Genomic DNA, 56,507 nt, shown 5'->3' with positions numbered 1-56,507 from the left:
CGCCGGCGTCGGCCGCACCGGCGCCCGCACGCAAGACGGCCGCCCCGCGCCGCAAGGCCGCGAGCGCCCCCGCCCGCAAGCCCGCCGCCCCGGAGCCCGAGCTCGCGATCTGCCCCACCTGCTTCACCGCGCTGCCCGCCACCGGCATCTGCGACGAGTGCGGCTGAGCGCCCGCGACCGCTGACCCGCCGCGCCCCGCTCAGCCGGCCTGATGGCGCACGCGCGCCGCCTGCGTCGTCAGGTGGGTGCGCTCGGCGGTGCTCGTGGCCGCGTCGGCCGCCAGCGCGTAGTGCCGCGCCGCCGCGTCGAGGTCCCCCGCCCGCTCGTGCAGGTAGGCGGCCGCAGCGTCGCGGCGCGGGACGTCGGGCGGCAGCGCCTCCACCAGGCGCAGACCGGCGAGCGGCCCGTCGACGTGCCCGACGGCGACGGCGCGGTTGAGCGCCACCACCGGGTTGCGGGGCTCCAGCCGGAGCAGCTCGTCGTACCACTCGAGGACCTGCGGCCAGTCCGTCTCCTCCGCCGTCGCGGCGTCGTCGTGGAGGGCGGCGATCGCGGCCTGCGCCTGGTACGGCCCGAGCCGGTCGCGGGCGAGGGCGCCCTGCAGCAGCGCGACGCCCTCCGCGATCGCCGCGGTGTCCCAGCGGGAGCGGTCCTGCAGGTCGAGCGGCACCAGCTCGCCCGTCGCGGTGGTGCGGGCGTCCCGGCGGGCGTGGTGCAGCAGGAGCAGGGCCAGCAGCCCGGCCGCCTCGGCGTCGTCGGGGACGGCGGCGACGAGCTGCCGCGTCAACCGGATCGCCTCGGCCGCGAGGTCGACGCCGTCCGCCCGTCCCGTGGGTCCGCCCGTGAAACCCTCGTTGAAGATCAGGTAGAGCACGCGCAGCACGGCGCGCACGTCCCCGGGCTCGTCGAACCGCTCCCCCGCCACCGTCTTCTTCGCGCGTGAGATGCGCTGTGCCATGGTCGCCTCCGGCACGAGGAACGCGCGGGCGACCTGCGCCGTCGTCAGCCCGCCGACCGCCCGCAGGGTGAGGGCCACCGCGGACGCCGGAGACAGTGCCGGGTGGCAGCAGCGGCTGAGCAGCAGCAGGGTGTCGTCGGCCTGCTCCGTCGGGCCCGGCGGGGGCTCGAGCGTCACGCGGATCTCGCGCTGCGCGCGGGACGACGACGACCGGCGCGCGTCGACGAACTTGCGCCACGCGACCGTGACCAGCCACCCCTTGGGGTCCGACGGCGCGCCGCCCGGGGCGTCCCAGCGGCGCACCGCCTCCAGGAGCGCCTCCTGGACGGCGTCCTCCGCCGTCGCGAAGTCGGCACCCCGGCGGACGAGGACGCCGAGGACCTGGGGGCCCAGGTCTCTCAGCGTCCCGTCCCACGACCGGGCCCGGCGTGGGGGCTCGCTCACCCCGTGACCTCGGCGTCGTCGGTGAGGAACGGGCGCACCTCGATCCACTCGTGCAGCGGGCGCCCGCCCGGGCCGGGCGCGGACGACAGGAATGCCGCCGCCTCGTAGGCCCGCTCCGGGGACTCCACGTCGATCGCCATCCACCCGGCGATGAGGTCCTTGGTCTCGGCGAACGGCCCGTCCGTCACCGGGGGGAGGCCCGCGCCGCCGTACCGGACGAACTCGCCCCGCGGCGAGAGCGCCTGCGCGTCCACGAACTCGCCGCGTTCCTTGAGGTCGTCGATCACCCTGCCCATGAACTCCATGTGCGCGGCGACCTCGTCGGGCGTCCACCGGTCCATCGGCACGTCGGTGCCGGGCACCGGCTCCGGGTTGCCGCGGTAGTGCTTCAGCAGCAGGTACTTGGCCATGGTTCCATCCTGTCGTCGCGGGCGGTGCGTGTCACCGCCGACGCTCCTGGGACGGAGCAGCACGCCGGTTCTCGACATCCGCCCGGTCCGCCTACCGCAGCGACGACCGCGGGGTCGGCGCCAGACGCAGGCGCTGCACGGGGCGCGCCGACGCCGCGGCGAGCGGCGTCAGCACCTCCTCGCGCCAGCGCGCGGAGGACTCGAGCCGCGCCAGCCGCTCGGCGCCCCCGTCCGCGTCGTGGCGGACCAGCGACACGAGCACCTCCTCGCCGGCGCGCACCGGCAGTGCGGGGAACGTGTTGGCGGCGTGCTCGGTGCGCAGGGACGCCACCGGCTCGACGCCGACGCCCGCGAGCAGGGGGCGCGCCACCCGCTCCAGGTGCTCCGCGGGTGCGTCGTCGAGGGGGCCGTCGAGGGACCAGACGGTCGCCACGACGGTCGAGCGCACCGGGGCGGGCTCCCCCGGGGCCCGCCGCGGCGGCGGGACGGGGAACCCGCCCGACGGGGACGTCGGGCGCAGCAGGAGGACGTCGTCGGAGTCGACCATGGTGGCGTTCGCCCGGTCGCGGTGCGCCCGCCACACCGGCCCGTCGTAGAACTCGGCGAGGGCCCGCGCGCGGGACGTCATGTCGTCGAAGCCGCGGAGCCACACGAACCGGTCGGGGTGGTCGAGGTCGCGGAACTGCCCCAGGAGCGTCATCCCCGCCGCCTCCTGCGGCTCGAGGAGTTCGCGCTCGAACAGGTCCACGAGGTCGTCCCGGCGGCCGGGGTGCAGGGTGTACTGCCGGAGCTCGACGACGGGGCAACGGACGGGCCGGCTCACGAGGGTCACCGGTCACGCTCCTCATCGGTCGCAGCGGTGGCGACCGGCGACGGCGGCACGGTCGGCCGCTCCGCAGTCTCCCCGCCGCCGCGCGGCGGGGTCAAGGGACCGGCGCCCGTCGTCGCCCGCGCGGGTCAGCGGCCGAACAGGCGGGCCAGGAAGCCGCCGCCCGCGGGACGGTCGCCCGAGGCCGGCTCGTCGTCGTGGCCGGGGCACCACTGCCCGGCGGGGACGGAACGGCGCACGTCGTCGACGTGCTGGCCGCAGCCGTTCCAGGTCGTCCTGCCGCAGGTCTTGCAGGTGACGGGGTAACACACGGTGGGGTTCTCCTTCGGTGGTTCGGGGCGGTGTCTATTCCGGCCTCGGCCGGGCTCGGCCGGGCGCGGCCGGGGCGCGGGCCGCTCAGGCCAGCGTGAGGAAGAGCTTCTCCAGCTCCTCGGTGGTGAGGCCGTCCTCGCCGGAACCCGCGTCCGGGTCGGCGAGGCACTCCTTCATCGCGGTCGAGATGACGGCGAAGCCCGCGCGGTCCAGCGCCGCGGAGACGGCGGAGAGCTGGGTGACGACGTCGCGGCAGGACCGGCCGTCCTCGACGGCGTCGATCACGGCGTTGAGCTGGCCACGGGCGCGCCGCAGGCGGTTGAGGATGCGGCGCTGGGCGTCGCTGTCGGTGGTGAGCATCGGGCCCTCCCGGGCGTTCGGTGTGGTCGGTGTCGTCGGTGTGGTCGGTACCGGTCAGGCGAGGGCGGGCTCGGGCACCACGAGCAGGTCGTGGGCGCGGTCGCCGAGGACGGCGCGCAGGGTGAGGGTCCCGCCGGACAGCGAGGCGGAGTCGAAGCCCGCCTGCGCGAGGACCCGGTGGGCGATCGCCGACCGCACGCCCGACGCGCACAGCACGCGCACCGGCCGTCCCGCGGCCGCGGCGCGCACCTCGTCGAGGCGGTCGCGCAGCTCGGTGTGCGGGATGAGCAGGGCGCCGGGCAGGTGCCCGGTCGCGACCTCCTGCGGGGTGCGGACGTCGAGCACCAGGGAGTGCGCCAGGACGGCGTCCACGTCCTGCGCGTACCAGAGCCGCAGGGTGCCGTCGAGCACGTTGGAGCCGACCATCCCGGCGAGGTTGACCGCGTCCTTCGCCTGGCCGTACGGCGGGGCGTACGCGAGGTCGAGGTCGACGAGGTCGCCCACGGCCATGCCGGCACGCAGGGCCGTGGCCAGCACGTCGATGCGCTTGTCGACGCCGTCGCGCCCCACCGCCTGGGCGCCGAGCAGCAGCCCGTCGCCCGGGCGCACGTGGAGCACGAGGTGCACCTGGCTGGCGCCGGGGAAGTACCCGGCGTGCTGGTTCGGGTGCAGGTGCAGCGTGCGGTAGGCGAGCCCGGCGGCATCCAGCGCGGCGCGGTTCGCGCCCGTCGTCGCCGCGGTCAGCTCGCCGACCCGCACGATCGCCGTGCCCAGCGGCGCCGGCAGGGGCCGGGCCGTGCCCGGCCGGACGACGTCGTCGGCGACCAGGCGACCCGCGCGGTTGGCGGGTCCGGCCAGGGCCACGGGGCGCCGGAGGCCCGTGACGGCGTCGGCCTGCACGACCGCGTCGCCGACCGCCCACACGCCCGGGGCGGAGGTGCGGCCGTGCTCGTCGACGACGATCGCACCGCGCTCGCACTCCAGCCCGGCGGCCTCGAACGTCTCCGTGTCCGGTCGCACGCCGACCGACAGCACGACGACGTCGGCCGGCACCCGGGTGCCGTCGCCCAGCACGACGACGTCCTCGTCGGGCCCGGCCTCGACGGCCTCGGCCGCGACCCCGGCCCGCACGACCACGCCGAGCCGACGCAGCTCCTGGGTGACCGGGTGGGCGACCTCGTCCTCCAGCGGCGGCAGCACGTGCGGTCCGAGCTCGACGAGGGTGACCTCGAGGCCGGCGGACGCGAGCGCCTCGGCGGCCTCGACCCCGATGAACCCGGCGCCGAGCACGACGGCCCGGCGCGCGCCGGCCTGCACACGCTCCCGCAGCGTGCGGGCATCGTCGACGGTGCGCAGCGTGCGCACCCGCGCGGAACCGAGCCCGTCGATCGGCGGGCGCACGGCGCGCGCGCCGGGCGCCAGCACGAGGGCGTCGTACGGCAGCTCGACGACGCCGGCGGCGGTGGTCGCGGTGACGACGCGCCCGTCGGTGTCCAGCGCGGTGACGTCGTGGCCGGTGCGGACGTCGAGGGCGAGGGCGGCCCGCAGGGACTGCGGCGTCTGCACGAGGAGCCGGTCGGCGTCGGGGATCTCGCCGCCCACGTGGTACGGGAGGCCGCAGTTCGCGAACGAGACGTGCGCGCCGCGCTCGAGCACCACGATCTCGGCGGTCTCGTCGAGACGTCGGGCTCGGGCGGCGAAGCTCATGCCGCCGGCCACTCCCCCGACGACGACGATCCGCCGGCGCGCGGGCGAGGCGGCGGCTTCGGGTGCGGTGCTGCTGTCGATCATGCGGACTACGATACCCCGGGGGGTATCGCTCGTCCCAATCGGCTGGTCAGCGGCGCGCACCCCGTGCCGCGCTCAGTCGTCGTCCGCGCCGTCGCGCTCGGCGTCCTGCGCGGACAACGGCGTCGCCACGTCCTCCAGGGAGCGTCGCTCGGCGCCGACGCCGAGGAACATCGCCACCACCCCGCCGGCGATCATCAGCGCGGCCCCGACGTAGTACCCCACGGCGATGCCGGAGATGTCCTGCGCCTCGCTCGCCGACTCGATCAGGCGGCCGAACAGCAGCGGCCCGGTGATGCCGCCGACGGCGGTGCCGACCGCGTAGAAGAACGCGATGCACAGCGCGCGCGTCTCCATCGGGAACACCTCGCTCGCGGTGAGGTACGCGGAGCTCGCCCCCGCCGACGCGACGAAGAAGATCGCCATCCCGAAGAGGGTCAGCGTCCACGCCGTCAGGCCGCCGAGCATCAGGCCCGCGACGGCCAGCAGCACGCCGGACACGAGGTACGTCCCGGAGATCATCCGCACCCGCCCCACCTTGTCGAACAGGGGCCCGAGCGCGACCGCGCCGAGGAAGTTGCTCACCGCGAAGAGCGCGATGTAGGTGCCGGTCTGCCCCACCCCGAGGAAGGTCTGGAGGGTGTCGCCGAACGTGAAGAAGAACGCGTTGTACAGGAACGCCTGCCCCACGAACAGCGCGAGGCACAGGATCGTGCGCCGCGGGTACTCGGAGAACACGGTCCGCGCGACCCGCGCCAGGCTCACCGTGTGCCGCTGCTTCACCGTGAGGGAGCCCTCCGGCTCCGGCAGGTCCACGCCGTCCTGCTCGGCGACGCGCCGCTCGATGCCGGTGACGATCCGCTCGCTATCCTGCTCGCGCCCGTGGATGAACAGCCAGCGGGGGCTCTCCGGCACGTTGCGCCGGACGAACAGGACGCACAGCCCGAGCACGGCCCCCAGCGCGAAGCACAGCCGCCACCCCAGCCAGGCCGGGATCAGCTCGGGGTTCAGCAGCGGGATGGTCAGCAGCGCACCGCCCGCGGCGCCGAGCCAGTACGACCCGTTGATGGCGATGTCGATCCGACCGCGGTACTTCGCGGGGATCAGCTCGTCGATCGCGGAGTTCACCGCCGCGTACTCGCCGCCGATGCCCAGCCCCGTGACGAACCGCATCGCGAAGTAGTACAGCGGGTTCATCGAGAACGCCGTGAGCACGGTGCCGGTCAGGTACACGAGCAGCGTGAGGATGAACAGCCGCTTGCGGCCGAACCTGTCGGTGAGCTGGCCGAACACCAGGGCCCCGAGGCACGAGCCCGTCACGTACACGGCGCCGGCCAGCCCGATGTCCGCGCTCGTGAGGCCGAGCCCGGTGTCCCCCTTGAGGGCGTCGGACAGGTTGCCGACGATCGTCACCTCGAGGCCGTCGAGGATCCAGACCGTCCCCAGGCCGACGACGATCATCCAGTGCCAGCGCGCCCACGGGAGCCGGTCGAGCCGGGCGGGGATGTCGGTGGTGATGGTCCGCAGCGTCGTCGCGCCGCCCTGGGTCGAAGGCATGCTCCGTGGTACGCCGCCCCCGAGATGCACGCACGGCGACGACTTGTACGTTCGTTCACATGGTTGCTCACCCGAACGGACCACGAGACCCGCGCGTCCGGCACCGCCGGGCGCTCCGCACCGCGAGCGCCGCGGCCCTGGCCGCACCGCTCGCCCTGACCGCCGCGGCGGCCGACGGGACGGAGGGCCGCACGGCCTCCGGCCTCGCTCCCCCGGCCTCCGCCCTCGTCACCGACGACCCCCCGGGCCCGACGGGCGGCATCGACGGCGACGCGGTGCAGTACCGGCTCCAGCACGAGGTGTCGGACGACGCACGGACCGCCTCCCCGCAGACCGACGACGCGACCCGGGTGCAGGAGGAGGACGCCGGCGGCACCGTCCGGGACCGCGGGGCGTCCGCCCAGCGCCTTCCCGGGAGCCCCGACGCGCGGGCCGCCGCCGGCTGGGAGGTGCGGGTGGACGGCGGGCTCGGCACCGCGGCGATCGAGCCCGAGGAGGTCGCGCCGAACCCGGAGGACGACGGCTCCCTCTCCCTGGCCCGCGACCTCGGGCTCGGCGCCGAGCGCCGCGGGATCACGACCGACGGCGTGGTCGGGGACGGGCCGCACGGCTCGGAAGGCTCCGCGACCGGCGACTTCGACTTCTACCGCGTGGACGCGGCGCGCGGCGAGACCCTCACCGTCGACCTCGCCCCGGAGGGCGCGCTCGCGCCGAACGCGCTCCTGTACGACGCCGACGGGGAGCTGCTGGTCGGCGCGCAGGACATGACCGGCGACGGGGCCGTGCACCTGGCGCAGCGCCTCGAGACCGGCGGCACGTACTACGTCGCCGTCGGCGCGTACCTCCCGGGCGACCCCACCGACCCCGCGTCCGGGCCGGGCGTCGTCTCCGAGGGGCCGTACTCGATCGACGTCACGCTGCACGCGCGCGGGGCGGCGGACACCGACGTGTACGCCGTGCCGTTGCGCCGGGGCGACGTCGTCGGCGCGTCCGTCTCGGGCGGCGCCCGCCAGGTCGCGATCCACGAGCTCGACGGCGACCTCGTGCAGTCCTCGGCGAGCGACCCCGGGCCGATCTACCCGGACGGCTCGCCGCTGCCCCGGGGCGGGAACGCCACCGCCAACCACGTCGTCGACCGGACGGGGCTCCACCTCGTCGCGGTGTCCGACGGCGCCGGCGACTACGAGCTCACCGTGGGCGCCCACCGGGCGCCGTCGGCCCGCGGCGCGCAGGAGCAGACGGTGCTGCTCGACTTCAGCGGGCCGTCGTTCGACAACCGCGTGTTCGGGGCCGCGGTCACCGATCCCGGGGTGCGCGACGTCAGCCCGATGCGCGACTTCCTGCCCCGCTGGGGCCTCACCCCGGCGGACGAGCGCGCGGTGGTGGACGCCACGACCGCGCTCGTGCGCCAGACGCTGCGCGACGAGATCCCCGGGTCGCGGGTGCGGGTGACCAACGACCGGGAGGACCCGGACCTGTGGGGCGCGCCAGGGGTGAGCCGCGTGATCGTCGGCGGCACCGTCGCCGAGGCGGGCATCATGCCGGCGTTCGGGCTCTCCGAGTCCATCGACCCCGGGAACTTCGCGCGCGAGGAGACGGCGATCGTCATGCCGGAGCTCATGAGCGGCGACCATGCCGCGTCGCTCGACCGGTTCCTCACCGCGGACAGCGACCGCGTGCAGGCCGTCTCGCAGGCGCTCGGCTACACCGCCGCCCACGAGATCGGGCACTTCGTCGGCAACTTCCACACCGACGACCACGACGTCGGCACCAGCGTCATGAACACCGGCAACCTGCTGCACATGTTCGCGGTCGGGCCCGACGGCGTCGCGGGCACCGCCGACGACGACCACGTCGCGATGCGCACCGCCCGGTACGACCGCCTGCAGGGCATCTCGGGCGTCGAGGACACCGTGAGCCGGACGGCCGTCGCCCTGCGCTGACGGACGGGCCCGCGGCGGGGCGTCGCCGGCCGGTGGTGGGGCCGTGGTGGGGCAGGTGGTGGGGCAGGTGGTGGGGCAGGTGGTGAGGCTGGTCGTCACGGTCGGCGACGCGCCAGCCCGGACAGCTCGATGCGGTTGCGCGCGCCCGTCTTCGCCAGCAGGTGCGAGACGTGGGTGCTGACGGTCTTCTCGCTGATCGTGAGCGCGTCGGCGATCTCGGCGTAGGTCCGGCCCGCGGCCACGAGGGCGAGGACCTCGCGCTCGCGCGCGGTGAGCCCGGCGACGGGGCCGGCCGGCACGTCGACCTCGCCGGCCGCGGCGGGCTCGTCGAGCGGCACGCGGGCCCGCACGGCGAGATCGCGCAGCGCGTCGGAGACAGGGACCGCGTCGAGCGCCTCCGCCGCTGCCAGACCGCGGCGCAGCAGGCGGACCCCAGGGGCCCGGGAGCCCGCGGCGAGAAAGGCCTCCGCGCCGCGCCGGCACGCGTACGCCTCCTCCCAGGCGAGCTCGCCCGCCGCCGACGTCTCGGCCGCCACGGCCCAGAGCGCGCCGTCGTCGGCCCCTCGGACGCGCGCCGCCTCGGCGGCGACGAGCGCCTCGAGCGCGGTGACCTGCGCCTCCCCCAGGGGCGTCGACGGCCCGACGTCGCGGACGACGCGCGGGAAGCGTGCCTCGAAGGCCTCGGCCCGGCGGGCGACGGCGTCGTGCGAGCCGGGCCTTGCGGTCCGCGCCGCGTCCGCCAGGTCGGCGAGAGCGCGCAGGGCGAGCGGCACGAGCCACTCGGACATGGTGGGCACCGGGCCCTCGCGCGTCAGGCCCCGCAGCGCCGCGTCGTACGCCCCCTCCGGGTCGCCGCCGGAGAGGTGGACCTCCGCGCGGACCGTGTCGAACTGGAACGCGACGAAGTCCCCGAGGTCGGCGAAGCGCTCGTCGGCCCGCGCGAGGTGCGCGACGGCCTCCTCCGGGCGGCCCTGCAGGGCCGCCAGCCGGGCGGCGACGACGCGCGCCTTGACGTCGGCAAGAGGGCCCGGGTCCGCCGACAGCGTGTCCCGGAGCCGGTCGACCGCCTGCCGCCAGTCCCCGACGGCCAGCCAGCTGTCCGCCTCGTCGGCCGACATCACCGCGGCATACGTGTGCGGCCCCCCGAGCGCGACCATCCGCTCGCGGTACCGGCGCAGGCCTTCGGCGTACGTCCTCGAGGTCCCCACCTCGACCGCGTTGAGCCGCCACAGGACGGCGTGGACGTACGCCCACCAGTTCCGCACCCGGGCCGCGACCTCGATCGCCTCACCCCCGTACGCGATGCCGGCCGCGGCGTCCGCGGCGAACACCGCGAGCATCGCCTGCGCCGCGAGCGCGTAGGTGAGCGCCTCGTCGTCGCCGGCCGCACGGGCGATCTCGACCGCCCTCGGCGCGAGCGGTTCCAGCCCCTCGACGCCGTGCCAGGTGCCGGAGTGCACGAGCTCGGAGAGGGCGAGCGCGTGGGCGCCGCTGCGCGGCTGCGCCTCCGACAGCCGCACCGCCTCGCGCACCACCGCGACGTTCATGAAGTCCCGGCCGGTCGAGTACTCGAGGTGCACGCGGCGCACGAGCAGCCGCGCGACGGACAAGGGCTCGGCGACCGGGTCGACCGCGCCCAGCAGCGCGTCGACCGCCGCGAGCTCGGCGTCGAACAGCCCGGCGTCCTTCGCGGCCGTCCGGGACCGCTCGAGCAGGTCGCGCCGCGACTCCGCCGGCGACTCCTGCTGGGGGTGCAGGTCGAGGGCGCGCGCCAGCAGCCGCTGCTGCTCGGCGGCCCCGCCCCCGGCGCCCGCGACGTCCGCCGCCCGCAGGGCCGCCGCGTAGGCGCCCGCCGCGTCCCCGGCCCGGTAGGCGTGATCGGCGAGGGAGACGACGTCGCGCACGTCGCCGCCGGCCCGGTGGCCCCCGGCGACCGCCTCGGCCGCGAGCGCCGCGCACCGCCCGTGCAGCAGGTGCCTGCGGGAGTCGTCCAACGACCGCTCGAGGACCTCCGCGCTCAGCGGGTGCCGGAACCACGCCGCCCCGTGGGCCCCTGACGCCAGGAGTCCTGCGGAGACGCCCTCGGCCAGCCCGGCACGCACCGCGTCGACGGGGACGCCGCACACCCGGGCGAGCGCGTCCGGTTGGGCCGGCGCCCCCACCACGGCCAGCCCCTCGGCCACGGCCCGCTCGCCCGGCCCGAGGCGGTACCAGGCCGCCACCACCGCGTCGCGCAGGTCCTCGGAGTACGCGTCCGGCAGGTGCCGGGCGTCCGGTGCCAGCCCGTCGGCGAGCAACCTGGTGAAATACGGGTTGCCGTGGCTGCGGGCGTACACGTCCTCGACGAGCGACTCGTGCGGAGGGGCGCCGAGCAGCGCCGCGAGCTGCGTCGCGGTGGCGACCCGGTCCAGCAGCCCCAGCCGCAGCTCCGTGCAGCCCGGCATCCGGCGCACGTCTGCGAGCCACCGCCGCACGCGCTGCCCGTGCGGGTCCTCGCCGCTGCGCACCGTGGCGACGATCCGCCACGCCGCGCGGCGCGGCGCCCCGACGAGGTACAGGAGGACGTCCAGGGTGCTGCTGTCCGCCCACTGCAGGTCGTCCACGAAGAGCACCACGGGCCCGCCGTTGTCCAGCCCGTCGAGCCACGCGTCGAGGCGCACCGGCGCGGCCGCGTCGTCGAGGTCGGGCGGCGGGGGCGCGTCCACGCCCGCGGCGGCGCCGTCGCCGAGCGCCGTCCGCAGCGGCAGGTACGGGATCGAGATCGCGTCCAGGGGCAGACAGGGCGCGTGGAGCGTGACGAGCGGGTGAGATCGCGCGGCGGCACGGATCGCGGCCTCCACGAGCACCGTCTTGCCGACGCCGGCGTCGCCCTCGACGAGGACGGCCCGCGGAGCATCGTCCGCCGTCGTGACCAGCAGGGACGACAGGCGGGAGAGCTCCGGCTCACGCCCGACGATCGTCGTCGTCGACGGTCCGGCGGTCCCGGCCATGCCTCCAGGATGGCACCGCCGCGCGGGGCTCAGGGGGTGAGGTCGTGATCTCAGGGACCGATCCCGATGCCCCGCGGCGGGCGCGGCCCGGACGATCGCGGCAACGGCACCTTCTGCCGCCACCCCCTGGAGGCCCGTCATGTCCACCCATCGCCTCGCCCCGGCCGTGCCCGCCGGCCTGATCGTCGTCGGCCTGATCGTCGTCGGCCTGATCGTCGTCGGCCTGATCGTCGCCGCCGTGCTCCTGCCCGCACCGGCCGGCGCCGACGAGATCGGCGCCGGACCGACCACCTCGCCCCCCGGCTGCGCCCTGGAGCGCGTCGACGACCAGCTCGTGCGCTGCGACGAGCTCACCGGCGCGGGCGTCCCGGCGCCCGGTTCCGTCCCGGAGTGGAGCCCCGGCTCGCTCCGCTGACACCCCCGGCGACGGCGGCCGCCCCCGGAGGGCGGCCGTCGTCGTGCCCGGCGGGGGCGGGCGGGACCCGGTGTCACGACATCGACACGATCCGCAGCGGCGCGTTGACGCTGCGCACCGGGGCGAATAGCGTGCTGTGGCAGGCACTTTGAATCGTTTTTAGGCATCGCTCGCGACAACGACGTCGGAGGGAGTGGCCCATGGCGAGCCCACCCGAGGGGCCCGTGCTCGAGCTGCGGGACGTGCGCAAGTCGTTCGGACCCGTCGTCGCGCTGCGCTCCGGCGCGCTGAGCGTCGACGCCGGGTCGATCCACGCCCTCGTCGGCGAGAACGGCGCCGGCAAGTCGACCCTGGTGAAGATCCTGTCCGGCCTGTACCGCCGCGACGCGGGCACGTTCCGGCTGCACGGGCACGACGTCGACTTCACCACCACCGCCGAGGCGAGGGCGGCGGGGGTCGCGGTGATCTACCAGGAGCCCACCCTGTTCCCGGACCTCAGCGTCATGGAGAACATCTTCATGGGCCGTCACCCGCTGCGGACCGGACGCCGGGTCGACCGCCGGGCGATGCGCGACGACGCCGCCGCGCTGTTCGCCCGGCTCGGCGTCTCCCTCGACCCCCTGCGCCCCGCGGAGGGCCTGTCGATCGCCGACCAGCAGATCATCGAGATCGCCAAGGCCATCTCCCTCGACGCGAGCGTGCTCGTCATGGACGAGCCCACCGCGGCGCTGTCCGGGCACGAGGTGCGCCGGCTGTTCCAGGTCGCCCGCGGTCTGCGCGACGAGGGCCGGGCCCTGGTGTTCATCTCCCACCGCCTCGACGAGGTCTTCGACCTGTGCGACGCCGTGACCGTGCTGCGCGACGGCGAGTACGTCGCCACCGCGGCGGTCGACGCCACCACGGTCACCGAGGTCGTGACGCACATGGTCGGCCGCACCGTCGACGACCTGTACCCGAAGGTCCCCGCGCCGATCGGCGACGTCCGGCTGGAGGTCCGCGGCCTGCAGCGCGCGGGCGTGTTCCACGACGTGTCGTTCGACGTCCGGGCCGGGGAGATCGTCGCCCTCGCCGGGCTCGTCGGCGCGGGCCGCAGCGAGATCGCCCGGGCGGTGTTCGGCGTGGATCCCTACGACGCCGGCAGCGTCCGGCTCGACGGCCGCCCGGTACCTCCGCGCAGCCCGCGCGCGGCCGTCCGGGCCGGGATGGCCCTGGTCCCGGAGGACCGCCGCCAGCAGGGCCTGGTCACGGACTCGACGGTCGCACGGAACGTCACCGCCGTGATCCGGTCCCGGATCGCCCGGCTCGGGATGCTCACCTCGGGGCGCGAGAGCGACGCCGCCGCGCCCTGGGCGTCGCGGCTGGAGGTCAAGACGAACGCGCTGGACATGCACGGCAGCACGATGAGCGGCGGGAACCAGCAGAAGGTCGTGATCGCCAAGTGGCTCGCGACCACACCGACCCTGCTCATCATCGACGAGCCCACGCGCGGCATCGACGTCGGGACCAAGGCCGAGGTGCACCGCCTGCTCTCGGAGCTCGCCGGGCAGGGCATGGCGATCCTCATGATCTCCTCGGAGCTGCCGGAGGTGCTCGGCATGGCCGACCGCGTGCTCGTCGTCGCGGAGGGCCGCGTCACCGCCGACCTGTCGCGCGACGAGGCCACCCCCGAGGGCGTCATGCACGCCGCCACCGCGACCCTGGAGCACCAGCCGTGACCGAGCAGCTGGTGGAGCCCAGCCGCCTCTCCCCCGCCCGTCGCGCCTGGCGCACGGTGCGCCGCTCCCGCGAGCTCGCCATCGCGCTCGTCCTGCTCGCCGTGATCGCGGCCGCGACCGCCGCGAACGACAGCTTCCTGCTCAGCCCGAACAGCTGGCGCGACCTGCTCCTCACGCCGTCGGTGCTGGTGGTGCTCGCGGTGGGCCAGGCGGTCGTGATCATCACCCGCAACGTCGACCTGTCGGTGGGCTCGATCCTGGCGCTCACCGCCTACCTCAGCGGGAGGCTGTTCATCGCCAACCCGGACCTCCCGGTGCCGGTGGTGTTCCTCGTGGCCATGCTCGCGGGCGCCGCTCTCGGCCTCGTGAACGGACTGCTCGTGGGCCTCGGGCGCGTGCCCGCCCTCGTGATCACCCTCGGCACGCTGTACGTGTACCGGGGCGTCGTCCTCACCTGGGCCGGCAGCGACCGGGTCAACGCGTCCGACCTGCCCGGCACGTTCCTCGCCCTCGGGACGCGGACCGTGCTGACGGTGCCCGTCCTGGCGGTGGTCGCGCTCGTCGTGCTCGCCGCCGTGGGCTACTACCTGCACACGGCCCGCGGCGGCCGCGAGCTGTACGCGATCGGGTCCGAGCCCGAGGCCGCGGTGCTCTACGGCCTGCCCGTCCGCCGCCGGGTGATCGGCGCGTTCGTGCTCTCGGGCGCGCTGGCCGGGCTCGCCGGGATCATGTTCGCGGCCCGTTACGGCACGATCAGCTCCGGGGCGGGCCTCGGCACGGAGCTGCAGGCGGTCGCCGCCGCGGTCATCGGCGGGGTCGCCATCTTCGGCGGCAGCGGCACCGTCTGGGGCGCCGCGCTGGGCGCCGTCCTGCTCGTCACGATCAACCGCGCCCTGCCGATCCTCGGCATCCCCGACTTCTGGCAGCAGGCCGTGGTCGGCGTCCTGATCATCGGCGCGATCGTGCTCGACCGGCTGCTCGCGAACCGCACGGCCCGCCGCCTCGTCCGCGCGAGGGACGCCCGATGACGGCCCCGGGACGCCCCGAGCAGGCCGGGCGCACGTACGCCGCCCACGCCCGACCCTGGTGGCAGCGCGCCCTGCTCACCCGCGAGGCGGGGATCATCGCCCTGCTCGTGGTGGTCGTCGCGCTCTCGCTCCAGTACGTGGACAACTTCCGCAGCCCGCTGACGCTCCCCTACCTCGTGCTGGACACCGCGCCGATCCTGCTCATCGCGCTGCCGATGACGCTCGTGATCATCACCGGCGAGATCGACCTGTCGGTCGCCTCCGTGGTGGGGCTCTCCAGCGTGACCGTCGGCCTCCTGGTCGAGGCGGGCTGGTCGGTGCCGGCCGCCGCCGGTACCGCGCTGCTCGTGGGCGTGGCGTGCGGCGCCCTCAACGGCTTCCTCGTCGCGTTCGTCGGGCTGCCCTCGCTCGCCGTGACGATCGGCACGCTCGCCCTGTACCGCGGCGTCGCCGTGGGGCTGCTGGGCACCAAGGCCGTCACGGACTTCCCCGAGCGCTGGACGGACCTCGCGACCGCCCGGCTCGGGGACACCCAGCTCCCGGTGGTCCTGGTGCCGATCGTCGTGCTGGCCGCCGTCTTCGTCGTCCTGCTGCACGTCACGCCGTTCGGCCGCGGGGTCTACGACATCGGCCTCAGCCCCGACACCGCGCGGTTCAGCGGCGTGGGCGTGGCCCGGACCAAGCTCCTGCTCTTCGTCCTCACCGGCGCGGTCGCCGCCTTCGCGGGGGTGTTCTTCACCCTCCGCTACGGCAGCGCGCGCGGCGACAACGCGACGGGCATGGAGCTGCAGGTGGTCGCGGCCGTCCTGCTCGGCGGCGTGTCGATCTTCGGCGGCCGGGGCGCGCTGCACGGGGTGCTCGCCGGCGTGCTGCTCATCGGCGTCGTCTCGAGCGCCCTGCGGCTGGAGAGCGTCACCGTCAACGTCATCAACATCATCATCGGCGCGCTCCTCGTGCTGTCGGTGATCTCCCCGAGCGTCACCGCCTGGATCGTCCGGCGCCGACGCCCGACCACCCTGCGGCCCGTCGGAAAGGAAGAACGATGAAGCTCACGAACCAGCGGTCGGCCGCCCTCGCGGCCCTCGCGATGACCGCGGCCCTGGCCCTCGCCGGATGCTCCTCCGGGGGCGACGACGGCGGCGGGGGCGGCGGTGAGAGCGGCGGCGGCGGGGGCGGCGACGTGTCGGTCGTCATGCTGCCGAAGAACCTCGGCAACCCCTACTTCGACACCAGCACGAAGGGCGCGAAGGCCGCCACGGACGAGTTCGGCGGCTCCTTCTCGGAGGTCGGGCCCGACACCGCCACGCCCGACGCGCAGGTGCCCTTCATCAACACCGCGGCCCAGCAGGGCACCCAGGCGCTCATCGTGTCGGCCAACGACCCGAAGGCGATCTGCGACGCGCTCGACGAGGCCCGGCAGGCCGGCACGAAGGTCGTGACCTTCGACTCCGACACCGACCCCGCGTGCCGTGACCTGTTCGTCAACCAGGCCTCTGCCGAGGGCATCGCCGAGGTACAGGTCGACATGATCGCCGAGCAGATCGGCGACGCCGGCGAGGTCGCCATCCTCTCCGCCAGCGCGAACGCCACGAACCAGAACGCGTGGATCGAGCTCATGGAGAAGGACCTGGCCGACAACCACCCGGACATCACCCTGGTCGACACCGTCTACGGCAACGACGACGACCAGACCTCGTTCGACAAGACGGCGGCGCTGCTGCAGTCGCACCCGGACCTCAAGGGCATCATCTCGCCCACCACCGTGGGCATCGCCGCGGCGGCCCGGTACGTGTCGACGTCGGACGCGAAGGGCAAGGTCGCCGTCACCGGCCTGGGGACGCCGAACCAGATGCGCGAGTACGTCAAGGACGGCACGGTCACCGAGTTCGCGCTCTGGAACCCGGAGGACCTCGGGTACCTCGCCGCGTTCGCGGCGGACGCCATGGTCGAGGGCACCATCACCGGGGCCGAGGGCGACTCCTTCACCGCCGGCAAGCTCGGCGACTTCACCGTCGACGCCGACGCGACCGTGCTGCTCGGCGACCCCTACCGGTTCAACAAGGACAACATCGACGACTTCGACTTCTGACGGTTCGGGGCCTGTCGGCCACGGCCCGACGGCCGGTCGCCCACGCCGGGTAGGTTGGCGGCGTGGGCGGACCGGGCGGGGCAGACGACGAGGCGCCCCGGCGCGGCTACGCGAAGGGGGCGGCGCGCCGGGCACAGATCCTGGACCAGGTGCTCCGGATGGTCGCGGAGCACGGGGTCGACGCGTCGTCGCTGCGGTCCGTCGCCGACGCGGTCGGCGTCTCGCACGCCACGCTGCGGCACTACTTCCCGTCGCGCGACGACCTGCTCGTCGCCGTCTATCACGAGCACGAGGTCCAGCGGAGCGACGCCGGCGGGCCGCCGTCCTCGGCGGTCGGCGGGATGCGCGAGAGCGCCGTCCTCAACCGCGAGGTGCCCGGCCTCGTCCAGCTCTACACGACCCTCGCCGGCGACGCCGCGGGCGCGGGCCATCCGGTGACGCGCGAGTTCTTCCGCGAGCGCTTCGCCCGCCTGCGGGCCGAGCTGTCCGACCAGGTCCGCGCCGACCAGGAGGCGGGCCGCATCGACCCCGCCGTCGACGCCGGGGACCTCGCCGCGCTGGCGATCGCCGCGTCCGACGGCATCCAGGTGCAGTGGCTGCTCGACCCCGACGCCGTGGACGGCGCGCGCGTGCTCGAGCTGCTCGAGCGGCTGGTGCCGCCCCCGCCGGAGGTCTGACGCGACGAGGGGCCGGGTCCCGCAGGACCCGGCCCCTCGGCGTGACGGCGAGGTCAGAAGGTCGACGCCGCCGGGTCGAAGTCCTCCGCCAGCGGCGGCGGCGCGTCGACCGTGGACGCGACGTCGATCGCCGTCCCGGACTCCGCGGCGTCGCGGATCGCGAGGAGCACGTCGAGCACGTGCAGCGCGACGGCACCGGACGCCCGCTCGGGCCGCCCCTCCCGGATCGCGCGGGCCAGCTCGACGACGCCGGTGCCGCGGCCCCAGGTGGATCCGGTGGCGGGGACGGTCTCGGGCTCGTCCTGCCCGTAGCGCCACAGGGTGGAGTCGCCGTCGAACACGTTCGGGTCGGGCAGCACGATCGTGCCCGTCGTGCCGTTGATCTCGACGAACCCGGCGCGCGGCAGGGCGTGCTGGAACGAGAACGTCGACTGCGCCGACTGCCCGCCGCGGAACTGGATCAGCGCCGCGTGGTGGGTCGGCACCTCGACGGGGAACGTCGCGCCGGCACGCGGGCCGGACGCGATCGTGCGCTTCTCGAGCGACTTCGACGACACCGCCTGGACGCGGGACGCCGCCCCCAGCGCGTGCACGAGCGTCGTGACGTAGTAGGGCCCCATGTCGAACAGCGGGCCCGCGCCCGTCGCGTACAGGAAGTCGGGGTCCGGGTGCCATGCCTCGGGGCCCGGGACGTGGAACATCGTCGTCGCCGTCAGAGGCTCGCCGATGTCCCCGCGGGCGATGGCGCGCAGCGCGGACTGGATGCCCGCGCCGAGCACGGTGTCCGGGGCGCACGCGACGCGCAGCCCCTTCGCCTCGGCGACGGCAAGCAGGGCGGCGGCGGACGCGTGGTCGGTCGCGATCGGCTTCTCGCTCCACACGTGCTTGCCGGCGGCGACGATCTGGTGCCCGACCTCGGCGTGCACCGCCGGGATCGTCAGGTTGACGACGATCTCGATGTCGTCACGGGCCAGCAGCTCCTCCACCGTGCCCGACGACGGGACGCCGTAGGCCTCCGCCTGCGCGCCGGCCCGGTCGAGCAGCACGTCGGCGACCATGCGGACCTCGACGTCGGCGAACTTCGTGAGGTTCTCGAGGTACTGCGTGGAGATGTTCCCGGCACCGATGATGCCGACACCGACGCTGCTCACTTGTCGTTCTCCTGCAGCCAGGCGAGGGACGCGGCGACGCCCTCGAAGACGTCACCCGCGTAGGAGTCGAACTCCACGACGCGGATGGCCTGCGGCGCGGCGGCGAGGATCGCCGGCACGTCGACGTCGCCCTGCCCGGCGGGCACCTGGTTCTCGTACGCGGCCTTGAGGGCAGGCGGCACGTCGAGGGCGCTCTCGCTGGAGGGCAGCACGGTCGCGATGTCGCCGGACACCTCCCCGTCCTTGACGTGGATGGCGACGACGCGGTCGCCGAGCGTCTTGAGCACGGCCGGTGCGTCGGCGCCACCGACGGTGGCCCAGAAGGTGTCGACCTCGAGGACGGCCTCCGGGTCGAGGTGCTCGGCGAAGATCTCGAACACCGGGCGCCCGTCGACCTTGTTGGTGAACTCCCACTGGTGGTTGTGGTAGCCGAAGCGCAGGCCGTGGCCCGCCGCCCGGGCCGTCAGCTCGTTGACGCGCTCGGCGAGCTTCTTCGCGTCGTCCGCCGTCTGCCACCGCTCGGTCGGGACGAACGGGTCGATGACGATCCCGATCCCGAGGCGGGCGGCGGCCTCGAAGACGACGTCGGGCTGGGCGACGTCGATGACGGCGGCGTGCCCTGACGGCGCGGCGAGACCCGTGGCGGCGAAGGCACGCTCGAAGTCGGCGGCGCGCTCGACGAACGCGTACGGCTCGACGTGCTCGTACCCGATCTCGCGCACGCGCGCGACGGCGGCGTCCAGGTCGGCGGCGATGGCATCCCGCAGCGAGTACAGCTGCACGGACGTGATGGGCATCTGGGGCTCCTTCGCGTGGTCGGCGGTCCGACTTCCGTCGATGCCCGTACAGAAGTACGTCGCACCGCGCCGGAAGCCGTGGACGAGCCTACCCCCAAAACCTCACAGTGGAAGGTTTCTGCGCCGATGAGTTCCTCCGACCCGGGAGGTCCTTCCCGTGAGCCGGCCGACCATGTGGGCCGGACGACCTTCCGGAGGACACCATGGGACTCATCCACCTCGAGCTGTTCGCCACCCTGGACCTGGTCGCCCAGGCGCCGGGCGGCCCCGACGAGGACCCGCAGGGCTTCCCGTTCGGGGGCTGGCAGGCCCCGCTGATCGACGAGGTCGCCGGGGAGCAGATCGACGCCGCCTACGGCGAGGGGACGGACGCGCTCCTGCTGGGCCGGCGGACCTACGACATCTTCGCCGCGTACTGGCCGCACCAGAGCGGCGGCGGCCAGGACGGCGACATCGCGACCCTCTTCAACAGCATCCCGAAGTACGTCGCCTCCCGCGGCACCCCCGACCTCTCCTGGGCCGGCTCCACCCAGCTCGGCCCGGACCTGCCCGCCGCCGTGCGGGAGATCCGCGACCGCCACGAGCACGTCCGCGTCGTCGGCAGCCTGAACCTCGTGCAGACCCTCCTGCACGAGAAGCTGTTCGACCGCATCGACCTCTGGGTCCACCCCATCGTCCTGGGCGTCGGGAAGAAGGTGTTCGACGGCGGGGAGGTGCCGACGAACCTCCGGCTGCTCGAGCCCCCTGCCGCCGGCCCCAGCGGCACCGTGTACCTCCACTACGGCCTCGCCGACGGCGTGCCCGCCACGGGGGACATGGGTGCTCCGGACCGCGGCGCCTGACGACCGCCGCGCCCGCCGGTTCAGTCCTGCGGCGGGCGCCGCATCCGCTTGACGCCCGCACGACGCTTCTTCGCGTCGATGCGCCGCTGCGCCGACCCGCGGGTCGGCCGCGTCGGGCGGCGGCGCGGCCCCGGCGGCGCGAGCGCCTCGGCGACGAGCGCCGCGAGACGGGTCCGGGCGACCTCCCGGTTGCGCAGCTGGGCGCGGTGCTGGGAGGCCGCGACCGTCACGACCCCGCGCACGGCACGGCCCGCCAGGTGCTCGAGGACCCGCGCGCGCTGCGCCTCCGTGAGCGACCTCGACTCCCCCACGTCCCACGACAGCTCGACGCGCGAGTCCGCCGTGTTCACGCCCTGACCGCCCGGACCCGACGAGCGCGAGAACCGCCAGGACAGCTCCCGCTCGGGGACGACGAGGGCCGCCGTCACGCGCAGGCCGGAGTGAGGGTCGTCGGGCACGCGTCCATCATGCCCGGTGCGTGCCCGCGAGCGCGGCCTCGACCTCCTCCACGTCGCGCTACGCCAGGACCAGGTCCGAGCCGTCGGCCGGATGGTCGGCCATCGCGACGCTGCGGATCGCCGGGTCGTCGTAGGTGTTCCAGTAGTACGTCGAGGTCTGGGAGGAGAAGAGCCCCGTGTAGATCGTGATCTCGAACTCGCCCGAGCCCATCGCGGCGCAGCCGTCGACCATCGCCACCTGCTGCAGGGTATGGAACGCGCGGCTGACGTTCTCCGCCTCGCTCTCCCTGCCGGGGTAGTGCGCGTTGACGTACGCCGCGCGGACGAACCGGGACGGCGAGTAGTAGTCGCCGGGGATCCCGCGCATGTGCGAACCCGACCCGAACGGGCCGAGGAGCGCCCTGCCCAGCGCGACGTCCTGAGGAAACTCCGGCGAGGTGTTGAGGTAGTTGCGCAGGTTCTCGTGGTGCCAGGCGAACCCGGGCTGGTTCGTCAGCACGTCGACGTCGTCGTCGAACACGTGCATGCCGTCGCTCGTGTGCTCCACCACGATCGCCCGCGTGCCGTCGGCGACGATCCAGTGGAGCAGCGAGCTGGGGAACTTGTCGTTGATCGGCCGGTCGACGATCACCACGTCCGCGAGCGCGGCCTCGACCTCGTCCACGCTCGCGAACTGCGAGCAGACCCACAGGGGGAACTCGAACGCGGCGACGTTGACGGCGCCGTCCACCGGGGCGGGGGCGTAGGCCGCGTATCCCGGGAAGTTGAGCCCCGCGACCGCCAGCCCCGCGGCGTTCCCGCAGTCGAAGTAGAGCGGCGTGGCCTCCTCCACGATGCCCATGCCGATGGTGGCGTGCTTGATGTCAGGCACGGCACCGAACGGCGACCTCGGTGCGAACCCGGTGGGCGTCATCACCACCTGCTGCCCGTAGCCGGTCGTCCAGTCGAGGTTTCGTGCGAGGTAGACGCTGCCGTGACCGTCGGAGAACCGGATTCCCGTGCACATGTCGTGTTTCCCCTCGTCGTCGTGTCGATGCGACGTGACTGAGGCGTGCTCGCCCATGCCGCGTCGTGTCCCGTCTCGTGGCCATCGTCGCCCGCAGCGGACCGGGTCGCCCGGGGGCGACGCACGGGGCCGCAGACGCGTTCGTCCGGTGGCGACGTCAGGACACGTCGGCAGCAGGTCCGGCGGGCGCGAGGGTCGGCAGCCTGTACCGGGCGTACGAGCCCACGTGGATCGCGTGCAGCCCGCCGACGACGGCGGCGGGTATCCGGTACTGCCGCAGCTCTCCGTCGATGACGAAGAACTCGCTCGCGACGGCCTCGGCGAGCTGCTCGTCGGTGTACCGGCGTTGGCGTCCCGTGGGGAGGACGGTCGGGCGCGGGACCGACAGAGAGCGCAGGGCCGACCGACCCGAACGACGAGAGGCTCGGACCGTCTCCGGTCCGAGCCTCTCGTTCGTGTGCTGGTCGGGCTGACAGGATTTGAACCTGCGACCCCTTGACCCCCAGTCAAGTGCGCTACCAAGCTGCGCCACAGCCCGTCGACCCCGCACGTGACACCGTGGTGCCACCCCGCAGGGCCGACCGAAATACTACCCCAGGTCAGACACTGGTCCCGCATCGGCGCGCGCACCGCCGACCTGTGTCGCCCGGACGGCACCGAGGACGCGCGCGGTGGCCAGCGCCGCGGCGGCGGCCTCGTACCCCTTGTCCTCGTGCGAGCCGTCCAGCCCGGCGCGGTCGAGGGCCTGCTGCTCGTCGTCGCACGTCAGGAGCCCGAACCCCACGGGGACGGTGTGGTCGAGGGCCACCCGGCTCAGCCCGTCGGTCGCGGCGGCGCACACGTAGTCGAAGTGCGGGGTGCCGCCGCGGATCACGACGCCCAGGGCGACGACGGCGTCGTACCCGGCCTCCGCGAGCGCCTGGGCGGCGACGGGCAGCTCGAACGAACCGGGCACGCGCACGACCCGGGGGTCGCCGACCCCGTGGTCGGCGCACGCGCGCAGCGCGCCGTCGAGCAGCCCGTCCATGACCACCTGGTGCCAGCTCGCCGCGACGACGGCGACGCGCAGGTCGGAGCAGTCGACGGGCGCCGCGGTCGGGGCGCCGGCGCCGCTCATCGGGCGGCTCCGGCGGCCGTCGGGGCGGGCCGGGTCGCGGGGAGAGTCGAAGGGAGAGTCGGGGCGTCGTGCATCGTTCCTCCGGTGTCGTGCGGGACGTCGGTCAGGTGGGGCAGGTCGTGCCCCATGCGGTCGCGCTTGGTGCGCAGGTAGCCGAGCGTGCGCGGGTGGGCGGGCAGGGTGAGGGGCAGCCGCTCGACGACGTCCGCTCCCCCGGCGACGAGGCCGTCGACCTTGGCGGGGTTGTTGGTCAGCAGGCGCACGGCCGGCACGCCCAGGTCCTTCAGCACGTGCGCGGCGGCGGTGTAGTCGCGGGCGTCGGCGGGCAGCCCCTGGTCGAGGTTGGCGTCGACGGTGTCGCGCCCGACGTCCTGCAGGGCGTAGGCGGCGAGCTTGGCGGCCAGCCCGATCCCCCGCCCCTCGTGCCCGCGCAGGTAGACGACGACACCTCGGCCGGCCTCGGCGATCCGCCGCAGCGACTCGTCGAGCTGCGGCCCGCAGTCGCACCGCAGGCTGCCGAACGCGTCCCCCGTGAGGCACTCGGAGTGCACCCTCGTCAGCGCGGGGCCGTGCCCGGGGGCGGCCAGGGCGTCCAGGGCCCCTGCCACCAGCGCGACGTGCTCGTCGCCCGAGCGGGTGTCCCGGTAGGCCACGGCGGTGAGGTCGCCGTGCCGGGTGGGCAGGGTCGTGACGGCGACGCGCTCGACGAGCAGCTCGGTCGCCCGCCGGTAGGCGACGAGGTCGGCCACGCTGATCAGCGCGAGCCCGTGCTCGGCCGCGAACTCCCGCAGCGCGGGCAGCCGCATCATCGTGCCATCGTCGTGCACCAGCTCGGCGAGCACGCCGGCCTCGCCCCGCCCGGCGAGGCGCGCCAGGTCGACGGCCGCCTCGGTGTGCCCGCGCCGCTCCAGGACGCCGCCGGGACGGGCCCGGAGCGGCAGCACGTGCCCGGGCCTCGTGAGGTCCGCGGGCCCGGTCGCCGGGTCGGCGAGCAGGCGCGCGGTGCGGGCCCGGTCGGCGCCGGAGATCCCGGTCGAGACGCCCGTGGCGGCGTCGACCGTCACCGTGTAGGCCGTGCGGTAGGCGTCCTGGTTCGCCTCGACCATGAGGGGCAGGCCGAGCCGGTCCAGCTGGTGGCCCGCCACGCCCACGCACACGAGGCCGCTGGTGTGCCGCACCAGGAACCCCATGAGCTCGGGCGTCGCGGCGTCCGCGGCCAGGATGAGGTCGCCCTCGTTCTCGCGGTCGGCGTCGTCCGCGACGACGACGGGGCGCCCGGCCGCGACGTCCGCGATCGCCCGCTCGACCCGCCCGACGGCGCTCACCGCGCCGCTCCTGCCGCAGCCGCGAGGCCGTGCGCGGTGCCGGACGCCAGGTGCCGCTCGACGTACTTGCTCAGCACGTCGACCTCGAGGTTGACCGGCTCCCCCACGGCGCGGGCGCCGAGCGTCGTGCGCGCCCGCGTCTCGGGGATGAGGCTCACGGTGAACGCGTCGTCCCGCGCGTCCACCACGGTGAGGCTCACACCGTCGACGGCGATCGAGCCCTGCGCCACGACGTACCGCGCCAGCTCCGGGGGCAGCGCGATCTCGACGACCTCCCACTGCGTGCCCGGCGTGCGCGCGAGCACCGTGCCGACGCCGTCGACGTGCCCCTGCACGACGTGCCCGCCGAACCGCCCGTCGGCCGCGAGCGCCCGCTCGAGGTTGACCGGGTCTCCGGCACGCCGCCCGCCGAGGCTCGTGCGGGCCAGGGTCTCCGCCATGAGGTCGGCCGTCCAGGTGGCACGACCGTCGTGCTCCCCCGTCTCCGCGACGGTCAGGCAGCAGCCGTCGACGGCGATCGAGTCGCCGAGCCGGACGCCGTCGAGCACCCTCTCGGCCGCGACGGTGAGACGGGCGCCGTCCGCGTGCTCGCGCACGGCCACGACGGCGCCGAGCTCCTCCACGATTCCGGTGAACATGGCTCAGTGCTCCTTCCGCGGCCGCAGGGCCAGCCGCACGGTGGGGATGTCGGTGGGGTCGTCCGGGTCCCGGGGCAGGACGGCGACGTCGAGGAGGTCGAGGCGCGCGGCGTCCGCGATGGTCCCGATGCCGAGGTCGGCGACGGCGGAGGCGCCGACGCCGAGCAGCACGGGGGCGACGTAGGCGACGACGTCGTCGACGAGACCGGCGCGCCAGAAGGCGGCGGCGAGGGCGGGACCGCCCTCGAGCAGCACGTGCCGGTGCTCGCGGTACCAGAGCAGGTCCAGCACCTCGTGCGGGTCGTGGGTGCGCAGGTGCATCACCGCCTCCCCGGCGGCCGCGGCCCGCGCGAGCCGGGACGACGCGGGCAGGTCCCGCAGCCCGACGACGACCCGGTCCGGCTGCTGCCCCGTCAGCGGGACGTGCCGCACGGTGAGGTCGGGGTCGTCGGTGAGCGCGGTGCCGGTGCCGACGACGACGGCGTCGACCCCGGCCCGCAGCCGGTGCACGTCGCGCCGCGCGGCCCGCCCGGTGATCCAGCGCGAGGTTCCGTCGGCGGCCGCGGAACGTCCGTCGAGCGTGCTCGCGACCTTCCAGGTGACGACGGGACGGCCGAGCTCCAGCGCGCGCGTCCAGGTGGCGTTGAGGGCGCGGGCCTCGTCCGCCAGGACGCCGCCGACCACCTCCACGCCTGCGGCACGCAGGCGCGCGGCACCCCCCGACGCCGCCGGGTTGGGGTCGTGCTGGGCGTGCACGACCCGTGCGACCCCCGCCTCCAGGAGCGCGTCCACGCACGGCCCGGTGCGCCCGTGGTGGTTGCAGGGCTCGAGCGTGACGACGGCGGTGGCCCCGCGCGCGGCGCCCGGGCCGCGGGACTCGGTCGCGCGGCGCAGCGCCTCGACCTCGGCGTGGGGCGTGCCCGCGCCACGGTGGAGACCCTCCGCGATCGTCGCGCCGTCGGCGTCGAGGAGCACGCACCCGACGCGCGGGTTGGGTCCTCGGGCCGGCACCTGCCCGGCCAGCTCCAGCGCGCGCTGCATCGCGGCGCGCTCCGCCGTCGTGGCACTCATGCGTCCTGCCCCTGTCGTCCGGTCGCGGACCCCGGGGCAGGAAGGCGGGGTCGGGACGTGCTCGCACCTCCGGTCCCGGACGTCGTCACGACGGACGGCGCCGGCCACGAGGGCCGGGGACGGACCGGACGGGGAGCCGTCGCGTGCGCTTCCCATCCGGACTTTGACCGTCGGTCCAGGAGTTCCACCTGGTCAACCGGTCACAGGCTGTGACCGGGTCGCGGACTTTCACCGCCGGCTCGGAATTTCACCGACCCCAGAGCACGCGAGCTTTTCGCTCGTCACCGCCGACCGTGCCATGCTCCGCGACCACCTGGCAAGCCCGAGTGGCGGACGTCTCACGGGCCGGCCGTCGCTCCGTCGGTCCCGTGCGTCCGCGCGACGGCGCTCAGCGCGCCCGCGGCCGGACGGAGCGTCGCTCGTCGTCCCGCCCCAGGGCGACCCCGAGGGCGACGAGCACGACGAGGTCGACCGCCAGCCCCGCCACGGCCACCCACTGCACCGTGCGGAACGCGAGGAGCTGGGTGACCAGCAGGCTGACGAGGACGCCCCGGCGCACCCACACCGCGCCCGCGCGATGGTCGCGCGGGCCGACGACGAGCGCCCGCACGACGCACGCCACCGTCACGGCGACGGCCGCGAGGATGCCGACGCCGACCCAGGTCGGGACCGCGACGCCGCCGAGCAGCACCCGCAGCGCCACCACGACCGACCCCGCGCTGGTGCCGAGCACCGCCACCGTCACGACCGCGGCCGCCCAGCGGTGCTCCATCGCGTCGGCGAACCACGCCGACACCCGGACGACCAGCGCCCGCACGGGGTCCGGCACGGCGACCGCGTCCGCGGGCACGGCCTCGACGAGCGCGGCCACCTCGTCGGCGGCGGGCTCGCCGCGGCCCCGCTCCACGAGCGCCCGCGCCTCCTCGCGCTCCGCGTCGGTGAAGCCGCCCGCCACCCCGGCCACGGCACGGTCGGTCGCCACCGCGAGGTACTCGGCCGGGTGGTGCGACCGCCTCCCGTGCAGCGCCTCCACGAGCAGCACGAGCACGACGACGACCGCGTAGATGAGCGCCGCCGTCGGCTCGTAGAAGTAGTCGTTGTCCGAGGTGACGAACTTGCCGATCTCGTCGACGAACAGCCCGAAGCCGACGCCGCCCAGCACCGCGCCGAGCGACCGCGGCGCCGGCCCCACCCAGGAGAGCAGCACCACCACCGCGAGCGCCATGCCGAGACCGCCCCAGAGCACGTGCGCCACGTGCAGACCGCCGCCGCCCACCTGCGGGTAGCCGGAAGCAGCGAGGAGGAACCGGGTCACGAGCACCGTCGCCACCGCAACCACCAGGAACGTCACCAGGTGGCGCACCGCGGACGTGTCGCGCGCCACGCCCAGGCGCAGCAGGCGACCCCGGCGGGCCAGCGGGGCAGCGCTCATCGGCAGCTCATCGGCGCCGCTTCTCCCGCACGCGGACGCTGATCTCGATGGGCGACCCCTCGAACCCGAAGGTCTCGCGCAGGCGGCGCTCGATGAACCGGCGGTAGCCCGCCTCGAGGAACCCGGTCGCGAAGATGACGAACCGCGGCGGGCGGGTCGAGGCCTGCGTGCCGAACAGGATGCGCGGCTGCTTGCCGCCCCGCAGCGGGTGGGGGTGGGCGGCCACCAGCTCGCCGAGGAAGGCGTTGAGGCGGCCGGTGGGGATGCGGGTGTCCCACGACTCGAGCGACGTCTCGAGCGCGCGCGTCAGCTTGTCGGTGTGCCAGCCCGTGCGGGCGGAGACGTTGACGCGCGGCGCCCACTGCACCTGCACCAGGTCCCGCTCGATCTCGCGCTCGAGGTACGGGCGACGGTCGTCGTCCATGAGGTCCCACTTGTTGTACGCGATGACGAGCGCCCGGCCGGCGTCGACGGCCTGGGAGATGACGCGCGTGTCCTGCTCGGTCATCGGCTCCGAGGCGTCGACGAGCACGACGGCGACCTCGGCCTTCTCGATCGCCGCCTGCGTGCGCAGCGACGCGTAGAAGTCGGCGCCGCGCGTCTGGTGCACGCGGCGGCGGATGCCGGCCGTGTCGACGAACCAGTACGGCACGCCCTTGATCTCCACGAGCTCGTCGACCGGGTCGCGCGTGGTGCCCGCGGTCTCGTCGACGACGACGCGCTCGGCCCCGGCGATCTTGTTCAGCAGCGAGGACTTGCCGACGTTCGGGCGGCCCACGAGGGCCACCCGGCGCGGGCCGGCGGGCCGCAGCTCCCCGTGCTCGGAGACCTCGGGCAGCACCTTCATCGCGGCGTCCAGCAGGTCGCCGGTGCCGCGGCCGTGCAGCGCGGACACGGGGTGCGGCTCGCCCAGGCCGAGCGACCACAGGTAGGCGGCGTCCGCCTCGCCCGACGGCCCGTCCACCTTGTTGGCGGCCAGCACGACGGGCTTGCCCGAGCGGCGCAGCAGCTCCACGACGCGCTCGTCGGTCGACGTCGCGCCCACCGTGGAGTCGACGACGAAGATGACCGCGTCGGCCAGCTCGACGGCGACCTCTGCCTGCTCGGCGACCTTCGACTCGATGCCGGCGACGTCGACCTCCCAGCCGCCGGTGTCCACGAGGGTGAAGTCGCGGCCGGCCCACTCGCCGGGGTAGCTCACGCGGTCGCGCGTGACGCCCGGGGTATCCTCCACGACGGCCTCGCGGCGGCCGAGGATGCGGTTGACGAGGGTCGACTTGCCGACGTTGGGGCGCCCGACGACGGCGAGCACCGGCAGCGGCGCCTCGCCCGGGCCGAAGCCCTCCTCGTCCCACTCGGCGTCCAGCAGCGCGCGGTCGGCCTCGTCGAGCTCGAAGTCCTCCAGGCCGGCGCGCAGCGCGCGCTCGCGCGCCTCGTCGTCGCCGTCGGACTCGAGGACCTCCGCCACGGCGTCACGGCCCTCGGTGTCCGCACGGTCCGCGGGCGCCGCGGCGATGCCGGGCGCAGGCGGGGCGGTGGGCTCGTCGGTGGGCTCGGCAGCAGGCACGGAGCCGTCGGCGGGAGTGGTCATGCGCACCATTCTCCCAGGCCGAGCGACGTGTCACGAACGAGACCCGCGTCACCGCGTCCGGCGCGGCGCCGCGCAGCCGTCGCGGCGGCGCGTCAGGCGGTGACCTGCGCGACGACCGCGAGCACGGCGTCGACCGTCTGGTCGAAGTCGAGGTCGGAGGAGTCGACGGTGACGACGCCGTCGGCGGCGACCTGGAACTGGCTGACGGTGGAGTCGTCGCGGTCGCGGCGCAGCACCTGGTCGCGCGTCGCCTCGACGGCCGACTCGTCGGCCGCGCCGTGCACCTCGAGCGAGCGGCGGCGCAGGCGCGCCTCCTCGCTGGCGGTCAGGAGCACGCGGGCGTCGGCGTCGGGCGCGACCACGGTCGTGATGTCGCGCCCCTCAGCGACGATGCCCTTGCCGCCCGAGTAGCCGCCCGGCGCGCCCTCGGTCTCGATGACGGCGCGCTGCCGGCGTCGGAGCTCGGCGCGCACCTCGAGGTTGGTGGCCACCTGCGAGACGGCAGTGGAGACCTCGGTGGTGCGGATCGCCGCGGCGACGTCGCGACCGCCGAGGTGCACCGTCGGGGCCGTCGGGTCGACGCCCATCTCGAGCGGCATGGCGCGCACGGCGTCGGCCACCGCGGCCTGGTCGGCGAGGTCCGTGCCGCCGTCGACGCACCACAGCGTCGCGGCCCGGTACATCGCCCCGGTGTCGAGGTAGGCGAGCCCCAGCCGGGCCGCCACCGCCTTGGAGACGCTGGACTTGCCGGACCCGGAGGGACCGTCGACGGCGATGACGACCACGTGTGCTCACCTTCTGTTGTCGCGCGGGTCTGCCGCGCGGGACTGCGGGACTACGGGTGCTGCTGGGACTGCTGGGACTGCTGGGACTGCTGGGTCGACGCGGGTCGGTGGTGCGACGGCGTCACATGTCGACGTCGCGCATGAGGGTGCCGAGCTCGGTGCGCCCGAGCACCCGCGAGCGCCCGACTCGCAGGTCGCCGAGGGCGATGGGGCCGATCCGGGTCCGCACCAGGCGCGTCACCGGGAAGCCGACGGCCTCGAGCATGCGCCGCACGATCCGGTTGCGGCCCTCGTGCAGCACCACCTCGATCATGGTCTCGCCGGGCACCGAGTCCACCACGCGGACCTTGTCGGCGCGCGCGAGGCCGTCCTCGAGCTCGACGCCGTCGGTGAGCTGCTTCGCGTGGCGGGGGTAGAACTCGCCGCCCGTCACGGTGACGAGGTACGTCTTGCGGATCTCGTACCGGGGGTGCGCGAGCCGGTTCGCGAGCTCGCCGTCGTTCGTGAGGAGCAGCAGGCCCTCGCTGTCGGCGTCGAGCCGGCCGACGTGGAACAACCGCTCCGACCGGTCCTTGACCAGGTCGGCGAGCGTGGGGCGGCCCTCGGGGTCGCTCATCGTGGAGACCACGCCGAGCGGCTTGTTCAGCGCGAGGGTGATCTTCGAGGTGTCGAGCTGCACGCGCATGCCGTCCACGTGCACGGCGGCGGTGGCGGGGTCGACGCGCACGCCGAGCTCCGTGACGAGGACGCCGTCCACCTCGACGTGGCCCTCGGCGATGAGCTCCTCGCACTTGCGGCGCGAGCCCAGGCCCGCCTGGGCGAGCACCTTCTGCAGGCGGACGCCGTCGGCGACGTGGACGTCACGGTCGGGCTCGCCCGAGCGCGGTGCGGGGCGACGGGGTGCGGCCTTGCGGGGGCGCTGCGCAGCGGGGCCCTGCGGACGGCTGGTGCGGCGGCTCCCGCCGCGGCGTTCGGTGCTCATGGTGCTCGATTCTCTCAGGTCCCCCCGAACCTGCTCGACACACCTGCACGACTGCCGCCCGACGCCCGGGCCGTCACCCCCGGTGGGCGGCCAGGACGGCGGCGAAGCCCGCGGCGAGGCGCGGCGCCACGACGCCCGCGTCGTCCACGTCCCCGCACACCATCGCCCCGTCGCGGAGCATCATCAGCTCGGCGGCCGCGGCCGCGGGGTCGTCGGCGCCGCCGTCGCGGGCGACGGCGGCGAGGAAGGCCGCGTACCAGGCGCGATGGTCGGCGACCGCGCGCCGGACGGGGTGTGCGGGGTCGGCGAACTCGGCCCCGGCGTTGACGAACGCGCAGCCGCGGAACCGGTCGCCCCGCGCCACCTCGCCGAGCGCCCCGGCGAGCGCCGCGAGGGCCCCGGCCGCGTCGCCCGCGTGCTGCGACCGGATCTCCTCCAGCCGCTCGCGCTCGGCGGCCGCGAGCTCCCCGAGGTAGGCGACGACCAGGTCGTCCTTCGTCGGGAAGTGCCGGTAGAAGGTGACCTTCGACACGCCGGCCGCGGCGATGACCTTGTCCGCGCTCACGGCACGGATGCCCTCCGCGTAGAAGAGCCCGCTCCCCGCCTCGACGATCCGCTCGCGCACCCGCCCGCGGCCGTGCCCGCCCGCCCGCCCGGCCGGTCCGGTGGCCGTCTCCTCCGGCGCGCTGGTCTCCATCTGCCCAACCTCTCACGTCCGGCCCGGCACCGGGCCCTTGCTTGCGGCGACGGTCGCCGCATGATCTAGTAGACGAACTAGTAACTCTACCGAGAGGACACACCATGAGCGCGATCTACACGGCGGTCGCCACCGCGACCGGCGAGGGACGGGACGGGCGGTCCCGCTCCGACGACGGGCTCCTCGACGTCGACCTCGCGATCCCGAAGGAGATGGGCGGCGCCGGCGGCGCCACGAACCCCGAGCAGCTCTTCGCCGCGGGGTACGCCGCGTGCTTCCACTCCGCGCTGAAGCTCGTCGCGCGGCGCGAGCGGGCCACCGTGAGCGACTCCGCGGTCGTGGCCGAGGTCTCCCTGCACCCGACGCCCGAGGGCGGCTTCGCGCTGACGGTCGCGCTCCATGCCGAGCTCGGCGGCGTCGACCAGGCCACCGCCGACGCCCTCGTCGCCGCCGCGCACCAGGTCTGCCCGTACTCCAACGCCACGCGGGGCAACGTCGACGTCACGGTCGACGCGACGGTCGCCTGACAGCCGCGGACGCCTGATCCTCAGGCGTCGGGCCCGTCCTCCGCCAGCCCGCGACGCAGGGCCGAGGACGGGTCCAGGGCGATCGCCTCCCCCACGTCCGGCAGGTGCGGCGCCAGGGGCGGCAGCTCCTCGAGCGACGACCAGCCCATCCGGTCGAGGAACTCGCCCGTCGTGCCGAACAGCACGGCCCCCGTCATCGGGTCCTGGCCCGTCTCCGCGATCAGGCCGCGGGCCAGCAGCGTGCGCACCACGCCGTCCACGCTCACCCCGCGCACCGCCGAGACCTGCCCGCGGGTCACGGGCTGGCGGTACGCGATCACGGCGAGGGTCTCCAGCGCCGCCTGGCTGAGCCGGGACGACTGCCCCTCGAGGACGAAGGCGCCCACGACGTCGGCCTGTGCCCGCGCGGAGTACACGCGCCATCCCTCGGCCCCCTGGCGCAGCTCGAAGCCGCGCGGGCGCCCGCCCGTCTCGCCCCGGTACTCCGCGGCCAGCTCCTCGAGCGCCCCGGCGACCACCGGCACCGGCCGCGCGACGCCCGCCGCGAGGCGCTCGACCGGCACCGGGGACTCCGCGACCATGAGCACGGCCTCCAGCGCCGCCGCCAGCCCGCCCGGCAGGTCGTCGACGTCCACCTCGACCTCGGCCGTCCGCTCGGCCTCGGCCGCCGGCCCGACGGCCTCGGCCTGCTCGTCCGTCTGCTGCGTCATGCCACGACCTCCGTCACGCCGGCGCCGCCTGCGGCGGGTGCGCCGGTCCCCTCGTCCTGCCCGGGCGTCCCGTCGAACTCCTCGAAGCCCGCCGCGAGCTCGCCGTCGTCGTCCTCGTCGTCCTCGTCGTCGCGGTCGCCTCCGGCGCCCGCGGTCCACCGCACGGTGAGCTCACCCAGCGCCGTGGCCTGCTCGAACGCCACCCGGCCGGAGCGGAACAGCTCCAGCAGGGCGAGGAACCTCGCGACGGCCACGAGCCGCTCCTCCCCCGCGACGAGCGCGCGGAAGGTCGCGACGTGCTCGCGCCGCAGCCGGCGCGCGATCACGCCCGCCTGCTCCCGCACGCTCACGGCGGGGGCGTGGAGATGGTCCAGCCCGACGACCGGCGGGGGTTTCGGCTCCAGCGCCTTGGCCGCCAGCTCGGCGAGACGCGCGCCGTCGAGGGTCCACACCAGCTCCGGCAGCAGCGCCACGAGGTGCGGCTCGAGCGGGACGGACCGTGGCACGCGGCGCCCCTCGGTCTCCAGCCGCTCGGCGAGGAGGCCGGAGACCTCCTTGTACGCGCGGTACTGGAGCAGCCGGGCGAACAGCAGGTCGCGGGCCTCGAGCAGCTCCAGGTCCTCGGCGTCCTCCTCGACCACGCCGGGCAGCAGCCGAGCGGCCTTGAGGTCGAGCAGGGTGGCCGCGACGACGAGGAACTCGCTCGCCGTCCCGAGGTCCCACGACGGGTGCTCCTCGCCGCGAGCCGTCGCCTCGCGCGACGCGGCCTCGGCCGCGCGGATGTGCGCGACGAACTCGTCGGTCACGGCCGCGAGCGCCACCTCGGTGACGTCCAGCTCGTGCTTCGCGATCAGCGACAGCAGCAGGTCGAACGGGCCCGTGAAGTTGTCGAGGTGCACCTCGAACCCCGGCCGGGCGTCGGAGCCGTCGACGGCGTCGACCGCCTCCCCCTGCTCCGGGGCGAGGTCAGGCAGCGTCACCACGGGCGACGAGCTCCCGCGCGAGCTGCCGGTACGCGGCGGCGCCGGCGTGGGTCGGGGCGTAGTTGGTGATCGGCTCGGCCGCCACGGACGCGTCCGGGAACTTCACCGTGCGTCCGATGACCGTGTGCAGCAGCGTGTCGCCGAACGCCTCGTGCACGCGCGCCACGACCTCCCGCGAGTGCAGGGTGCGCGAGTCGTACATGGTCGGCAGGATGCCGTCGATCTCCAGGGCCGGGTTGAGCCGGTCGCGCACCTTCTCGATCGTCTCCACGAGCAGGGCCACGCCGCGCAGCGCGAAGAACTCGCACTCCAGCGGGATGAGCACGCCGTGCGCCGCGGTGAGGGCGTTGACCGTGAGCAGGCCCAGCGACGGCTGGCAGTCCACGAGGATCACGTCGTAGTCGTCCAGGGCCGGGCGCAGCGCACGGGCGAGGACCGACTCGCGGGCCACCTCGCCGACGAGCTGGACCTCCGCGGCCGAGAGGTCGATGTTCGCGGGCAGCACGTCCATGCCCTCGATGTTCGTGGGCTGCAGCACGTCGGTGAAGCTGACGTCGCGCTCCATGAGCAGGTTGTAGACGCTGAGGTCGAGGTCGTGCGGGCTGACGCCGACGCCCACCGAGGCGGCGCCCTGCGGGTCGAAGTCGACGAGCAGGACGCGGCGGCCGTACTCGGCCAGCGCGGCGCCCAGGTTGATCGTGGTCGTGGTCTTGCCCACGCCGCCCTTCTGGTTGCACATCGCGACGATGCGCGCGGGCCCGTGGGACGCCAGCGGCGCCGGGTCGCGGAAGTCGGGCAGAGGCCGCCCGACGACGTCGGTACGCGGTTCCTCGAGCCCGCCGGCCGGACTGCCCGGCGCGGGGCTGGTCGCGGTGGCCGCGGCCGGTGAGGCGTCGCTCGTGGTCGTCTGCGTCATGGTGTCGCTCCCGAGTCCCTCGCTCACCTGCGTCACGCTACCCCAGGGCCTGCCGGGGTCCGGGCGGCACGCCGGGCGCGCCGTCGTTCCGGCGGGCGGGCCGCGGCGGGCGTGCTGACGGGGGTTCAGCCGAGCGCGCGGGGATGCGCCGCGGCGTACACCTCGCGCAGCGCATCGCGCGTCACCATCGTGTAGATCTGCGTGGTCGTCACCGAGGCGTGCCCCAGCAGCTCCTGCACCACGCGGACGTCGGCGCCGCCCGCGAGCAGGTGGGTGGCGAACGAGTGCCGCAGCGTGTGCGGCGACACGTGCTGCGTCAGGCCGGCGCGCTCCGCGGCGGCCTGCAGCACGGACCAGGCGCTCTGCCGCGACAGCCGGGCGCCGCGGGTGTTGAGGAACAGCGCCGGCGTGCCCCGTCCCGCCGACGCGAGGGGCGCCCTGGCGCGCACCAGGTACGCCTCCAGCGCGGTCCGCGCGTACGAGCCGACGGGCACCACGCGCTCCTTGTCGCCCTTGCCCCGCAGGCGCACGGACCCGGCGCGCGGCACCCCGTCGTCGTGCGCGTCGGGCGGGTCCGTGCGGCGGCCCACGCCGTCCAGGAGGCCGTCGACGTCGTCGACGTCGAGACCCACGACCTCGCTGATGCGCCCGCCGGTGGAGTAGAGCAGCTCCAGCAGGGCGCGGTCGCGCAGCGGCACCGCGCCGTCGCCGGCGCCCGCCGCGTCGAGCAGACGGGCCACCTCGTCGATCGACAGCGCGTGCGGCAGCCGGCGCAGCGCGCTCGGGGCGTGCACCTGCGACGCGGGGTCGGCGCTCGTGGCGCCCTCGGCGTGCGCGAACCGGTGCCAGCCGCGGACCGCGGCCAGCGCGCGGGCGGTGGAGGACGGCGACAGCGGGGCCCCGCCGTCCGATCCCTGACGGAGCACGACGACGTAGTCCTCGACGTCGCGCTCCCCCACGTCGTCGAGCCCGGAGCGACCCGTGGCGTGCAGGTGGCGCGCGTAGCGACCGAGGTCGCGGCGGTAGGCCGCGACCGTGTTCGCCGACAGCCCGCGCTCGACGCCGAGGTGCGCCAGGTAGTCCTGCAGCGCGGCCGTCAGCGCGGGCGGGAGGGGCGGGGCGGACGTGGTGTCGGGCACCGGAACATCATGCCCCGGGGCCACGACGTCCCGGACGGGCCGCGTCACCGGGAGGGTCAGAACGGCAGGAAGACGTCCACCGCGACCGCGATGAACAGCACCGTGAGGTACGTGATCGAGCCGTGGAAGACCTTCATCGCGCCGAGCTTGCCCCGCTCGGGGTGGCCGGCGCGGCGCAGCATCGCGATCACGAGCCAGAGGAACCAGCCGCCCGAGGCGACGGCGACGGCCGAGTAGAACCACGACATGCCCGCGAGCGGGATGAGCGCGAGCGAGCAGGCGATCATCGCGACCGTGTGCGCGACCATCTCGACCGCGACGCGACGGTCCGTCGCGACGACGGGGAGCATCGGGACGCCGGCGTTGGCGTAGTCCTTCTTGAACTTCACGGACAGCGGCCAGTAGTGCGGCGGCGTCCAGAAGAAGATGACGCCGAAGAGCGCCACCGCCGCCCAGCTGAGCGACTCCGTGACGGCGGCCCAGCCGATGAACACGGGCATGCAGCCCGCGATCCCGCCCCACACGATGTTCTGCGGCGTGCGCCGCTTGAGGATCATCGTGTAGCCGACCACGTAGATCGCGATGGCCGCGAAGGTGAGCCACGCCGCCGGGACGTTGACCAGCAGGGCGAACCACAGCAGCGACACGACGCCGAGCACCGTGGCGAACACCAGGGCCGCCCGCGGCGTGATCTCCCCCGTGGCCAGCGGGCGCCGCTTGGTGCGGTTCATCACCTGGTCGATGTCGCGGTCCAGGTAGCAGTTGAAGACGTTCGCCGACGCGGCCGCGAGCGTCCCGCCGACGAGCGTCTTGACCACGAGCCACAGCGAGGGCAGGCCGCCCTGCGCGAGGATCATGGTGGGGAGCGTCGTGACCAGCAGCAGCTCGATGATGCGCGGCTTGGTCAGCGCGACGTACGCCCCGACGCGGTCGCGCCATCCCGTGCTCGCCCCCCGGCCCTGCTCCGCGTTCCCTCCGCGGCGGTCCGCCCGGTCCGCATCGGCACGCTCCCGCTCGGCGCGCGCGGCCGCGCGGGTCGGCGCCTGGGGGTGGGACGTCGTGGTGCTCGTGGTGCTCACGCGCGTGCTTGTCCGTTCTCGGCTGGGGGTCCGGGGAGCTCGGGCGACGTGGGACGGTCGCCGCCTCATCGTACGCCGAGGTCAGCGACCCGGCGGCCCGGACGGCGGCCGCCCGGCTGTGAGAAATGCCCGCGCCGGCGTCATCTCCCCGGACATCCTCCGGCGCGCACGGCGCGCCGCTCAACTGGTGGGACGAACGGCTCCGGGACGGGCGTGACGGGAATGCTCGGCGCTAGGGTGGTGCTGCACAACGGTGAACAGCGGGCCGCCCACCCGGTCGGCCCCTCGACGCCGTGCCCCGCCGTCGCCCCCAGGACCCCGTGCGGCGTCCGACGCGACGGCGCCCCGTACCGGCAGAGCAGCAGCAATCACCCGGGGCTCGCTCCGGGCAGGAAAGAGGCACATCTGTGAACGCGTTCGACCCCGTCGTCGCCCCGCTCGAGTGGAGCTCGCTCGACGACCGCGCGGTGAAGACCATCAAGGCGCTGGCGGCGGACGCCGTCGAGAAGGTCGGCAACGGCCACCCCGGCACGGCGATCTCCCTCGCCCCCGCCGCGTACCTGCTGTTCGGCAAGACGATGCGGCACGACCCCTCCGACCCGCACTGGGTCGGTCGTGACCGGTTCGTCCTCTCCGCGGGCCACTCCTCGCTCACGCTGTACCTGCAGCTGTTCCTCTCCGGCTACGGCATGGAGCTGGAGGACCTCGAGGCGCTGCGCACCTGGGGCTCGCAGACCCCGGGCCACCCCGAGTACCGCCACACCCCCGGCGTCGAGATCACGACCGGCCCGCTCGGCCAGGGCCTCGCGTCCGCCGTCGGCATGGCGTTCGCGGCCCGCCGCGAGCGGGGCCTGCTCGACCCCGACGCCGCGCCCGGCGAGTCGCCGTTCGACCACCACGTCTACGTCATCGCCTCCGACGGCGACCTGCAGGAGGGCGTCACGTCCGAGGCGTCGTCGCTCGCCGGCACGCAGAAGCTCGGCAACCTCGTGGTGATCTGGGACGACAACAAGATCTCCATCGAGGACGACACGGACATCGCGTTCACCGAGGACACCCTCGCGCGCTATGCCGCCTACGGCTGGCACACCCAGCGGGTGGACTGGACGCAGGGCGGCACCGGCTACGCCGAGGACGTCGACGCGCTCGCCGCGGCCATCGCGGCCGCGAAGGCGGAGACCGACCGCCCGTCGTTCATCGCGCTGCGCACCATCATCGGCTGGCCGTCGCCCACCAAGCAGAACACGGGCGGGATCCACGGCTCCGCGATGGGTGCCGACGAGGTCGCGGGCCTCAAGGTCGCCCTCGGTCTCGACCCGGAGGCGACCTTCGCCGTCGACGACGAGGTGCTCGGGTACACGCGCGACGTCGCGGCCCGCCAGGCCGAGCAGCGCGCCGCCTGGGACCGCTCGTACGACGCGTGGCGCACCGCCGCCCCGGAGCGGGCGGCCCTGCTCGACCGCCTCGTGGCCCACGAGCTGCCCGCCGGCTGGACCGACGAGCTGCCCGTCTTCGAGGCCTCCGAGAAGGGCGTCGCCACGCGCGCCGCGTCCGGCAAGGTCCTCACCGCGCTCAAGGACGTGCTGCCCGAGCTGTGGGGCGGGTCCGCGGACCTCGCCGGCTCGAACAACACCACGATGGACGGCGAGCCGTCGTTCATCCCCGTCGAGCACGCGACCAAGAAGTTCCCGGGCAACCCCTACGGGCGCACCCTGCACTTCGGCATCCGCGAGCACGGCATGGGCGCGATCCTCAACGGCATCGTGCTGCACGGCCTCACCCGCCCCTACGGCGGCACCTTCCTCCAGTTCGCCGACTACATGCGGGCCTCGGTCCGCCTCGCGGCCCTCATGGAGATCCCGACGACGTTCGTGTGGACGCACGACTCCATCGGGCTCGGCGAGGACGGCCCCACGCACCAGCCGGTCGAGCACCTCGCGGCGCTGCGCGCCATCCCCGGCCTCGACGTCGTGCGCCCCGCCGACGCGAACGAGACCGCGTGGGCCTGGCGCGGCATCCTCGAGAACACCGCCAACCCGGCCGGCATCGTCCTCACGCGCCAGAACGTCCCGACGTTCCCGCGCGGCACCGACGGCTTCGCCGGCGCCGAGGGCACGCTCAAGGGCGGCTACACGCTGGTCGACGCCACGAACGACGAGACCGGCACGCCCGACGTCGTCCTCGTCGGCACCGGCTCCGAGGTGCAGCTCGCCGTCCAGGCGCGCGAGCAGCTCGCCGCCGAGGGGATCGCCGCCCGCGTCGTGTCGATGCCGAGCCGCGAGTGGTTCGACAAGCAGGACGCTGCGTACCGCGAGTCCGTGCTGCCCTCCGCGGTGAAGGCGCGCGTGTCCGTCGAGGCGGGCGTCGCGCAGGGCTGGCGCGACGTGGTCGGCGACGCCGGCCGCAGCGTCTCGCTCGAGCACTACGGCGCGTCGGCCGACTACCAGACGCTGTACCGGGAGTTCGGGATCACGGCGGAGGCCGTCGCGGCCGCCGCCCGCGAGTCGCTCGCCGCCGTGCGCGGCGCTGGCGACGCCGCCTGAGCGCTCGTAGATTCCCAGGGTGGGGCGTCGCCGGCCGGCGCCCCACCCGGCCCCTGTCGAGACCTCCCGCTCAGGGGCTTCCGACCTGGAAGGACGTCCGATGACGCAGAGCACCGTCCCCGCACCGATCACCGACCTGACCGGCGCCGGGGTGTCCATCTGGCTCGACGACCTGTCGCGGGAGCGCCTGCGCAGCGGCAACCTGGCGGCCCTCGTGGCCGAGCGGGGCGTCGTCGGCGTGACGACGAACCCCACGATCTTCGCCAAGGCGCTGTCCAGCGGCGACGCCTACGACGCCCAGCTGGCGGAGCTCGCCCGCCTCGGTGCGGACGGAGACGTGGACGCCGCCGTCGAGACCATCACCACCGACGACGTGCGCGCCGCCGCCGACCTGCTGCGCCCGGTCTACGACGCCACCGACGGCGTGGACGGGCGCGTGTCGATCGAGGTCGACCCCCGCCTCGCGTACGACGCCGACAAGACCGTGGTCGTGGCGGAGCGCCTGTGGCGCACCGTCGACCGCCCGAACGTCTTCATCAAGATCCCGGCGACCGTGCCCGGCCTGGACGCGATCTCGCGGACCCTCGCCCAGGGCATCAGCGTCAACGTCACCCTGATCTTCTCGATCGAGCGCTACCGCTCCGTCCTCCAGGCGTTCGCGATCGGCCTCGAGCAGGCGCGCGCCGACGGGATCGACCTCGGCCCGATCGGGTCGGTGGCGTCCTTCTTCGTCTCCCGGGTCGACTCCTCGGTGGACGCCGCACTGGAGAAGATCGGCACGCCGGAGGCCCTCGACCTGCGCGGGCAGGCCGCCGTCGCGAACGCCCGGCTCGCGTTCGAGGCCTACGAGCAGTTCGTCGGCACGGACGAGTGGCGGTCGCTCGCGGCGTCCGGCGCGCACCCGCAGCGGCCGCTGTGGGCGTCGACCGGCGTGAAGAACCCCGAGTACTCGGACACCCTGTACGTCTCCGAGCTGGTCACGGACGGCGTCGTGAACACGATGCCCGAGCCGACCCTGCAGGCGTTCGCCGACCACGGCGTCGTCACGGGCGACACGGTCCGCGGCACCGCGGGCGCCGCGCGGCGCACGATCGAGACCATCGAGTCGTTCGGCGTCTCCCTCGCCGAGGTCACCGACCACCTCGAGACGGACGGCGTCCGCAAGTTCGAGGACTCCTGGACCGAGCTCCTGGACACCGCGTCCGCCGGGCTGAAGGCCCAGGGGGCCTGAGCCCTCACCCCGGGGGCGCCACGGCGCCCCCGGGCCCGCACCACCTCCCGCCCGCACGACGAAGAACGGTGCCCACCTCGTGAGACCGGCCAAGATCACCGCCGAGCACAACCCCCTGCGCGACCCCCTCGACCTGCGGCTCCCCCGCATCGCCGGCCCCAGCGGCCTGGTGATCTTCGGGGTCACGGGCGACCTGTCGCGCAAGAAGCTCATGCCCGCCGTCTACGACCTGGCGAACCGCGGCCTGCTGCCGCCCGGCTTCGCGCTGACGGGCTTCGCCCGTCGCGACTGGGAGGACGAGGACTTCGCCCAGGTCGTGCACGACGCGGTCAAGGAGCACGCCCGCACACCGTTCCGCGAGGCCACGTGGCGCCAGCTCGCCGAGGGCATCCGCTTCGTGCAGGGCTCGTTCGACGACGACGAGGCGTTCGAGCGCCTGCGCCAGACGGTCGAGCAGCTCGACGCCGAGCGCGGCACCGGCGGCAACCACGCCTTCTACCTGTCCGTGCCGCCCAGCGCGTTCCCGATCGTGTGCCGGCAGCTGTCCGAGTCGGGGCTCTCCAAGTCGTCCCCGGACGCGTGGCGCCGCGTCGTCATCGAGAAGCCCTTCGGGCACGACCTCGAGAGCGCGCGCGAGCTGGACGCCGTCGTCTCCCAGGTCTTCGACCCGGAGTCGGTGTTCCGCATCGACCACTACCTCGGCAAGGAGACGGTCCAGAACCTCCTCGCCCTGCGGTTCGCGAACCAGATGTTCGAGCCGCTGTGGAACAGCAACTACGTCGACCACGTGCAGATCACGATGGCCGAGGACATCGGCATCGGCGGGCGGGCGAGCTACTACGACGGCATCGGCGCCGCCCGCGACGTGATCCAGAACCACCTGCTGCAGCTCCTGGCGCTCGTCGCCATGGAGGAGCCGGTCAACTTCGACGCCGAGGCCCTGCGCGCCGAGAAGATCAAGGCGCTCTCCTCGGTGCGGCTCCCCCGCGACCTCGGGCGTCACACCGCACGCGGCCAGTACGCCTCCGGGTGGCAGGGCGGCGAGAAGGTCGTCGGGTTCCTCGAGGAGGAGGGCTTCAACCCCGACTCCACGACCGAGACCTTCGCCGCGGTCAAGCTCGAGATCGACAACCGGCGCTGGGCGGGCGTGCCCTTCTACCTGCGCACGGGCAAGCGCCTGGGCCGCCGCGTCACCGAGGTGGCCGTCGTCTTCAAGAAGGCGCCGCACCTGCCGTTCGAGTCGTCGCTCACGTCCGACCTGGGCAACAACGCGCTGGTCATCCGCGTGCAGCCCGACGAGGGCGTCACCCTCCGGTTCGGTGCGAAGGTGCCCGGTACCGCGATGGAGGTCCGCGACGTCACGATGGACTTCGGCTACGGCCACTCGTTCACCGAGTCGTCCCCCGAGGCCTACGAGCGCCTCATCCTCGACGTCCTCCTCGGCGACCCGCCGCTCTTCCCGACGCGCGAGGAGGTCGAGCTCTCCTGGAAGATCCTCGACCCGGTCACCGCGTACTGGGCGGGCAAGGGCAAGCCGGAGCAGTACGCCTCGGGCACCTGGGGCCCGGAGTCCGCCGACAAGATGATGGCCCGCGACGGCCGCTCGTGGCGGCGCCCGTGAGGCCCTCCGGCGCCCCCGACGACGCCGCCCGCGCCGCGGCGAGCCGCATCCACCCGCGCCGCATCCACCCGCGCCGCACCCAGCGAGGAGAGCCCCGATGATCATCGACATGCCGGACACGACCACGAACGCGGTCGGCAAGCGGCTCGCCCACCTGCGCGACGAGGGCGGCGCCGTGGCGCTCGGCCGGGTGCTCACCCTCGTCGTCGTCGCGGAGGAGGCCGACATCGAGGACTCCGTCCGCGCCGCCAACCAGGCCAGCCACGAGCACCCGTGCCGGGTCGTCGTCATCGCGCCGCTCGCGCAGCGCGACCGCTCCGCGCCGCGGCTCGACGCCGAGATCCGCGTCGGCGGCGACGCCGGCGCCTCGGAGGTCGTCGTCCTGCGGGCCGGCGGGCCGATGCTCGACCACCCGGACACGCTCGTCATGCCCCTGCTGCTGCCGGACGCCCCGATCGTCGTCTGGTGGCCCACCGGCGGCCCGGACGCCCCGTCGGCGGACCCGATGGGCGCGATGGCCCAGCGCCGCATCACGGACACGACGACGGCAGCGGACCCGGTCGCGATGCTGCACCGGCTGGCGGGCACGTTCAGCCCCGGCGACACCGACCTGGCGTGGGCGCGCGTCACCCTGTGGCGCGGGCTCATCGCGGCCGCGGTGGAACAGCCGCCGTTCGAGCCCGTCACCGCGGTGACCGTCGAGGGGCAGGAGCAGCACACGTCGCTCGACCTGCTCGCCGCCTGGCTCGGCCAGCGCCTGCGCTGCCCTGCCACGGTCGTGCGCACCGACAGCGACGACGCGATCACCCGCGTGACCCTGGAGCGCAGGAGCGGGCCGATCGTGCTCGACCGCCCCGACGGCCGCGTCGTGTCGATCACGCAGCCCGAGAAGCCGGAGCGCCGCATGGCGCTGCCCATCCGCGCGCTGAGCGAGGCCCTCATCGAGGAGCTGCGGCGCCTCGACCCCGACGAGCTCTACGGCGAGGTGCTCACCAAGGGCCTCACGCGGGTCGAGACCGTCAAGGCGAAGTCGACGGCGAAGGCCCGGGCGTGAGCGCGCCGCTCGTCGTCGTGCACCCGGACCCGGCCGTCCTCGCGGAGGCCGCCGCGGCCCGGCTGCTCACCCGCCTGCTCGACGTGCAGTCGGTCCGCACGCCGGTGCACGCGGTGCTGACGGGCGGCACCGTGGGCATCAAGACGCTCGAGGCCGTGGCCGCGAGCCCGCTGCGTGCGGCCGTGGACTGGTCCGGGGTGCACCTGTGGTGGGGCGACGAGCGGTTCCTGCCGGACGGCGACCCCGACCGCAACGAGACCCAGGCCCGTGCCGCCCTCGTGGACTCGCTCGTCGCGGAATCCGGCCTGCCCGGCGCCCACGTGCACGCGATGCCCGCGCGCGGCGCCGTGCTCGACGGCGACACCGTCGAGACGCCGGAGCAGTCGGCCGCGGCCTACGCGGCCGAGCTCGCGGCCTTCGCCCCCTCGCCCGCGGCCGACTCGCAGGAGCCGTCCGTGCCGGAGTTCGACGTGCTGCTGCTGGGCATGGGGCCGGACGGGCACGTCGCCTCGTTGTTCCCCGGGCACGACGGCCTGTCGGCCCGCGGCGCGACGGTCGGGGTGCACGGTTCCCCGAAGCCGCCGCCGGAGCGCGTCTCGCTCACGTTCGACGCCCTGCGGCGGGCGCGCGAGGTGTGGGTCGTCGCGGCCGGTGCCGAGAAGGCGGCCCAGGCCGCCGCCGCCCTCGCCGGCGGCGCGGTGACCGACGTCCCGGCGGCCGGGGCCCGCGGCACCGAGGGCACGTTGTGGCTCCTGGACGCCGCCGCCGCGGCCGGCCCGGCCGCCTGACCTGCTAGCTCGCCGACCGGTGCCGGTCGGCGAGCAGGCGGGCGGGCGTCTCGTCGTCGAACTCGGCGAAGAACTCCCCCACCCGTTCGGTGAGCTCGCTCATCCCGTCGCACGCGAACAGGGTCGGTTGGTAGTGCGAGATGTCGTACTCCACGGTGCCCATGGAGTAGAAGTCGAGCGGCAGGATCGTGGCGCCACGGAACTCCTCGATCTCGCCGTACGAGGACAGCAGGCCGGCGCCGTACGCGCGCAGCTCCCCGTCCTCGTACATCACGCCGAACTCGATGGTGAACCAGAAGACGTCCGCCACGAACTGCAGTCCCTCGGCCGTCTCGCAGCGCCGCGCGGCCTCGCCCGCCCGGCGCTTCACCTCGGCGATCGCCGGGTTGGCGAGCAGGTTCCCGTGCCCGACGACCTCGTGGATGATGTCCGGCTCGGGGGTGTACAGGGGCTGCGACCCGTGGCGCAGGTACTGCGTGGAGTGGAAGACGCCGTCGGCGAGCGACCCGTAGAACTGGTCCAGGGGCACCAGCCCCGCGGCGGGGTGGAGCCGGAAGCCGCTGAGCGGCTCCAGGCCCGCGCTCACCTCGTCGAGCTGCGGCACCCGGTCGGTCGGCAGGCCGAGGGCTTCCTTGCCCTCGAGGTACCCACGGATCGCCAGGCGCTCGTGCTTGGGCGCGAGCTCGGCGCACACGGTGCGCCAGATCTCGTTCTCCCCGTCGGTGTACTCGACGCGGGGCACGGGGTCTCCCGGCGACCAGCGCAACGCAGGGCCGGCGATGACCTCCCGGCGGCGCCGGTACTCCGGGTCGTTCGCGCCGGGGTGGTCGTCCGTGAGGTGCACCGTGACGCCGTGCTCGTCCTCGGTGACGGGGGCGTAGAGCTGTCCTTCCTCGAACATGCGGCCAGACTACGCCACCGTCTCGACAGGTGGACACCCCGTCGGGTCGGAGCCCGACCCGCCGCCGTCAGCTCGCCCGGCGCAGGCCCGTCCGGCGTGCCCGCAGGGTCGCGAGCGCCTCCTCGAGGAGGGCGGCGCCGTCCTCCTCGGACCGGCGTTCCTTCACGTATGCGAGGTGCGTCTTGTACGGCTCGTTCCGCACCGGCTCCGGCGGGTTGGCCGCGTCCAGCCCGGCGGGGAAGCCGCAGCGCGGACAGTCCCAGAACTCCGGGGGCTCGACGCCCTCGTTCGCCGAGAAGCTCGGCGTCGTCTCGTGCCCGTTCGCGCACCAGTACGAGACCCGCACCCGGGGTGCCGCCTCGCCGCGCTCGGACTCTCCCAGCGGACCCGCGCCCACGCGCGAGCCCCGGATCGCATGACCGGCTGTAGCCACGTCCTGTCGTCCTCACCTTCGACTCAGTGGGCGTACGCCCACGGACGATCTTCGTGAACCGTGGAGCCGGGCTCGCCACCCGGCTCCGTTGCCCCCGCACCGGCCGAGCCTGAGCCCGGGCCGGTGACGGTCGCGGTCGTGCGGCCTCAGCTCACCTTCGTGATGAGGCCGAGCAGCACGATCACGACGAACCAGACGAGTGCGAAGCTCACCGTGATCCGGTTGAGGTTGCGCTCGGCGACGCCGGAGCTTCCGGCGGCGCTCGAGATCCCCCCGCCGAACATGTCGGACAGACCGCCGCCCTTGCCCTTGTGCATCAGGATGAGCAGGGTCAGGAAGGCGCTGGTGATCACCAGGAGAACCTGAAGGATGATCTGCAAAACGTCCACGGTGTCCTCGGCTGTCCTCGTTCGTCGTCCGCCCCGCGGGGCGGGCTTCTGTTCGTCACCCGACCAGGACGTCGTCCCGGCCGGGTCAAGAGTAAGTGACGGACGCCTCTCGAGGCGAACACCGATGTTTCCATCGGGTGACGATCCTCGGGAGGCGTCCGTCGGACGGGTCCGGGCCCGCCGTGGGGTGTCGCGTCAGGCGACGTGCGACTGGTAGCGCGCGATCTTCGCGAACTCGACCGGGTCGAGGCTCGCGCCACCGACGAGCGCGCCGTCGACGTCGGGCTGCGCCATGATCTGCGCGACGTTGCCCGACTTGACCGACCCGCCGTACAGCACGCGCACGCCCGCGGCGAGCTCGGCGTCGTACAGCTCCGCGAGGCGGCCGCGGATCGCACCGCAGACCTCCTGCGCGTCGTCCGGTGTCGCGACCTCGCCGGTGCCGATCGCCCAGACGGGCTCGTAGGCGATGACGACCTGCGCGGCCTGCTCCGCCGGCACGTCGGCGAGGGCGGCGTCGACCTGCGCGAGGGTGTAGGACACCTGCTCGCCGGCCTTGCGCACGTCCAGCCCCTCCCCGACGCACAGGATCGGCACGAGCCCGTGCTCGAAGGCGGCACGCACCTTGGCGTTCACGAGCGCGTCGTCCTCGGCGTGGTACTCGCGGCGCTCGGAGTGCCCGACCGCCACGTACGTGCAGCCCAGGCGGGCCAGCATCGGGCCCGAGATCTCGCCCGTGTAGGCGCCCGACGCGTGCGTCGACAGGTCCTGGGCGCCGTAGCGCACCCCGAGCTTGTCGGCGTCCACGAGGGTCTGCACGGAGCGCAGGTCGGTGAACGGCGCCAGGACGGCGACCTCCACGGCCTCGTAGTCGTGCTTCGCGTCCTTGAGCGTCCACGCGAGCTTCTGCACCGCGGCGATCGCCTCGGTGTGGTCCAGGTTCATCTTCCAGTTGCCCGCCATCAGGGGCGTGCGGGTGGTGGCCACGATGGGCTCCTCGTTCTCTCGTGCTGGGGTGGGAAGGATCGGAAGGCTGTCAGTCCGCGAGGACCGCGAGGCCCGGGAGCTCCTTGCCCTCGAGCAGCTCCAGGCTGGCGCCGCCGCCGGTGGAGATGTGGCTGAAGCCGTCCTCGTCGAAGCCGAGCGCGCGCACGGCCGCGGCCGAGTCGCCACCGCCCACGATCGAGAACGCGCCGGCCGCGGTCGCGTCGACGATGCCCTGCGCGACGGCGCGGGTGCCCGCGGCGAACGCCGCGAACTCGAACACGCCCATCGGGCCGTTCCAGACGACCGTCTTCGCGTCCGCGAGCCGCGCGGCGAACAGCGCACCGGACTCGGGGCCGATGTCGAGGCCCATCGTCCCGTCGGGGATCTGGTCGGCCGGGACGGTGCGGTGGGGCGCGTCGGCGGCGAACGAGTCGGCGGCGACGATGTCGGTCGGGAGCACGATCTCCACGCCCGACTCGGCGGCCTGGGCGAGATACCCCTTGACGGTGTCCACCTGGTCGGCCTCGAGCAGCGACGAGCCCACCGAGTGGCCCTGCGCGGCGAGGAAGGTGAAGACCATGCCGCCACCGATGAGCAGCCGGTCCGCCTTCGTCAGGAGGTTCTCGATGACGCCGAGCTTGTCGGAGACCTTCGAGCCGCCCAGGACGACGGCGTACGGGCGCTGCGGGTCGGTGGTGGCGCGCGAGAGCGCCTCGACCTCCTTGAGGACGAGGTCGCCGGCCGCGGCCGGGAGCAGCTTCGCGACGTCGTAGACCGACGCCTGCTTGCGGTGCACGACGCCGAAGCCGTCGGACACGAACGCGTCGGCCAGCGCGGCCAGCTCGCCGGCCAGCTCCTCGCGCTCCGCGTCGACCTTCGAGGTCTCGCGCGCGTCGAACCGGACGTTCTCCAGGAGCGCGACCTGGCCGTCGGCCAGGGCGGCGACGGTCTCCTGGGCCGACGGCCCGGTCACGTCGGCCGCCAGGGCCACGTCCTGGCCCAGCAGCTCGCCGAGGCGCGCGGCCACGGGCGCCAGGGAGTAGGCGGGGTTCGGCTCGCCCTTGGGGCGGCCGAGGTGGGCGGTCACGACCACGCGCGCGCCGGCGTCCGTGAGGCGCTTCAGCGTGGGCAGCGCGGCCTTGATCCGGCCGTCGTCGGTGATGGTGGTGCCGTCGAGCGGCACGTTGAAGTCCGAGCGGACGAGGACGCGCTTGCCGCGCAGCTCGCCCAGGGTGTCGATGGTCTTCATGGGGCACACCTGTCCGTCAGGGCCCGGTGCGCGCGGCGCGACCCTCATGCGTCCGCACGTCCTGGGCCGGGGTGATCTGGTCCGTACATGACGACGTCCGCGTGCGCGGCCGGAGTTCGGCGCGCACGCGGACGTCGTGACTCACGCTCGAGCGGTGTCGGGCGCCGGAGTCGTCAGAGCTTCTCGCCGACGTGGACGGTCAGCGCGACGAGCGAGTTGGAGTAGCCCCACTCGTTGTCGTACCACGAGACGACCTTGACCTGGTTGCCGATCACCTTGGTCAGCTTCGAGTCGAAGATGCTCGTGTGCGGGTTGGTGACGATGTCCGACGACACGATCTCGTCGTCCACGTACTCCAGGGTGCCCTTGAGCGGGCCCTCGGCGGCGGCCTTGACCGCGGCGTTGACCTCCTCGACCGTGACCTCCTTCGGGGCCTCGAAGGTGAGGTCGGTGGCCGAACCGGTGATGACCGGGACGCGCAGGGCGTAGCCGTCGAGCTTGCCCTTCAGCTCCGGGAGCACCAGGGCGACGGCCTTGGCGGCACCCGTGGTGGTCGGCACGATGTTCTGCGCGGCGGCGCGGGCGCGGCGGAGGTCCTTGTGCGGGCCGTCCTGCAGGTTCTGGTCGCCGGTGTACGCGTGGATCGTCGTCATGAGGCCACGCTCGATGCCGATCGAGTCGTTGAGGGCCTTGGCGAGCGGCGCGAGGCAGTTCGTCGTGCACGACGCGTTGGAGATGATGTGGTGCGCGGCCGGGTCGTACTGGTCGTTGTTCACACCCATGACGAAGGTCGCGTCCTCGTTCTTCGCCGGGGCGGAGATGATGACCTTCTTGGCGCCGGCGTCGATGTGCGCCTTGGCCTTGGTGGCGTCGGTGAAGAAGCCGGTGGACTCGATGACGATGTCCGCGCCCAGCTCGCCCCAGGGGAGGTTCGCGGGGTCGCGCTCCGCGAGCGCACGGATCTTCTGGCCGTCGACGATGATGTTCTCGTCGTCGAAGTCGACCGACTTCGGGAAGCGGCCGAGCACCGTGTCGTACTTGAGCAGGTGGGCCAGAGTCTTGTTGTCGGTCAGGTCGTTGACGCCGACGACCTCGATGTCCGCACCCGACTCCACGAGAGCGCGGTAGAAGTTCCGTCCGATCCGACCGAAGCCGTTGATCCCGACGCGGATGGTCACGATTGCCCTCCTCAGGGCGCGCCGGTGAGATCCCGGCGCACACGGTTGATGCCGACTTCCGCACGCCGCGAGGGGCGTGCTGATGATTCACGTCGTGACCCCGGAACCACCCGACGTTTTTCCACCGGGCGGTCAGCCTCGGGTCACGTCGTCGTCACCTGACGGAATGAGCCTATACCCGAACGGGCCGTGCCGCTGACCCTCGACGGCACCGTGAGACATGTGGTCTGACCATATGGACAGGACCCGGGCCAGAGCCGGACGACGCGCGTCGCGAGGCCTGTCCGCCCGGGCGGCCGGACGCCGTCAGAGGTCGAGGAGCTCCGGGCTCAGGCCGGACTCGGTGTCCGGGATCCCGACCTCGAGCGCCCGCTTGTCCGCCGTCGACAGGAGCCGCCTGATCCGGCCCGCGACGGCGTCCTTGGACAGCGGCGGGTCCGCCAGCTGCCCCAGCTCCTCCAGGGAGGCCTGCTTGTGCGCCAGGCGCAGCTCCCCCGCCTGGCGCAGGTGCTCGGGCACGTCCTCGCCCAGGATCTCGAAGGCGCGCTGCACCCGGGCGCCGGCCGCCACGGCGGCCCGCGCCGACCGCCGCAGGTTCGCGTCGTCGAAGTTCGCGAGCCGGTTGGCCGTGCCGCGCACCTCGCGCCGCGCACGCCGCTCCTCCCAGATCTCGCGGGTGCGGACGGCACCCATGCGCCGCAGGATCTCCCCGATCGCCTCGCCGTCGCGGACCACGACGCGGTCCACGCCCCGCACCTCCCGGGACTTCGCCTGCACGCCCAGGCGCCGCGCGGCGCCGACCAGCGCGAGCGCCGCCTCGGGCCCGGGGCACGTGACCTCCAGCGCCATCGACCGGCCGGGCTCCGTCAGCGACCCGTGCGCGAGGAACGCGCCCCGCCACACCGCCTCGGCCTCCGCGACGCCCGCCGACACGACCTCCGGGGCCAGGCCGCGCACCGGCCGCCCCCGGGAGTCCAGCAGGCCCGTCTGGCGGGCGAGCGACTCGCCGTCGCGCACCACCCGCACCACGTACCGGTTGTTCTTGCGCAGCCCCCCGGCCTGCACCACGATCAGGTCGCTCGTGTGCCCGTAGAGCTCCGTGATCGACTGCCGCAGCCGCGCCGCGGCCGCCTCGTCGTCGAGCTCCGCCTCGATCACCACGCGGCCCGAGATGATGTGCAGCCCGCCGGAGAACCGCAGCGTCGCCGAGACCTCGGCCTTGCGGCACGACGTCCGGGTCACCTTGATCCGCGCGAGCTCGTCCTTCACCTCTGCCGTCAGCGCCATGGCGTCATCCTGCCACGCGAGGCAAGCACCCCGAGCCGTCGGCAGCGTGCCGCCGGGCAGCGGTCACACGTCCCCGTAGACGCCCTCGAACACGTCCCGGTAGGCCGCCGCGAGGCGCAGCGGGTCGTGGCGTGCCGTCCCGTCGCCGCGACGCACCTGGCGCATGAGGAGCCGGGCGCCCACGGCCTGGGCGGCGTCGGCGAGCTCGTCCACGTCCTCCACGGCCGACGGGTCGGCCAGCACCGCGTCGACGCGCAGCCCCGGCGCGTGCCGGTACAGCGCCTCGAGATGGTCGGTCGCGGTCAGCCCCTGGGTCTCGCCGCGCTCGGCGGCCAGGTTGAGCGTCACGCACACGCGCGCGTCGGTCTCGTGCAGAGCCTTCGCGAGCTCCGGCACCAGCAGGTGCACGAGCACCGACGAGTACCAGGATCCCGGGCCCAGCACGACCCAGTCCGCGGTGCGGACCGCCTCCACAGCCTCCGGGCACGCCGGCGGGTCCGCCGGCACCAGCCGCAGCTGCTCGATCCGGCCCTCGGACACGGCGACGCGGCTCTGCCCGACGACGGTGTCGAGGGTCGCCACGCCGTCGCGACGCACGTCCGCCTCGACCACGAGGGGCACCGACGCCATGGGCAGCACGCGACCCCGCGCGCCGAGCAGCCGGCCGACCCAGTCGAGCCCCGTCACCGTGTCGCCGAGCAGCTCCCACAGCGCGACGATCAGGAGGTTGCCCATGGCGTGCTTGTCCAGGCTGCCGCCCGAGACGAACCGGTGCTGCAGCAGGTCGCTCCAGGTGCGGCCCCACTCGGAGTCGTCGCACAGCGCCGCGAGCGCCATCCGGAGGTCGCCGGGCGGCAGCACGTCGAGCTCGTCACGGAGGCGGCCCGACGACCCGCCGTCGTCCGCGACCGTCACGACGGCGGTCAGCCGGTCGGACATCAGGCGCAGCGCGGACAGGCTGGCGAACAGGCCGTGCCCTCCCCCGAGCGCCGTCACCGCCGGCGCCCCCGGGCTCCCGACCGGCGCCGTCACTCCTTCCCCAGGTCGCGCGCCGTGAGGGAGACCCGCTGGCCCGCGTCCCGCAGCCGCTGGGCGATCTCGCCCGCGATCGCGACCGAGCGGTGCTTGCCCCCCGTGCACCCGACGGCGATCGTCACGTACCGCTTCTCCTCGGCCAGGTAGCCGGCGAGGACCGGCTCGAGCGCCGCCACGTACCGGTCCACGAACTCCTGCGCCCCGGGCCGGGCGAGCACGTACTCCCGCACCGGGGCGTCGCGCCCCGTGAGGTGACGCAGCTCGGTGATCCAGTACGGGTTCGCCAGGAAGCGCACGTCCACGACGTGGTCGGCGTCGAGCGGGATGCCGTACTTGAAGCCGAAGGCGAGCACGTTCACGCGCAGCGCGTCGGGCGCGCCGTCCGCGACGGCGGCGCGCACCTCGCGCGCGAGGTCGTGCACCGACAGCTCCGACGTGTCGATGACGACGTCGGCGCGCTCGGCGATCGACGCGAGCGCACGACGCTCCTCGCCGATGCCGTCGAGGATCCGGCCCTCGCCCTGCAGGGGGTGCGGGCGGCGGACGCTCTCGTAGCGCCGCACCAGGGTCTCGTCGCGCGCGTCCAGGAACAGGATCCGGTAGTTCACCCCGGCGTCGCGCAGGTGCTGCAGCACCCGGGTGAGCTCGGCGAAGTACTCCCGCCCGCGCACGTCGACCACGACCGCCAGCCGCTCCACGGAGGAGCCGGCCCGGGTCATGAGGTCGACGAGCGGCACGATCATCATCGGCGGCAGGTTGTCGACCACGAACCAGTCGAGGTCCTCGAGGACGCCCGCGGCACGCGAGCGCCCGGCGCCCGACATGCCGGTGATGATCAGGACCTCGGTCTCGGCCTGCTCCGGAGCCGGGGTCGTGGCCTCGATCTCGGGGATGCCCTGCGGGACGGTGATGGGGTCCGGCTCGCTCATGCGCCCAGCATGCCAGGACCCGCACCGTCGTGGCTGGTCGGCGCGCTGCCGGCGCCGGTCGGCACGTCCGCCGAGGTCGCCCCGGACGCCGCGTCGGGTGCGCCGCCGTCCCTGCCGAGGGCGGCGACCACCGCCTCCGCCGTGCGCCTGCCCATCCCCCGCACCGCGGCGATCTCGTCGACGCTGGCCGCGCGCAGCTTCTTCACCGACCCGAACGTGGTCAGCAGCGCCTTGCGACGGGTGGGCCCGAGGCCGGGCACGTCGTCCAGGGCCGACGTGATCATGCCCTTGCTCCGACGCCGCCGGTGCTGCGTGATGGCGAACCGGTGGGCCTCGTCTCGCACGCGCTGCAGCAGGTAGAGGCCCTCCGAGGAGCGCTGCAGGATCACCGGGTAGTCCTCGCCGGGCACCCAGACCTCCTCGAGCCGCTTCGCGAGCCCGCAGAGCGCGACGTCGGTGACGCCCAGCTCGTCGAGGGCGCGCTGCGCCGCCGCCACCTGCGGCGGCCCGCCGTCGACGACCACGAGGTTCGGCGGGTACGCGAACCGCTTGCGCTCCCCCGGCTCCTCGGCCGGCACCTCGCCCGAGGGCGGACGGGCGGGGACCCGTGCGGACGCCCTCGCACCGTCGCGGTCGTCGTCGCTGTCGTCGAGCTCCACGTCGCCCGACGCCAGCCGGTCGGCCAGGTATCGCCGGAACCGGCGCGTGATCACCTCGTGCATGGCCGCCGTGTCGTCCCGTGCCCCGTCGCCCTCGGGCCCGCGGACCGAGAAGGTGCGGTACTCGCTCTTGCGCGGCAGACCGTCCTCGAACACCACCATCGACGCCGACTGGTACGTGCCCTGCGTGTGGGAGATGTCGTAGCACTCGATGCGCAGCGGGGCGGACTCCAGCCCCAGCGCCTCCTGGATCTCCCGGAGCGCCTGGCTCCGGGTGGTGAGGTCGCCCGCACGGCGGGTCCGGTGCAGGGTCAGGGCGTGCTCCGCGTTCGCCCTCACGGTGGCGGCGAGCTCGCGCTTGTCGCCACGCTGCGGCACCCGCAGCTCCACCCGGGCTCCGCGCAGGCCGCTCAGCCACGCCGTCATCTGCTCCGGGTCCGGTGGCAGCACCGGGACCAGCACCTCCCGCGGGACGGCGTCGCGCGTCTCGCGCCGGGACGCGGCGCGGCCCTCGGTGTCGAGGTCGGCCACCTCCGCCGCCGCGCGCGCGTCCTCGACCGCGCCGTACACCTGCTGCAGCAGGTGCTCGACGAGCTCCGCGTCCGTGACGTCCTCGACCTTCTCCACCACCCAGCCGCGCTGCCCGCGGATGCGCCCGCCGCGCACGTGGAACACCTGGACGGCGGCCTCGAGCTCGTCCCCCGCCAGGGCGAAGATGTCGGCGTCGGTCGCGTCCGGGAGCACGACGGCGTTCTTCTCCGTGGCGCGGCGCAGCGCCTGGATGTCGTCGCGCAGCCGGGCCGCCTGCTCGTACTCCATGGACGCGGCGGCCTCGTTCATGCGTGCGGTGAGGCGCCGCTCGAACCGCTGGGTGTCGCCGGCCATGAAGTCGCAGAAGTCCTGCGCCAGCTGCTTGTGGTCGTCGACGGTGATGCGCCCGACGCAGGGCGCCGAGCACTTGTCGATGTACCCGAGCAGGCACGGTCGGCCGGTCTGGTGCGCTCGGCGGTAGACGCCCGCGGAGCAGGTGCGGATCGGGAAGACCCGCAGCAGGAGGTCGAGGGTCTCGCGGATCGCCCAGGCGTGGCCGTACGGTCCGAAGTAGCGCGTGCCGGGGCGCTTGGCGCCGCGCATCACCTGGGCGCGGGGCACCTCCTCCCCCATGGTCACCGCGAGGAACGGGTACGACTTGTCGTCGCGGTACTTCACGTTGAACCGCGGGTCGTACTCCTTGATCCACGAGTACTCGAGCGCCAGGGCCTCGACCTCGGTGCCCACCACCGTCCACTCGACCGACGCCGCCGTGGTCACCATGCTCTGCGTGCGGTGGTGCAGGTGGGCGACGTCCTGGAAGTAGCTCGACAGCCGCGCCCGCAGGTTCTTCGCCTTGCCCACGTAGATCACGCGGCCGTGCGCGTCGCGGAACCGGTAGACGCCGGGCGACGTGGGGATCTCCCCCGGCTTCGGGCGATAGGTCGCTGGGTCGGCCATGCCGTCAGCCTAGGTCAGGCCACCGACGCCCCGGCGTCGCGACCGGCGGCCCGGAGCCGGGGCCGGCTACTTCATCGTGCCCGCCGAGACCGACCCCTGGAGCTGTCGCTGGAAGATCAGGTACGCGATGAGCACCGGCACGATCGTCACCACCACCGCCGCGAACATCGCGCCGAAGTCCACGGCGTACCCCGCCGACGACACGAACGCGGCCAGCCGTTGGGACAGGACGTAGTTCTGCTGCTCGGGGTTCAGCGCGATCGGGAGGATGAACTGGTTCCACAGTCCCAGGAAGTTGAAGATCGCCACCGACGCCATGCCCGGCCGCGCCATGGGCATCATCACCTGGAAGAAGGTCCGCCAGTGCCCCGCGCCGTCGATCGCCGCCGCCTCGGCGATGTCGTCCGGCAGGCCTCGGAAGAACGCGTAGAGGAAGAACACCGTGAAGGGCAGCGCGAACGCCACGTACACGACGATCAGCCCTGGCAGCGTGCCGAGCAGGCCGGCGTTCTGGAGCACGAAGAACAGCGGGACGATCGCGAGGAAGACCGGGAACGTCAGGCCCGCCAGCATGAGGTAGTAGATCGCCCGTCGCCCGGGGAACTCGAAGCGGGCGAGCACGTAGGCGCACATCGCCCCGAGGAGCATGACGAGCACCAGGGCGGTCCCGACCACGATGATGGTGTTCACGAAGGCTCGGCCGATCTGGGCGTCGACCCACGCGTTCTCGTAGTTCGTGAACGACCAGTTCGCCGGCAACGAGAACGGCGAGGCGAAGATCTCCGCGCTCGTCTTGAAGGATCCGATGAACACCCAGATCATCGGCGCGATGACGAGGATGCACCAGATCACGAGGACGGTGTGGGAGACCCCGGCCGCGAGACGGTCGCCGCCGGCCGCGTGGGCGGCCCGGGACCGCGGGACGGCGCGAGCCGTGCGCGGCATCGCCTGGGCGTGGGCGGTCATCCTCGGCCCCTCTCGCTGCGCCCGCCGGCGAGGCGGTTCACGGTGAACACCAGCGCGGCGAACACCAGGGTCACGATCGCCATCGCCACGCCCATCGCGCTGGCGTAGCCGAACTTCCCCTCCGTGAACGCCGTGCGGAACAGCTGCTGGGACATCACGAGCGTCGAGTTGTCCGGGCCGCCCTGGGGGTTGAGCGCCTGCACGTACACGAAGAGGTCGAGCGCGATGATCCCGAGGTAGATGTAGGCGGTCTGCACGTTGTCCCGGATGAGCGGCAGGGTGATGGACCACGACGTGCGCCACCGTCCGGCGCCGTCGATCCGCGACGCCTCGTAGATCTCCGACGGCACGCCCTTGATCGCCGCGATGAACAGCAGCATGTAGAAGCCGACGAACCCCCACACGACGACGAACATCGTCACCGGCATCGCGGTGCCCACGTTCCCCAACCAGGCGAACGACTGGAAGCGGTCCAGCCCGAGCCCCGTGAGGACGCCGTTGACGAGCCCGTTGCTCGGGTCGAGGATCAGGCGCCACATGATGCCGACGGCGATGGCCGGGATCACGTAGGGGAAGAGGGAGACCACGCGGTAGAAGCCCGCGGCGCGGACGCCGCGCACCTGTCCCTTGCCCGACCCGCCGACCGTGATGAGGATCGCGAACGTCAGGGCGATGGCGATGGTGATGAGCGGGATGAACAGACCGAACATCACGCTGTTGCCGACGGCGTTGACGAACCGCGGGTCCTGCAGCAGCGTCGTGAAGTTGGCCAGACCGACGACGTCGAACTGGGTGGAGAAGCCCGACCAGTTGGTGAGGGCGTAGAACGCGGCCTGCACGAACGGCCAGATCACGAAGACGAGGAACAGCGCGAGCGGCAGACCGAGGCAGACGACGAAGAAGCTCACGGTGTCGAACGACCACCCACCGGCCCGCCGCCGGCGGGGGCCCGGGGCCGGGCCCCCCCCCGCCCCCCCCCCCCGGGGGCGGGTCTGGCCCCCGCCC

53 protein-coding genes, 1 tRNA gene and 1 riboswitch (1 of these 55 only partly in view) are annotated in these 56,507 nt (G+C 74.2%); of the genes, 15 read left to right on the top strand and 39 right to left on the bottom strand.

Going from position 1 to position 56,507, the window contains the following annotated elements:
* Positions 1-167: the end of a hypothetical protein gene (locus ACFQ80_RS02800; protein ID WP_430551951.1), read on the top strand. 253 nt of this gene lie to the left of the window's left edge; the window shows 167 of its 420 coding nt (coding positions 254-420); the start codon falls outside the window, past its left edge; the stop codon is at positions 165-167.
* Between the two features lie 32 nt (positions 168-199).
* Here the strand turns inward: ACFQ80_RS02800 and ACFQ80_RS02795 are convergent, their stop codons facing one another.
* From ACFQ80_RS02795 to ACFQ80_RS02765, 7 genes are all read right to left on the bottom strand, one after another.
* Complete coding sequence (locus ACFQ80_RS02795; protein ID WP_430562467.1) at positions 200-1,402, bottom strand: RNA polymerase sigma factor; 1,203 nt, start codon at positions 1,400-1,402, stop codon at positions 200-202.
* The gene (locus ACFQ80_RS02790; protein ID WP_430551953.1) at positions 1,399-1,812 is read right to left on the bottom strand and encodes a YciI family protein; all 414 of its coding nucleotides are present in this window, start codon (positions 1,810-1,812) and stop codon (positions 1,399-1,401) included. The genes ACFQ80_RS02795 and ACFQ80_RS02790 overlap by 4 nt, the downstream gene beginning before the upstream one ends.
* A 91-nt stretch (positions 1,813-1,903) precedes the next feature.
* Complete coding sequence (locus ACFQ80_RS02785; protein ID WP_430562466.1) at positions 1,904-2,644, bottom strand: NIPSNAP family protein; 741 nt, start codon at positions 2,642-2,644, stop codon at positions 1,904-1,906.
* Positions 2,645-2,769: 125 nt separating this feature from the next.
* Positions 2,770-2,952, bottom strand: a complete 183-nt coding sequence (locus ACFQ80_RS02780) for a hypothetical protein (RefSeq protein WP_430551955.1) — start codon at positions 2,950-2,952, stop codon at positions 2,770-2,772.
* Positions 2,953-3,037: 85 nt separating this feature from the next.
* Positions 3,038-3,313, bottom strand: coding sequence for a metal-sensitive transcriptional regulator (locus ACFQ80_RS02775; protein WP_430551956.1), 276 nt, complete (start codon positions 3,311-3,313; stop codon positions 3,038-3,040).
* A gap of 54 nt (positions 3,314-3,367) precedes the next feature.
* Positions 3,368-5,104, bottom strand: coding sequence for an FAD-dependent oxidoreductase (locus ACFQ80_RS02770; protein WP_430562465.1), 1,737 nt, complete (start codon positions 5,102-5,104; stop codon positions 3,368-3,370).
* Positions 5,105-5,176: 72 nt separating this feature from the next.
* Positions 5,177-6,658, bottom strand: a complete 1,482-nt coding sequence (locus ACFQ80_RS02765; RefSeq protein WP_430562464.1) for an MFS transporter — start codon at positions 6,656-6,658, stop codon at positions 5,177-5,179.
* A gap of 59 nt (positions 6,659-6,717) precedes the next feature.
* On the opposite strand from ACFQ80_RS02765, the gene ACFQ80_RS02760 reads away from it, so the two are divergent.
* A complete protein-coding gene (locus ACFQ80_RS02760) occupies positions 6,718-8,601 on the top strand; it encodes a hypothetical protein (protein WP_430562463.1) in 1,884 nt (627 codons plus the stop codon).
* Between the two features lie 95 nt (positions 8,602-8,696).
* On the opposite strand, the gene ACFQ80_RS02755 is transcribed toward ACFQ80_RS02760, so the two are convergent.
* A complete protein-coding gene (locus ACFQ80_RS02755; protein WP_430562462.1) occupies positions 8,697-11,591 on the bottom strand; it encodes an AAA family ATPase in 2,895 nt (964 codons plus the stop codon).
* A 139-nt stretch (positions 11,592-11,730) separates the two neighbouring features.
* Between ACFQ80_RS02755 and ACFQ80_RS02750 the strand changes: the two genes are divergently transcribed.
* The 6 genes from ACFQ80_RS02750 (at position 11,731) to ACFQ80_RS02725 (ending at position 17,515) form a co-directional block, all read left to right on the top strand.
* A complete protein-coding gene (locus ACFQ80_RS02750; protein ID WP_430562461.1) occupies positions 11,731-12,006 on the top strand; it encodes a hypothetical protein in 276 nt (91 codons plus the stop codon).
* Between the two features lie 200 nt (positions 12,007-12,206).
* Positions 12,207-13,721 (top strand): sugar ABC transporter ATP-binding protein, encoded by a 1,515-nt coding sequence (locus ACFQ80_RS02745; protein WP_430562460.1) that lies wholly within the window; start codon positions 12,207-12,209, stop codon positions 13,719-13,721.
* Positions 13,718-14,749, top strand: a complete 1,032-nt coding sequence (locus tag ACFQ80_RS02740) for an ABC transporter permease (protein WP_430551963.1) — start codon at positions 13,718-13,720, stop codon at positions 14,747-14,749. The genes ACFQ80_RS02745 and ACFQ80_RS02740 overlap by 4 nt, the downstream gene beginning before the upstream one ends.
* The gene (locus tag ACFQ80_RS02735) at positions 14,746-15,795 is read left to right on the top strand and encodes an ABC transporter permease (protein ID WP_430562459.1); all 1,050 of its coding nucleotides are present in this window, start codon (positions 14,746-14,748) and stop codon (positions 15,793-15,795) included. Before ACFQ80_RS02740 ends, ACFQ80_RS02735 begins: the two co-directional genes overlap by 4 nt.
* A complete protein-coding gene (gene rhaS / locus ACFQ80_RS02730; protein WP_430562458.1) occupies positions 15,792-16,838 on the top strand; it encodes a rhamnose ABC transporter substrate-binding protein in 1,047 nt (348 codons plus the stop codon). The genes ACFQ80_RS02735 and rhaS overlap by 4 nt, the downstream gene beginning before the upstream one ends.
* A 62-nt stretch (positions 16,839-16,900) precedes the next feature.
* A complete protein-coding gene (locus ACFQ80_RS02725; RefSeq protein WP_430551966.1) occupies positions 16,901-17,515 on the top strand; it encodes a TetR/AcrR family transcriptional regulator in 615 nt (204 codons plus the stop codon).
* Positions 17,516-17,568: 53 nt separating this feature from the next.
* Here ACFQ80_RS02725 and ACFQ80_RS02720 read toward each other — a convergent pair whose 3' ends face one another.
* Together ACFQ80_RS02720 and ACFQ80_RS02715 are read right to left on the bottom strand one after the other, a co-directional pair.
* Positions 17,569-18,666 carry a Gfo/Idh/MocA family protein gene (locus tag ACFQ80_RS02720; RefSeq protein ID WP_430562457.1) on the bottom strand — a complete coding sequence of 366 codons (1,098 nt, stop codon included), beginning with the start codon at positions 18,664-18,666 and terminating at the stop codon, positions 17,569-17,571.
* Entirely contained in the window at positions 18,663-19,463 is an 801-nt protein-coding gene (locus ACFQ80_RS02715; protein WP_430562456.1) for a sugar phosphate isomerase/epimerase family protein, read from the bottom strand. The genes ACFQ80_RS02720 and ACFQ80_RS02715 overlap by 4 nt, the downstream gene beginning before the upstream one ends.
* Positions 19,464-19,666: 203 nt before the next feature.
* On the opposite strand from ACFQ80_RS02715, the gene ACFQ80_RS02710 reads away from it, so the two are divergent.
* Positions 19,667-20,305, top strand: coding sequence for a dihydrofolate reductase family protein (locus tag ACFQ80_RS02710; RefSeq protein ID WP_430562455.1), 639 nt, complete (start codon positions 19,667-19,669; stop codon positions 20,303-20,305).
* Between the two features lie 20 nt (positions 20,306-20,325).
* Here ACFQ80_RS02710 and arfB read toward each other — a convergent pair whose 3' ends face one another.
* The 12 genes from arfB to ACFQ80_RS02650 all read right to left on the bottom strand — a co-directional run bounded on the left by arfB (position 20,326) and on the right by ACFQ80_RS02650 (position 31,407).
* Positions 20,326-20,763, bottom strand: coding sequence for an alternative ribosome rescue aminoacyl-tRNA hydrolase ArfB (gene arfB, locus ACFQ80_RS02705; protein WP_430551970.1), 438 nt, complete (start codon positions 20,761-20,763; stop codon positions 20,326-20,328).
* A gap of 58 nt (positions 20,764-20,821) precedes the next feature.
* Complete coding sequence (bsh, locus tag ACFQ80_RS02700; protein WP_430562454.1) at positions 20,822-21,769, bottom strand: choloylglycine hydrolase; 948 nt, start codon at positions 21,767-21,769, stop codon at positions 20,822-20,824.
* 461 nt (positions 21,770-22,230) lie between these two features.
* Positions 22,231-22,307, bottom strand: a tRNA-Pro gene (locus ACFQ80_RS02695).
* Positions 22,308-22,358: 51 nt separating this feature from the next.
* On the bottom strand, positions 22,359-22,886 hold the full coding sequence (ribH, locus tag ACFQ80_RS02690) for a 6,7-dimethyl-8-ribityllumazine synthase (protein WP_430562453.1): 528 nt from the start codon (positions 22,884-22,886) through the stop codon (positions 22,359-22,361).
* Entirely contained in the window at positions 22,883-24,211 is a 1,329-nt protein-coding gene (locus ACFQ80_RS02685) for a bifunctional 3,4-dihydroxy-2-butanone-4-phosphate synthase/GTP cyclohydrolase II (RefSeq protein WP_430562452.1), read from the bottom strand. The genes ribH and ACFQ80_RS02685 overlap by 4 nt, the downstream gene beginning before the upstream one ends.
* Positions 24,208-24,849, bottom strand: a complete 642-nt coding sequence (locus tag ACFQ80_RS02680) for a riboflavin synthase (RefSeq protein ID WP_430562451.1) — start codon at positions 24,847-24,849, stop codon at positions 24,208-24,210. The genes ACFQ80_RS02685 and ACFQ80_RS02680 overlap by 4 nt, the downstream gene beginning before the upstream one ends.
* 3 nt (positions 24,850-24,852) lie before the next feature.
* Complete coding sequence (ribD, locus tag ACFQ80_RS02675) at positions 24,853-25,920, bottom strand: bifunctional diaminohydroxyphosphoribosylaminopyrimidine deaminase/5-amino-6-(5-phosphoribosylamino)uracil reductase RibD (protein ID WP_430562450.1); 1,068 nt, start codon at positions 25,918-25,920, stop codon at positions 24,853-24,855.
* Positions 25,921-26,059: 139 nt separating this feature from the next.
* A riboswitch (FMN riboswitch) is annotated at positions 26,060-26,189 on the bottom strand.
* Positions 26,190-26,308: 119 nt separating this feature from the next.
* Positions 26,309-27,352 carry a hypothetical protein gene (locus ACFQ80_RS02670; protein WP_430562449.1) on the bottom strand — a complete coding sequence of 348 codons (1,044 nt, stop codon included), beginning with the start codon at positions 27,350-27,352 and terminating at the stop codon, positions 26,309-26,311.
* A gap of 7 nt (positions 27,353-27,359) precedes the next feature.
* The gene (gene der / locus ACFQ80_RS02665; RefSeq protein WP_430562448.1) at positions 27,360-28,943 is read right to left on the bottom strand and encodes a ribosome biogenesis GTPase Der; all 1,584 of its coding nucleotides are present in this window, start codon (positions 28,941-28,943) and stop codon (positions 27,360-27,362) included.
* Between the two features lie 92 nt (positions 28,944-29,035).
* The gene (cmk, locus tag ACFQ80_RS02660) at positions 29,036-29,728 is read right to left on the bottom strand and encodes a (d)CMP kinase (RefSeq protein ID WP_430562447.1); all 693 of its coding nucleotides are present in this window, start codon (positions 29,726-29,728) and stop codon (positions 29,036-29,038) included.
* A gap of 121 nt (positions 29,729-29,849) precedes the next feature.
* Complete coding sequence (locus ACFQ80_RS02655) at positions 29,850-30,710, bottom strand: pseudouridine synthase (RefSeq protein WP_430551980.1); 861 nt, start codon at positions 30,708-30,710, stop codon at positions 29,850-29,852.
* Between the two features lie 73 nt (positions 30,711-30,783).
* A complete protein-coding gene (locus ACFQ80_RS02650) occupies positions 30,784-31,407 on the bottom strand; it encodes a TetR/AcrR family transcriptional regulator (protein ID WP_430562446.1) in 624 nt (207 codons plus the stop codon).
* Positions 31,408-31,511: 104 nt separating this feature from the next.
* Between ACFQ80_RS02650 and ACFQ80_RS02645 the strand changes: the two genes are divergently transcribed.
* Entirely contained in the window at positions 31,512-31,934 is a 423-nt protein-coding gene (locus ACFQ80_RS02645; RefSeq protein ID WP_430551982.1) for an organic hydroperoxide resistance protein, read from the top strand.
* A gap of 20 nt (positions 31,935-31,954) precedes the next feature.
* Here the strand turns inward: ACFQ80_RS02645 and ACFQ80_RS02640 are convergent, their stop codons facing one another.
* From ACFQ80_RS02640 to ACFQ80_RS02620, 5 genes are all read right to left on the bottom strand, one after another.
* Positions 31,955-32,644 (bottom strand): SMC-Scp complex subunit ScpB, encoded by a 690-nt coding sequence (locus tag ACFQ80_RS02640; RefSeq protein WP_430551983.1) that lies wholly within the window; start codon positions 32,642-32,644, stop codon positions 31,955-31,957.
* The gene (locus ACFQ80_RS02635) at positions 32,641-33,618 is read right to left on the bottom strand and encodes a segregation and condensation protein A (protein ID WP_430562529.1); all 978 of its coding nucleotides are present in this window, start codon (positions 33,616-33,618) and stop codon (positions 32,641-32,643) included. Before ACFQ80_RS02635 ends, ACFQ80_RS02640 begins: the two co-directional genes overlap by 4 nt.
* Entirely contained in the window at positions 33,611-34,543 is a 933-nt protein-coding gene (locus ACFQ80_RS02630) for a ParA family protein (protein ID WP_430562445.1), read from the bottom strand. The genes ACFQ80_RS02635 and ACFQ80_RS02630 overlap by 8 nt, the downstream gene beginning before the upstream one ends.
* 125 nt (positions 34,544-34,668) lie before the next feature.
* Positions 34,669-35,682 carry a site-specific tyrosine recombinase XerD gene (locus ACFQ80_RS02625; protein ID WP_430562444.1) on the bottom strand — a complete coding sequence of 338 codons (1,014 nt, stop codon included), beginning with the start codon at positions 35,680-35,682 and terminating at the stop codon, positions 34,669-34,671.
* A 56-nt stretch (positions 35,683-35,738) separates the two neighbouring features.
* On the bottom strand, positions 35,739-36,761 hold the full coding sequence (locus ACFQ80_RS02620; protein ID WP_430551985.1) for a heme o synthase: 1,023 nt from the start codon (positions 36,759-36,761) through the stop codon (positions 35,739-35,741).
* A 407-nt stretch (positions 36,762-37,168) separates the two neighbouring features.
* On the opposite strand from ACFQ80_RS02620, the gene tkt reads away from it, so the two are divergent.
* From tkt to pgl, 5 genes are all read left to right on the top strand, one after another.
* Entirely contained in the window at positions 37,169-39,304 is a 2,136-nt protein-coding gene (tkt, locus tag ACFQ80_RS02615) for a transketolase (protein ID WP_430551986.1), read from the top strand.
* Between the two features lie 100 nt (positions 39,305-39,404).
* Positions 39,405-40,535: a transaldolase gene (gene tal, locus ACFQ80_RS02610; protein ID WP_430551987.1), complete on the top strand. Its 1,131-nt coding sequence runs from the start codon at positions 39,405-39,407 to the stop codon at positions 40,533-40,535.
* Positions 40,536-40,614: 79 nt separating this feature from the next.
* A complete protein-coding gene (gene zwf, locus ACFQ80_RS02605) occupies positions 40,615-42,156 on the top strand; it encodes a glucose-6-phosphate dehydrogenase (RefSeq protein ID WP_429763413.1) in 1,542 nt (513 codons plus the stop codon).
* Positions 42,157-42,253: 97 nt separating this feature from the next.
* Positions 42,254-43,210 carry a glucose-6-phosphate dehydrogenase assembly protein OpcA gene (gene opcA, locus ACFQ80_RS02600; RefSeq protein WP_430551988.1) on the top strand — a complete coding sequence of 319 codons (957 nt, stop codon included), beginning with the start codon at positions 42,254-42,256 and terminating at the stop codon, positions 43,208-43,210.
* Positions 43,207-43,998 carry a 6-phosphogluconolactonase gene (gene pgl, locus ACFQ80_RS02595; protein ID WP_430562443.1) on the top strand — a complete coding sequence of 264 codons (792 nt, stop codon included), beginning with the start codon at positions 43,207-43,209 and terminating at the stop codon, positions 43,996-43,998. Before opcA ends, pgl begins: the two co-directional genes overlap by 4 nt.
* A 4-nt stretch (positions 43,999-44,002) precedes the next feature.
* Here pgl and ACFQ80_RS02590 read toward each other — a convergent pair whose 3' ends face one another.
* From ACFQ80_RS02590 to ACFQ80_RS02535, 12 genes are all read right to left on the bottom strand, one after another.
* The gene (locus ACFQ80_RS02590) at positions 44,003-44,899 is read right to left on the bottom strand and encodes a phenylalanine 4-monooxygenase (protein WP_430551990.1); all 897 of its coding nucleotides are present in this window, start codon (positions 44,897-44,899) and stop codon (positions 44,003-44,005) included.
* Positions 44,900-44,966: 67 nt separating this feature from the next.
* Positions 44,967-45,332, bottom strand: coding sequence for an RNA polymerase-binding protein RbpA (locus tag ACFQ80_RS02585; RefSeq protein ID WP_430551991.1), 366 nt, complete (start codon positions 45,330-45,332; stop codon positions 44,967-44,969).
* A 146-nt stretch (positions 45,333-45,478) separates the two neighbouring features.
* Positions 45,479-45,721, bottom strand: coding sequence for a preprotein translocase subunit SecG (gene secG, locus ACFQ80_RS02580; RefSeq protein WP_380326827.1), 243 nt, complete (start codon positions 45,719-45,721; stop codon positions 45,479-45,481).
* A 195-nt stretch (positions 45,722-45,916) separates the two neighbouring features.
* Positions 45,917-46,684, bottom strand: a complete 768-nt coding sequence (gene tpiA, locus ACFQ80_RS02575; RefSeq protein WP_430552021.1) for a triose-phosphate isomerase — start codon at positions 46,682-46,684, stop codon at positions 45,917-45,919.
* 73 nt (positions 46,685-46,757) lie between these two features.
* Positions 46,758-47,957: a phosphoglycerate kinase gene (locus ACFQ80_RS02570; RefSeq protein ID WP_430551992.1), complete on the bottom strand. Its 1,200-nt coding sequence runs from the start codon at positions 47,955-47,957 to the stop codon at positions 46,758-46,760.
* A 173-nt stretch (positions 47,958-48,130) separates the two neighbouring features.
* Complete coding sequence (gene gap, locus ACFQ80_RS02565; RefSeq protein ID WP_429729141.1) at positions 48,131-49,135, bottom strand: type I glyceraldehyde-3-phosphate dehydrogenase; 1,005 nt, start codon at positions 49,133-49,135, stop codon at positions 48,131-48,133.
* Positions 49,136-49,441: 306 nt separating this feature from the next.
* A complete protein-coding gene (whiA, locus tag ACFQ80_RS02560) occupies positions 49,442-50,422 on the bottom strand; it encodes a DNA-binding protein WhiA (RefSeq protein ID WP_429729139.1) in 981 nt (326 codons plus the stop codon).
* A gap of 63 nt (positions 50,423-50,485) precedes the next feature.
* Complete coding sequence (gene yvcK, locus ACFQ80_RS02555; RefSeq protein WP_430551993.1) at positions 50,486-51,418, bottom strand: uridine diphosphate-N-acetylglucosamine-binding protein YvcK; 933 nt, start codon at positions 51,416-51,418, stop codon at positions 50,486-50,488.
* A 32-nt stretch (positions 51,419-51,450) separates the two neighbouring features.
* The gene (rapZ, locus tag ACFQ80_RS02550) at positions 51,451-52,386 is read right to left on the bottom strand and encodes an RNase adapter RapZ (protein WP_430551994.1); all 936 of its coding nucleotides are present in this window, start codon (positions 52,384-52,386) and stop codon (positions 51,451-51,453) included.
* The gene (uvrC, locus tag ACFQ80_RS02545) at positions 52,383-54,536 is read right to left on the bottom strand and encodes an excinuclease ABC subunit UvrC (protein ID WP_430562442.1); all 2,154 of its coding nucleotides are present in this window, start codon (positions 54,534-54,536) and stop codon (positions 52,383-52,385) included. The genes rapZ and uvrC overlap by 4 nt, the downstream gene beginning before the upstream one ends.
* A 66-nt stretch (positions 54,537-54,602) precedes the next feature.
* Positions 54,603-55,502 (bottom strand): carbohydrate ABC transporter permease, encoded by a 900-nt coding sequence (locus tag ACFQ80_RS02540; RefSeq protein WP_430551996.1) that lies wholly within the window; start codon positions 55,500-55,502, stop codon positions 54,603-54,605.
* On the bottom strand, positions 55,499-56,410 hold the full coding sequence (locus ACFQ80_RS02535; RefSeq protein WP_430562441.1) for a carbohydrate ABC transporter permease: 912 nt from the start codon (positions 56,408-56,410) through the stop codon (positions 55,499-55,501). Before ACFQ80_RS02535 ends, ACFQ80_RS02540 begins: the two co-directional genes overlap by 4 nt.
* Positions 56,411-56,507 lie beyond the last annotated feature (97 nt).

Origin of the sequence: Isoptericola sp. NPDC056578 (assembly GCF_042793275.1) — a bacterium.
Classification (GTDB): Bacteria; Actinomycetota; Actinomycetes; order Actinomycetales; family Cellulomonadaceae; genus Isoptericola.
The sequence above is the reverse complement of the archived record's forward strand: the minus strand, read 5'-3'. Positions and strand labels throughout refer to the sequence as shown.

Bases quoted from the DNA above. Each gene is read 5' to 3' on its own strand.
- uvrC (WP_430562442.1), bottom strand. From the start codon at position 54,536: ATGGCCGACCCAGCGACCTATCGCCCGAAGCCGGGGGAGATCCCCACG.
- ACFQ80_RS02680 (WP_430562451.1), bottom strand. From the start codon at position 24,849: ATGTTCACCGGAATCGTGGAGGAGCTCGGCGCCGTCGTGGCCGTGCGC.
- ACFQ80_RS02650 (WP_430562446.1), bottom strand. From the start codon at position 31,407: ATGGAGACCAGCGCGCCGGAGGAGACGGCCACCGGACCGGCCGGGCGG.
- ACFQ80_RS02710 (WP_430562455.1), top strand. From the start codon at position 19,667: ATGGGACTCATCCACCTCGAGCTGTTCGCCACCCTGGACCTGGTCGCC.
- rapZ (WP_430551994.1), bottom strand. From the start codon at position 52,386: ATGAGCGAGCCGGACCCCATCACCGTCCCGCAGGGCATCCCCGAGATC.
- opcA (WP_430551988.1), top strand. From the start codon at position 42,254: ATGATCATCGACATGCCGGACACGACCACGAACGCGGTCGGCAAGCGG.
- der (WP_430562448.1), bottom strand. From the start codon at position 28,943: ATGACCACTCCCGCCGACGGCTCCGTGCCTGCTGCCGAGCCCACCGAC.
- rhaS (WP_430562458.1), top strand. From the start codon at position 15,792: ATGAAGCTCACGAACCAGCGGTCGGCCGCCCTCGCGGCCCTCGCGATG.
- ACFQ80_RS02790 (WP_430551953.1), bottom strand. From the start codon at position 1,812: ATGGCCAAGTACCTGCTGCTGAAGCACTACCGCGGCAACCCGGAGCCG.
- whiA (WP_429729139.1), bottom strand. From the start codon at position 50,422: ATGGCGCTGACGGCAGAGGTGAAGGACGAGCTCGCGCGGATCAAGGTG.
- ACFQ80_RS02540 (WP_430551996.1), bottom strand. From the start codon at position 55,502: ATGACCGCCCACGCCCAGGCGATGCCGCGCACGGCTCGCGCCGTCCCG.
- ribH (WP_430562453.1), bottom strand. From the start codon at position 22,886: ATGAGCGGCGCCGGCGCCCCGACCGCGGCGCCCGTCGACTGCTCCGAC.
- ACFQ80_RS02770 (WP_430562465.1), bottom strand. From the start codon at position 5,104: ATGATCGACAGCAGCACCGCACCCGAAGCCGCCGCCTCGCCCGCGCGC.
- ACFQ80_RS02735 (WP_430562459.1), top strand. From the start codon at position 14,746: ATGACGGCCCCGGGACGCCCCGAGCAGGCCGGGCGCACGTACGCCGCC.
- ACFQ80_RS02640 (WP_430551983.1), bottom strand. From the start codon at position 32,644: ATGACGCAGCAGACGGACGAGCAGGCCGAGGCCGTCGGGCCGGCGGCC.
- ACFQ80_RS02765 (WP_430562464.1), bottom strand. From the start codon at position 6,658: ATGCCTTCGACCCAGGGCGGCGCGACGACGCTGCGGACCATCACCACC.
- ACFQ80_RS02760 (WP_430562463.1), top strand. From the start codon at position 6,718: ATGGTTGCTCACCCGAACGGACCACGAGACCCGCGCGTCCGGCACCGC.
- ribD (WP_430562450.1), bottom strand. From the start codon at position 25,920: ATGAGTGCCACGACGGCGGAGCGCGCCGCGATGCAGCGCGCGCTGGAG.
- ACFQ80_RS02750 (WP_430562461.1), top strand. From the start codon at position 11,731: ATGTCCACCCATCGCCTCGCCCCGGCCGTGCCCGCCGGCCTGATCGTC.
- ACFQ80_RS02715 (WP_430562456.1), bottom strand. From the start codon at position 19,463: ATGCCCATCACGTCCGTGCAGCTGTACTCGCTGCGGGATGCCATCGCC.
- ACFQ80_RS02755 (WP_430562462.1), bottom strand. From the start codon at position 11,591: ATGGCCGGGACCGCCGGACCGTCGACGACGACGATCGTCGGGCGTGAG.
- ACFQ80_RS02630 (WP_430562445.1), bottom strand. From the start codon at position 34,543: ATGACGCAGACGACCACGAGCGACGCCTCACCGGCCGCGGCCACCGCG.
- tpiA (WP_430552021.1), bottom strand. From the start codon at position 46,684: ATGGCGGGCAACTGGAAGATGAACCTGGACCACACCGAGGCGATCGCC.
- ACFQ80_RS02570 (WP_430551992.1), bottom strand. From the start codon at position 47,957: ATGAAGACCATCGACACCCTGGGCGAGCTGCGCGGCAAGCGCGTCCTC.
- ACFQ80_RS02590 (WP_430551990.1), bottom strand. From the start codon at position 44,899: ATGTTCGAGGAAGGACAGCTCTACGCCCCCGTCACCGAGGACGAGCAC.
- ACFQ80_RS02775 (WP_430551956.1), bottom strand. From the start codon at position 3,313: ATGCTCACCACCGACAGCGACGCCCAGCGCCGCATCCTCAACCGCCTG.
- ACFQ80_RS02645 (WP_430551982.1), top strand. From the start codon at position 31,512: ATGAGCGCGATCTACACGGCGGTCGCCACCGCGACCGGCGAGGGACGG.
- tal (WP_430551987.1), top strand. From the start codon at position 39,405: ATGACGCAGAGCACCGTCCCCGCACCGATCACCGACCTGACCGGCGCC.
- ACFQ80_RS02745 (WP_430562460.1), top strand. From the start codon at position 12,207: ATGGCGAGCCCACCCGAGGGGCCCGTGCTCGAGCTGCGGGACGTGCGC.
- ACFQ80_RS02655 (WP_430551980.1), bottom strand. From the start codon at position 30,710: ATGAGCACCGAACGCCGCGGCGGGAGCCGCCGCACCAGCCGTCCGCAG.
- ACFQ80_RS02670 (WP_430562449.1), bottom strand. From the start codon at position 27,352: ATGAGCGCTGCCCCGCTGGCCCGCCGGGGTCGCCTGCTGCGCCTGGGC.
- bsh (WP_430562454.1), bottom strand. From the start codon at position 21,769: ATGTGCACGGGAATCCGGTTCTCCGACGGTCACGGCAGCGTCTACCTC.